The following is a 57232-nucleotide window of genomic DNA, read 5'->3' as shown; positions in this document are numbered from 1 at the left end:
ACACCCCTCTCTTCACGCGCCATGGCGCACGCCCCGTCCGTCACGCATACTTCGGCCATCCGACGACGGCCCCCACTCGCGACGGAAGGACCTGAACTACCTTGACGCACATACGTGTTCAGCTCGGCGCCCTCGGCCTGGCCCTGCTGACCGGCCTCGTGGCCCCGCCCGCTTTCGCGGCGGAGGACCCCGCCGCCGCGCCCACCGTGGAGGAACGGCGACTCGACAAGGCGGCACCCCAGGAGATCCTGGCCCGCTCCGGATTCGCCACGGTGACACCGGAGTTCGTACGGGCACTGGGCAAGGCCCGTTCGTACGCGCAGGCCGAGCGTGTGGTCGAACGGCAGGGCGCGCGGCTGTGGCAGCGGGCGGTGGACCGCGCGCAGGGCCGGGGCCCGGCGGGCGGCGACCTGAGCCGGGACGACGACCGCCCGCTGTACTGGGCTCGGCTCGGCATGACCCGTGAAGTACGCCAGTGGGAGCCGCAGTTCGGCCTCACCGAGGCCCAACGGACCCGCCTTCTCACCTCGCTTGAGCGCACCTCCCGCGGGCAGGACACCATCCGCTACCCGCACAGCAAGGGCATCAAGCGAATCCTGGTGACCGGCTTCGACCCGTTCACGCTGGACCGGGACATCCGGATCTCCAACCCGTCCGGAGCCACGGCCCTCGCACTCGACGGCACGGTGATCGAGACGTCGGACGGCCCGGCCCGCGTCGAGACCGCCGTCTTCCCGGTCCGCTGGCAGGACTTCGCCGACGGCACGGTGGAGCGGACCCTGCGCCCGCACCTGCCCCGCGTCGACCTGTTCACGACGGTCAGCCAGGGCCGGGTGGGCCGGTTCGACGTCGAGCGCACCAACGGGGCCTGGCGGGGCGGCTTCGGGGACAACGAGAACCTCTCCCGCACCGAGACGATCCCGGTCACGGATCCGGCCTCGCAGCCGCAGTGGACGTCAACGACCTTGCCGTACAAGGACATCGTGGCCGCAAGCACGGGCCGGTTCCCCGTGTACGACAACACGTCGGTGACCGAGATCCCGGCGGGCGGCACCACTCCCGTCGTACGCCCCGAAGGGCCGACCGCCGGCTCGACGGCCCGCGCGGGCGGCGGCGGCGACTACCTCTCCAACGAGATCGCGTACCGTGCGACGCTCCTTCGGGACCGGCTGGGCCTCACCGACTCGCTCCCCGGCGGTCATGTCCACACGCCGGTCCTGCAGTTCGGGACGGGCAACACGGATCCGGCGAGCGGGACGGTCACCGACCCGCAGTTCATCCAGAACCGGCTGGACATCATCGCCCAGGTCCGATCGATCCTGAAGGTGGCGGCGGACGTCACCGACTGACGCGCCCGGCCTGCTCACCCTCTCCCTCGTCCTCTTCGTCGCGGGTCTCCTCGCCCATCAGATCGCGGGCCATCAAGGTGGCGCCCGCGACCGCGCCGGGCATCAGGAAGACGGCGACGAAGGGGACGAGGAAGGCGAGGCCCAGCGGGGTGCCGAAGCCCCAGATCAGCCTCTTGCGGGAGCGGAGCATGGTGAGGCGGTCGCGGAGTACGACGCCGCGGCGTTGCAGGGCGACCGCCGTCAGTTCCTCGGTGAGGAAGAAGCCGGTGACGAAGAACCCGATCACCGGGACGACGGTCTGTCCGACGAACGGGACGAATCCGAGCGCGAAGAGCAGTACGCCCCAGACCAGGGCCCTGGCCACGACCCGGAGGCTGTCCCGCGCCGAGATCAGGAGCTCGCGCCACAGGGGCAGGCCCGACTCGGGTGCCGTGCCGTCCGGGGAGACGTCCCGGTCCACCTTCTCCGAGAGGTTCTCGTAGAAGGGCTGGCCGAGGAGGAGGGTCACGGCGGTGAACGTGATCACGGAGAGGAGGAGGGCGAGGGCGAAGAGGACGGCCGTCAGGAATCCGCGGAAGAGGCCGAGCCAGGGGCTCGACCAGTCGTCGGCGAACGGGGTGGCCCAGGCGGTGAAGTCCGTGCCCCACAGGGCGAGGGCGGTCAGGGCGGCTGCGTACAGCACGAGGGTGATGAGGCCCGGGATCAGTCCGAAGCCGAACTGCTTTCCGTGGCGGGTCACCCACCGCTGCCCCCGCACCAAGTAGCCGAACCCCACGCCAAGATCATGCATACCTGCACCCTACCGGGGGCTCCGCCAACGGCTTGTGGGCGGCTGCAGGCCCACGGCGGCTGGTTGCGCAGTTCCCCGCGCCCCTGAAAAACACCGGTTGCCGCCGAGGCCGCTTCACCACGTGCCGACCGTCGTGGCCCGTGTGCGCGGTTCCTCGCGCCCCTGAAAACACCAGTTGCCGCCGAGGCCGGATCACCACGTGCCGACCGTCGTGGCTCGTGTGCGCGGTTCCTCGCGCCCCTGAAAACACCGGTTGCCGCCGAGGCATGTTCCCCACGTGCCGGCCGCCCTGGTTGCCCGCCCCGTTCCCCGCGCCCCCAAGGGGGCACGGCCCGAGGGGACGTGGCGGGATGTGTGTCCGCAGCTTACGAAGACACCAGTGGTCGGCCACCGGGCGACAACCGCGCCTTACGTCACCGGCTGCGGACACACATCCCGACACGGCCCCGCACCCAGGAGACAAGCCGCAACCCCCCCACCCACCCAGGGGCGCGGGGAACTGCGCAATCTTTAAAAGTCGCAGGGAACTGCGCAACCAGCCCCCAACCCCCCACGCCTCACGCCCCCGGACGACATCACACAGGATGGACCGCCACCACAACCCCCCGCTCCGCCGCAGGCGACACCGCCGCGGAAACCCGTACCGCACCCGCCCGAGCCACCTTCCCCACCCGCGACGCGGACACCAGCAGCAACGGCTGCAGCCGTTCGAGGCCGGACACCACGAACTCCTCCCCGGCGATCAGCAGGGGACGGCCCGCCTTCAGACCAGCAGCCGCCGCCTCCGTGAGGTCCGCCAGCGGCGGCAGAGCCACCCGCACGACCCCCGCCCCCGCAGCCGCGGCCCGCTCGGCCAGCGCCACCTGCAACGGCACGAGCGGAGCCAGCGCCGCGGTCAACGCGTCGGCGATCCGCCGCAGTTCGGGAGAGGAGTCCCGCAACACGTCCGCCGCGGCCCGGATCAACGGCGCGAGCGCGAGCAGCACACCCGCCACCACCCCCGCCGTCGCGGGCAGCAACGGCGACGACGCGTCCACCAGTTCGCCCAGCGCCTCCGCCGCCTCCTCGACCGCGGGCTCCACCGCGTCGAGGACGGGTAGCAGACTGTCCCCGAGCGCCGTGAGCAGCGCCTGCGCGGGCTCGCTGACCGGATGAACGGCGAGCGGCGCCCCACTCGTCCCCAGCCGCGTCAACGTGTCCACGATCCGGTAGAAGGCCTCCTGCGCCTCGGGCGACGCACTGGCCTCGGCCAGCTCGGCAGTCGTCTGCCGCAGCACCCGCAGCACCTCCGCCCCCGAACCGTCTCTCGGATCAAAGGTGTTGATCGCGATACGCGTGATGTTCCCCGCCGTGTCGAGCAGTTGGCCGGTGATGTCGGTCGTGTTGCGCGCGATACGTGCCACGTCATCCCTGCTGGGGAGCGACGGAATCGTTGCCATGGACTCTCCTCGCCTCACCCACAGCATGCCCGCTCCACCAACACTCGGACCCGGCATCAGCGGGAACCCGCGGCAACCCGTGGCCCCGGTGACGCCAACGCCCTCTTGTTGCCCGTGAGTCGAACAGGTAGACCTCCGCGTACCGATGTCAGGCATGTCCACAGCAACTCCAGCGGAGGTACGCGTGCGTCGACCGAGACCCGCCCTGATCGCCACGGCCACCGCCACCGCGGCGGCCGCGCTCCTGCTCACCCCGAACGGCGCAGTCGCCGACCCCACGCCCCGGCCCGCATCCCAGCCCGCACCCCCGGTCCGCGAGGGCTCAGGCTTCTCGGGTCCCTCCGACCGGGCCGCCGCCAAAGCCCCGGAGAGCACGACAGACCGCGCCCTCACAGCCCCGGTCACCGAGCTCACCGACGGCACCGGAACCGCCGGAGGCACCCGCGGCTACCCCCGCGAGCAGGTGCTCACCCCGGACCCGGAGAACCCGGCCGACAAGTCCATCAGGCTCGGCCTCACCCCGTACCACGCCATCGCCCCGAAGCTGAACGCGCTCCAGCGGCTCGGCGACCGGGTGAGCGTGGAGGTGGCGGGGCGCTCGGCCGGCGGCCACCGTCTCTACCTGGTCACCGTCACCGCGCCGGAGTCCACGCGCCAGGCCCGCGCCCAGGAACGTATGCGCGAACTGATCGAGAACGCGCCCTCGGCCGCCGCCAAGGACCCGTCGGTCAAACGTACGTACAAGACGCCCGTCTTCTTCAACAACAACATCCACGGCAACGAGTGGGAGGGCACGGACGCGGCCCTCAAGCTGATCGAGAAGCTCGCCACGGCCCAGGACGGGACCACCACCGATCTCCTCGCCCGCAACCGCGTGTACTTCAACATCACCGCGAACCCGGACGGCCGTATCGCCGGCACCCGTGCCAACGCCAACGGCTTCGACCTGAACCGTGACTTCGTGACCGCCTCGCAGCCCGAGGTCCGCGCGATGCGCCGGATCGCGATCGACAAGCAGCCGGCCGTGATGGTCGACCTGCACGGGTACGTCAACGGCACGCTCATCGAGCCCACCACTCCCCCGCACGGCGAGAACTACGAGTACGACCTCTTCCTGAAGAACACCTACGCCAACGCCCTGGGCATGGAGGCCGCCGTCAACGGCCTCGGCTACACGCCCGCCAAGGACGGTGTGGAGCCCGCCCAGATCCCGTTCCGGGACCAGGAGGAGGGCTGGGACGACTGGCCGCCGATCTTCACCCCGCAGTACATGCCGTTCCACGGCACGGTCGCGGCGCACACGGTCGAGTTCCCGATGGCGGTGAACAACGACGAGTACGACGACCTCCCCGTCACCGAGCTGCGCCGCCGCTCGGCGGTCAACGTGGCCATCGCGGGCGCGGCGATGAGCGCGAGTCTCAACTACGCCCAGGCCAACCGCACTTCACTCATCGCCGACCAGATCGAGGTCTTCCGGCGGAGTGTCACGGGCGCCGCACAGGTGCCGGTCTCGCCGGAGACCGTGCCGGGCGTGCCGGGCATCGGCCCGGAGGACGTCTACACGACGGACTTCCCGCGCGCGTACGTGATCCCGGCAGGCGCGAAGGCACAGCGCTCGGCCACCGCCGCGGCCCGGCTCGTCGACCACCTGCTCGCCAACGACGTCCAGGTCAGGCGTGCGACCAAGGACTTCAGGCTCGGCGGGAAGACGTACGCGAAGGGGTCGTACGTCGTCGATCTGCGCCAGCCCAAGCGCGGTATGGCCAATGTGATGCTGGCGGACGGACGGGACATCAGCGACAAGGTGTCCGTGATGTACGACATCTCGGGCTGGAGTCTCGGCCGGCTGTGGGGCGCGACCGTCGACACCGTACGGACGTCGAAGCTCTCCGTGCCGGACCGCGTCGTCCACGAGGCCGCGAACGTCGGTTACGTGGCGCCTCGCGGAACGCTCCGGCTGCGGCTCGACGACGCCCGTGAGATTGCGGCCCTCAACTCCCTTCTCGCGGACGGGGTTCCGGTACGCCGGGCGGCCGACGGCAGTGCGATCGTGCCCGCCTCGGCCCGTGCGAAGGCGGTCGCCCTGGCGAAGAAGTACGACGTGGCCTTCGACGCGACGAAGGCGACCGGCACCGCCCCGCTGCACCGCGTTCGGGTCGCCGCGGCCGTCACGCCGGGCGAGCTGTTCGCGCTGCGCGAGATGAACTTCGACGTGACGCCCGTCTCGACGGCGATCCTCAACGCGGGCTTCGACTGGTCGAAGGCGGACGTGCTGTTCGCCTCCGCCGGTCTGAACCACGCGGGCCTCAACACGGCCGCACGCGCCGCCCTGGACGCCTTCCTGGACCGCGAGGGCCTCGTCGGCCGCGGAGCCACCGGAGCGGCCCTCAACGCCGCCGCCGGGCTGCTCACGGTGAAGCCCGTCGAGGGCAACGGTGACGCCAACGGCGTTGTGCACGTGGTCAATTCGGCCGGCGGAGTGACCTCCGGTGCCCCGGACCACAGCTTCGTCTACGCGCCGCTGTGGTTCACGGACCTCGGTCCCGGGGTCCGCGTGGAGCAGTCGTACGCGGCCGGGAACCCGCTCGTGTCCGGGCACTGGCGTGCCCTGGAGGACGGCAGCGGCGGTCCGGCGCAGGCCGCGGGCCGGGCCTCGGTGGTCAGCGGTCCGCATGCCGTCCTGTTCGGTACGGAGCCGCTGTTCCGTGATCATCCGAAGGGGCAGTTCCCACAGGTCGCGCGTGCTTTGCTGACAGTGTCCTGAGGAACGTTTCCAGGGAACCGTGACACGAGGAGAGTACGGATGACACAGGAGATCCACGGCACCGTCGCCGAAGGCTTCGAGGCGGTGCGCGAGGAGTTCGCGTCCGTCGTCGCCGCCGAACGCCCGGACTACGCGGGCCAGTTGAGCGCGTACGTGCGGGGGCGGCGGGTCGTCGATCTCTGGACCGGCGCGGAGACGGACGGCGACACGCTGTTCGGTGTCTTCTCGTCCACGAAGGGGGCGGCGCATCTGGTGGTCGCCCTGCTCGTGCAGGACGGCACGCTGGAGCTCGACCGGGAAGTGGCCCACTACTGGCCGGAGTTCGCCGCCGAGGGCAAGGGCGCGGTGACCCTGCGGGAGCTGCTCGCGCACCGGGCGGGCGTGGTCGGGGCGGACGCGGGCTTCACAGCCGAGGAGATGGCCGACGACCGCGTGATCGCCGAACGCCTCGCCACCCAGCGGCCGTTCTGGCGGCCGGGCTCGGCGTTCGGCTATCACGCGCTGGTGATCGGCGCGCTCACGGGCGAGGTCGTACGGCGTGCGACGGGCCGTACGCTCCAGGAGCTGTACGAGGAGCGGATCCGGGCGCCGTACGGGCTCGGGTTCTATCTGGGGCTGCCCGAGTCGGAGGAGCCCCGGTACCTCTCGGTCCTGCCGATGGCGCCCACCCCGCCGGAGCAGGCGCTGCTGGACGCCACGCCCAGCGGACCGCACACCTTGTCGTCCATCGCGTTCAACGAGCACGTGCCGGGGGCCGCGCCGCTGGTGGACTTCCCCAACTCCCGTACCGTGCGCGCCCTGGGCTCGGCCTCGGCGGGCGGGGTCGCCTCCGCGCGGGGGCTAGCCGGGATGTACGCGGCGGCGATCAGTCAGGTCGACGGCCGGGGGCCGCTGCTGAAGCCGGACGCGGTCGCGGAGGTCGGGCAGATCCACTCGGTCGGCTACGACCTGATCGCCCGCGCCCACAAGTCGTACGGACTCGGGTTCCAGGCCACGGCTGACATGTGGCATCCGTTTTTGGGGGCCGGGGCGTTCGGGCACAGTGGGGCGGGGGGATCGCAGGGGTTCGCCGATCCGCGGAGTGGGCTGGCGTATGGGTATACGCGGCGGCGTTGTGCGTTTCCCGGTGGGGCCGCGCCGGAGAATCAGCGGTTGGTTCGGGTGGTTCATGAGGGGGCGCTTTCTTGAGCGCCCCCTCATGAACCGGGGGTTGTGTTGAGGGTGCGGGGTGGTGGGGGCTGGTTGCGCAGTTCCCCGCGCCCCCAAAAAGCACCGGTGCCCAGGTCCGTTTGTCGGGTAACCGTTGGTCTCGGTTGCTCGCGCAGTTCCCCGCGCCCCTGAAAGCACCGGTGGCCAGGTCCGTTCGTCGCGTGAGCGTCAGTTGACGAAATACCGGTCGGTCAGGTCAGGGTGACTGTGATGTTGCCGGTGGTGGCCTTTGAGTAGGGGCATACCTGGTGGGCCTTTTCCAGGAGGGCCCGGGCCGTGGTGGGGTCTGTGTTCGGGATCTCGGCGGAGATCTCGACCATGAGGCCGAAGCCGTCGGCGTTCTTGCCGATGCCGACCTTCGCGGTGACGGTCGAGCCGGAGATGTCGGCCTTCTCCTGGCGGGCGACGACGCCGAGGGCGCCCTGGAAGCAGGCGCTGTACCCGGCGGCGAAGAGCTGCTCCGGATTGGTGCCGGTGCCGCTGCCGCCCATTTCCTTGGGCGGATTGACGACGACGTCGATCCTGCCGTCATCGGTCGCGACGCGGCCGTCGCGACCGTTCTCGGCGGTGGCGACGGCGGTGTAGAGGACGTCGGTCTGCTGGATGGACATGCGGTGGCTTCCTCCTTGGTCCGCCACGACTCGCGCCCACGATTCGCGACAGTTTCGGAAAGAAGTTACCGCATCTCGGAAGTCCAGCAGAAGCCCGCTGCCACTGTCACCGCCGTCGGCCTCGGAGCCACAGTCGACTTCGGAGCCGGAGCAGGAGTCGACTTCGGAGCCACAGTCGGCTTCGGAGCAGGAGTCGGCTTCAGAGCTTGACGATCATCTTTCCCGTGTTCTCGCCGCGCAGGACGCCGAGGAAGGCCTCCAGGTTGTTCTCGATGCCCTCGACGACCGTCTCGCGGTACTTGAGCTCGCCGGAGGCGACCCAGGGGCCGACCTCCTGGACGAACTGCGGCTGCAGGTCGTAGTGGTCGCCGACGAGGAGGCCCTCGATACGGCCGCGGGTCGCGATGAGACGGGCGAGGTTCTTCGGGCCCGGGGCGGGCTCCGTGTTGTTGTAGACGGAGATCATCCCGCAGATCGCGATACGGCCGTGGAGGTTGAGGGAGCCGATCGCGGCCTCCAGGTGGTCGCCGCCGACGTTGTCGAAGTAGACGTCGATGCCGTCGGGGGCGGCCTCCCTCAGCTGCTCGCTCACGGAGCCGTTCTTGTAGTTGAAGGCGGCGTCGAAGCCGTACTCCTCCACCAGGAGCTTGACCTTCTCGTCGGAGCCGGCGGAGCCGATGACGCGCGAGGCGCCCTTGAGCTTGGCGATCTGGCCGACCTGGCTGCCCACGGCTCCCGCCGCGCCGGACACGAAGACGGTGTCGCCCTCCTTGAAGGAGGCGGTGCGCAGCAGGCCCGCGTACGCGGTGAGGCCGGTCATACCGAGGACGCCGAGGTACGTGCTCAGGGGCGCGGCCTCGGGGTCGACCTTGACGGCGCTCTTGGCGTCGAACGTGGCGTGGTCGCGCCAGCCGAAGAAGTGCAGGACGCGGTCGCCGACCGCGATGCCCTCGGCGTTCGACGCGATGACCTCGCCGACGGCGCCGCCCTGCATGACCTTGCCGAGCTCGAAGGGGGCGGTGTACGACTTCGCGGCGCTCATGCGGCCGCGCATGTACGGGTCCACGGACAGGTACTCGTTGCGCACCAGGATCTGGCCCGGGCCGGGCTGCTTCACCTCGGTCTCGACCAGGGCGAAGTCCTCGGGCTTCGGCCAGCCGACAGGGCGGCTGACGAGGTGCCATTCGCGGCTGGTGGCGGGGAGCTGAGGGGTGTCGGTCATGGGGGGCGCCTTTCCGTGGGGTCAGCGGCTCTGACGTCGCAAATACTTCAGTACCTGAAACAATGATGCGCCTGAATATTTCATGATGTCAAGTAACGGGGGTAGCCTGGAGACATGTCCACGCAGAAGACTCCCCGGATCGACCCTCTGACACTCGAGGTCGTCGACCTGATCGGCACGGTGGTGGCGCGTTACCACGAGGAGTACGAGGAGGCGGCGGCGGAGCATGCGCTCACCGGGGCGCAGGCCCGGCTGCTGAGTCTGCTCTCGCTGGAGCCGTTGCCCATGCGGCGGCTGGCCCAGAAGCTGAAGTGCGAACCGTCCAATGTGACCGGGATCGTGGATCGGCTGGAGGTGCGGGGGCTGGTCGAGCGGCGGCCCGATCCGGCGGACCGGCGGGTGAAGCTGGCCGCGGTGACGGAGGAGGGGCGCGGTGTCGCGCGGAGTCTGCGCGACTCCTTGCGGTTCGCGCGCGAGCCGCTTGCGGGGCTCTCGCGGGAGGAGCGGGTGTCTTTGCGGGGGTTGCTTCTGCGGATGCTCGACGGCTCCGCCGGGGTGGGGGGATCGGGCGGTTCGTAGGCCGCAGGCCGGTGGGGGTGTTCGCGCAGTTCCCCGCGCCCCTGAAAGACCGGTGCCAGGGCCGTTCGTCACGTGAACGTCAGCCTTGGTTGCCCGCGCCGTTCCCCGCGCCCCTAAAAGCGCCGGCGCCCAGCCCGCTCGTCACGTGAACGTCGGCCTCGGTTGCCCGCGCCGTTCCCCGCGCCCCTGAAAGGCCGGTGCCAGGGCCGTACGTCGCGTGAACGTCAGCCTTGGTTGCCGCGCCCCTGAAGGGGCGCCTCAGGTCGGGCCGCGGCCTTTGGGGGCGCGGGGAACTGCGCGAGCACCCCCCGCCGGCCCGCACCCGGCGAAACAACCTCGGGCCCCGCCTTCAGGGAGCCGTCGGCTACGAGCACCACCACAGGAAGCGTGTGCACGTTTCTGTGGGGGTGGGGTCCGGGGTCGGGTCCTTCGTCGTGGGGGCCGGGTCCGGGGTGCCGGGGTCCGCGGGGGTGGTGTCGCCCGGGGTGGTCTGGGCCGGGGCGGATGTCGAGGAGCCGGGGTCGGTCGAGCGGGACGGGGTCGACGATTCCTTCTCCTCGTCCTCGTCCTTGCCCTTGTCCTTTTTGGACTTCTTCGACTCCGAGGCCGAAGGGGAGGCCGACGCGTCCGGGGACTCCGCACCCGCCCCGCCGGAGGAACCGGCCTCGTCGTCGGACAGGGCCGAGCCGTCCGCGGAGGCCGAGGAACCGGACGACGCCCCGTCCGCCGCTGCCGCCTTCGGCTCGGAGGAGGGGGCCTCTATACCCAGCTCGGCCAGACTGAGCCCGCCCGCCGCGAGCAACAGCCCCGCCCCCACGAGCAGCACCCGCTTGCGCCGCCGCCGGTGCAGCGCGGCACGCCGGTCGCGCCGGCCAGCCCGGACCCCGCGGCCGCCCCGGCGCCGGGACCTGCGTCCACCACCCGTCGGCTCGTCGCCCTCGGGGTCGTCGTCGAGTTCGTCGACGGCGTCCTCGCGGTCCTCCAGGGAAGCCGCGTACTCCCGGCACGCTTCGGCCGATGTACCGCACCCCGGGCAAGCGAGGGCGCCATTGAGGTGCCTTTGGCACGGGTGGCAGTAGTCCATGACGCCGGAAGACTAAACTCCGCGCAGGTCACGTTCACAGTCACAGCTGTGAAAGTTCTGTGCTGAACTGCCCGTTCCGGTTGGGCGAGTTGAGGACAGGCCGGACCATTCGCCGCCTTCCAGTGCCATCGCGTCGAAACCGTTGTGTGTTCGACCCATTGACACTGCCGCCGCCGAATCCTTACTGTCTGGCCAGCATTTCGAACGTGTGACGAAATTTCGAACAGAGCCGTAGAGCCACAAGGGGCAATTTCCGTGCGCATCACCGGAATCAGCACACACGTGGTCGGGACGCCGTGGCGCAACCTGACCTATGTCCAGGTGCACACCGACGAGGGCATCACCGGAGTCGGTGAGACCCGCATGCTGGGGCACACCGACGCGCTGCTCGGCTATCTGCGGGAGGCGGAGGCCAACCACATTCTCGGTTCCGACCCCTTCGCTGTCGAGGACCTCGTGCGTCGCATGAAGTACGGCGACTACGGGCGGGCCGGAGAGATCGTGATGTCCGGCATCGCCGTGATCGAGATGGCGTGCTGGGACATCAAGGGCAAGGCCCTGGGCGTACCGGTGTGGCAGCTGCTGGGCGGCAAGGTCACCGACCGGGTGAAGGCGTACGCGAACGGCTGGTACACCACGGAGCGCACTCCGGAGGCGTACCACAAGGCCGCCCAGGAGGTCGTCGCGCGCGGGTACAAGGCGCTGAAGATCGACCCCTTCGGGACGGGTCACTTCGAGCTCGACCACGAGCAGTCGCTGTACGCGGTCTCGCTGATCGAGGCGGTCCGGGACGCGATCGGCCCCGAGGCCGAGCTGATGCTGGAGATGCACGGCCGCTTCTCGCCGGCCACCGCGATCCGCCTCGCGCGCGAGCTCGCGCCCTTCAAGCCCGCCTGGCTGGAGGAGCCGGTCCCGCCGGAGAACCTCAAGGCGCTGGAGAAGGTGGCGGCGAAGGTCGACATCCCGGTCGCGACCGGTGAGCGCATCCACGACCGCATCGAGTTCCGCGAGCTCTTCGAGAGCCAGGCCGTGGACATCATCCAGCCGGATGTCGGCCACATCGGCGGCATCTGGGAGACCCGGAAGCTGGCGGCGACCGCCGAGGCCCACTACGTACTCGTGGCGCCGCACAACGTGGGCGGCCCGGTCCTCACCGCCGCCTCGCTCCAGGTCGGCTTCACCTCCCCGAACTTCAAGATCCTGGAACACTTCAACGACTTCGCGGACGCGGAGATCAAGAAGGTCGTGAAGGGTGCCCCGCAGGTCGTCGACGGCTACTTCGAGCTGTCGCACGAGCCGGGTCTCGGCGTCGAGCTGGACACGGACGCGGCGGCCGAGTTCCCGCAGCAGCAGGCCCGCTTCGACCTGTGGGCGGACGGCTGGGAGCAGCGCAAGCCGAAGGGCGGTGGCAAGTGACGACGCCCGGCACCGGGGGGGACCAAGGGCCGCGGACGGCCGAGCGGACCCGCCGAGGCCCAGGGGAGTACCGCGCGCCCGGGCGAGCGCACGGCTGTGCCCTGTGCGGCTCCACCGCGGCGGCGCCAACGGCGGGGGACATCCGCTCACGGCTTCACCGTCACGTTTCTCGCGGAGCGCTCAGGCACCGTCGCAACGCGCCGCTGTGGTCGAGCGCCACCGCGGCTGATCGAAGGGATGCCGGCCGGCCCTTCGAAGCCCCGGCACGCGGCGCCGCCGTGGACGCGACCCGCCTCACCGCCACGGAGCAGTCATGAACGCCCCCGCGCAGGCCGTTGTGATCGAGGGCCCCGGCGAGCACCGGCTGGCCGCCCACGAGCCCGTGGCGCCCGCCGCCGGAGAGGCGCTCGTACGGGTTCACGCGAGCGGCATCTGCGGCAGCGACCGTGAGGTGTACCAGGGCAACCGGCCCGAGGGGTATGTCCGATATCCGCTGACGCCGGGGCACGAGTGGTCCGGCACGGTCGAGGCGGTCGGTCCCGGGGTCCCGGAGGGCCTGGTGGGCCGCAAGGTGGTCGGTGAGGGCTTCCGCAACTGCCAGGTCTGCGACCGCTGCCACGAGGGCGAGACAACGTTGTGCACGGCGGGCTACGAGGAGACGGGCTTCACCCAGCCCGGCGCCATGGCCACCACGCTCACGCTGCCCGCCCGGCTGCTGCACGTCCTGCCGGAGGACGCCGATCTGACGGCGGCGGCGCTGCTTGAGCCCGCGGCCTGCATCGCGGCGGCCGCGCTCAAGGCGAACGCGCGGCCCGGCGAGCGGGTGGCCGTCGTCGGCACCGGAACCCTCGGCATGTTCGCCGTGCAGTTCCTGAAGGCGGGTTCGCCCTCGGAGCTGCTCGTGGTGGGCACCCGCCCGGACCGCGAGGAGCTCTCGAAGACGTTCGGCGCGACCGAATTCCGTACCAGGGACCAGGAGTTGCCCGACGACTTCGACGTGGTGATCGAGACCGCCGGGTCGGCGTCCGCCGCGACCACCGCCGCCTCCCTGCTCCGGCGCGGCGGACGTCTCGTCCTCACCGGTATCCCGGCTCCGGGTGCCGAGGGCCTTGACCCCACCGATCTCGTCGTACGGCAGCTGGAGGTGCACACCGTGTTCGGGGCGCCGCCGGAGGCCTGGGCGCACACGGTGCGGGTCTTCGGTGCCGGTCTCCTCGATCCCCTTCCGCTGGTCACGCACGAGCTGCCGTTGGACGAGTTCGCTCACGCCATCGAGCTGGTGGGATCCGGCGACCCGAAGGTCGGCAAGGTGCTGCTGCGGCCCTAGGGCCCGCGGTACCGGCCGCCCCCCGATCCGTACGCCGGTACGGAGACCTGACGCTCCGTACCGGCGTACATCCACCGCCACGAACCACGTCCGGCACATCGAACACACATCCCACCAAAGCCAGCTCCAGCTAAGGACAGCTCGTGACCGACGCTTCTCCCAAGGCGGCCCGTCGACCCGGTGAGCAGGCGCTCGCCGCGCTCGGCCTGGGCGCGCCCGCCCTCTCCCCCGCCGACGCCTCACCGCACGCCTTCCCGGAGGGCGGCCGATGGCGCACCGAGATCCCCTCGTGCGAGGGGCCGGAGGCGCTCGCCGTGGTCCTCAAGGAGTCCTCGCGGCTCGATGTGCCGATCCACCGGATCAGCCAGGGCAGCGGCATCTGGATGCTGACCGACGCCGAGATCACCGAGATGGTCGAGGCCACCGAAGAGCGCGACATCGAGCTCTGCCTCTTCACGGGCCCGCGCGGCACGTGGGACATCGGCGGCTCGACCCGGACCGACTCGCGGGGCGGCGGGCTGCGCGCCCGTGGTCACGATGCGGTCGCAGGTTGTCTCGAAGACGCCATCCGTGCAACGGAGTTGGGCGTAAAGTGCCTCCTCGTGGCTGACGAAGGCGTGCTCTGGACCCTGCACCGGGCCCGGGTCGCCGGGATCATCCCGGCGGACACGACGCTGAAGGTCTCGGCGCTGATAGGCCCGGTCAACCCGGCCGCGTACGCCGTGTACGAGCAACTGGGCGGGGACTCCATCAACGTGCCGAGCGATCTCACGCTCGACCACCTGACGGAGATCCGCCGGGTCAGTGCAGCCCCCATGGACATGTACATCGAGGCCCCCGACGATCTCGGCGGGTACGTGCGCATGTACGAGGTCGCCGAGCTGATCCGCCGCGGCGCCCCGCTGTACCTGAAGTTCGGCCTGTCCAAGGCTCCCGGGATCTACCCGTACGGGCACCACATGCGGGACGTGACGCTGTCCACGGCCCGGGAAAGAGTGCGGCGCGGCCGGCTCGCCCTGGACCTGCTCGCGCGGCACGGGGCGGACGGCGACATGGCGCCGCTCGGCTCCCGGCTTCCGGGCGCACTCCAACGGTTCGACATTCCCTCATAACGTTCCGAACACACCCCCTTCACAAAAGACGACGCGGCCGAACACAATCCCACACACCTCCTCTCGGTCGAACCTCGCTCCACCTGCTCGCAGCTCCAGACCGAGCCCCGTCAGAACATCAAGGAAGATGATCATGCGCAATCGCAAAGCAGCGCTTTCCGCCATAGCCGCGGCCGCCTCCCTGGCCCTCACCCTCTCCGCCTGCGGGCAGGACAGCGACGGCGGCAGTGAGGACACGAAGGGAGACGCCAAGGGCTCCACCGTCGGCATCGCGATGCCGACGAAGTCCTCCGAGCGGTGGATCGCCGACGGCGCCAACGTGGAGAAGAACCTCAAGGCGGCCGGCTACAAGACCAAGCTGGCCTACGGCGAGGACGACCCGGACACCCAGGTCTCGCAGATCGAGAACATGATCACGCAGGGCGTCTCCGCCCTGATCATCGCGGCGATCGACAACAAGTCGCTGGACAACGTTCTCCAGCAGGCCAAGGACGCCGACATCCCGGTCATCTCCTACGACCGCCTGATCCTCAACTCGCCGAACGTCGACTACTACGCGTCGTTCGACAACGAGAAGGTCGGCGAGCTGCAGGGCACCCAGATCGTCGAGAAGCTCGGTCTGAAGGACGGCTCGAAGAAGGGCCCGTTCAACGTCGAGCTCTTCGCGGGTTCGAACGACGACAACAACACCCAGTACTTCTTCAACGGCGCGATGAAGGTCCTGCAGCCCTACATCGACAAGAAGCAGCTGGTGGTCAAGTCGGGCCAGACGAAGCTGACCCAGGTCACCACGCTGCGCTGGGACGGTGGCACCGCCCAGAAGCGCATGGAGGAGCTCCTGACCGCGGCCTACCGGAAGGGCAAGGTCGACGCGGTGCTCTCGCCGTACGACGGCATCTCCATCGGCATCCTGTCGGCGCTGAAGTCGGACGACTACGGCAAGAGCAAGCCGATGCCGGTCGTCACCGGACAGGACGCCGAGGTCGCCTCGCTGAAGTCGATCAAGGCGGGCGAGCAGACGGCGACCGTCTTCAAGGACACCCGTGAGCTCGCGAAGGTCGCCGCGAACATGGTCGACTCGGTGCTCAACGACAAGAAGCCCGAGATCAACGACACCAAGTCGTACGACAACGGCTCGAAGGTCGTGCCCGCGTACCTGCTGACCCCGGTGAGCGTCGACAAGACCAACTACCAGAAGGTCGTCATCGACTCCGGTTACGTCAAGGCCGACGCGGTCAACTAACCGCCACCCCCTAGGGATTGGAAGGCACGACCATGGCGGGACCCGTCCTGGAAATGCGCTCGATCGTCAAGACCTTTCCCGGCGTCAAGGCGCTGTCGGACGTCTCCCTGAGCGTCCGGCCGGGCGAGGTCCACGCCATCTGCGGTGAGAACGGCGCCGGAAAGTCGACCCTCATGAAGGTCCTCTCCGGCGTCCATCCGCACGGAACCTACGACGGGGACATCCTCTTCGAGGGCGAGTCCTGCCAGTTCAAGGACATCCGGGCGAGCGAGCAGCACGGCATTGTGATCATCCACCAGGAGCTCGCGCTGGTGCCGTACCTCTCCATCGCGGAGAACATCTTCCTCGGCAACGAGCACGCCACGCGCGGCTTCATCAGCTGGAGCGAGACGCTCAAGCACGCGACCGAACTGCTTCGGCGGGTCGGGTTGAGCGATCACCCGGAGACCCGGGTCGCCGACATCGGCGTGGGCAAGCAGCAGCTCGTCGAGATCGCGAAGGCGCTGTCGAAGAAGGTGAAGCTGCTGATCCTCGACGAGCCGACCGCGGCTCTGAACGACGAGGACAGCGGCAAACTGCTGGACCTCATCCGGGGTCTGAAGGACCAGGGCATCACCTCGATCATCATCTCGCACAAGCTCAACGAGATCGAGGCGGTCGCCGACTCGGTGACGATCCTGCGCGACGGGCGGTCCATCGAGACCCTCGACGTGAAGGCCGCGGAGACCACCGAGGACCGGATCATCAACGGCATGGTCGGGCGCGACCTCGACCACCGCTTCCCGGAGCGCACCCCGCACGACACGGAGGTGGGCGCGGCTCCGGCCCTGGAGATCCGCAACTGGACCGTCCACCACCCGATCGACCAGCAGCGCAAGGTCGTCGACGACGTGTCGATCCAGGTGCGCCGCGGGGAGATCGTCGGCATCGCCGGGCTCATGGGCGCCGGACGCACCGAGCTCGCGATGAGTGTGTTCGGGCGCACCTACGGCCGGTACGCAAGCGGCACCGTCCTCAAGGACGGCACGGAGATCCGTACGAAGACCGTGCCCGAGGCGGTCAAGCACGGCATCGCGTACGTGACGGAGGACCGCAAGCACTACGGCCTCAACCTCATCGACACGATCAACCGCAACATCTCCCTCAGTGCCCTGGGGAAGGTCGCCAAGCGCGGAGTCGTGGACGAGCACGAGGAGCGGCAGGTCGCCGAGCGCTTCCGCAAGTCGATGAACATCAAGGCGCCGACGGTCTTCGAACCGGTGGGCAAGCTGTCGGGCGGCAACCAGCAGAAGGTCGTCCTCAGCAAGTGGATCTTCGCGGGTCCTGACGTGCTGATCCTGGACGAGCCGACCCGCGGGATCGACGTGGGCGCCAAGTTCGAGATCTACACGGTCATCGACAAACTGGCCGCCGAGGGCAAGGCGGTCGTCTTCATCTCCTCCGAGCTGCCGGAACTGCTCGGAATGTGCGACCGCATCTACACGATGGCCGCCGGACGGCTGACCGGTGAGGTCCCGCGGGCCGAGGCCACGCAGGAAGTGCTGATGCGCCAGATGACGAAGGACAAGAGGTAAGACCGATGAGCACGAACGTGACCGCCAAGTCCCCCGCGCCGGCGCCCGCCGGCAAGGGCGGCTCGACCGGGGGCGACGGCCTGCTGCAGCTGATGATCGACGGTATGCGCCGCAACATGCGGCAGTACGGCATGCTGATCGCTCTCGGTCTGATCGTGGTGCTGTTCGCGGTGTGGACGGATGGCGACCTGCTGCTGCCGCGCAACGTCTCCAACCTGGTGCTGCAGAACAGCTACATCCTGATCCTCGCCATCGGCATGATGCTCGTCATCATCGCGGGCCACATCGACCTGTCGGTCGGCTCGCTCACCGCCTTCGTGGGCGCGGTGGCGGCCGTACTGATGGTCAACCACGACATCCCCTGGCCGTTGGCCGTGGTGCTGTGCCTGCTCCTGGGCGCCGCCGCGGGGGCCGTGCAGGGCTTTTTCATCGCCTATCTCGGCATACCCTCGTTCATCGTCACCCTCGCGGGCATGCTGCTCTTCCGCGGTCTGACCGAGATCTTCCTGGAGGGCCAGACCATCGGCCCGTTCCCCAAGGGTCTGCAGGACGTCTCCAACGGCTTCCTTCCCGAGGTCGGCCCGGACACGAACTACCACAACCTCACGCTGCTGCTCGGCTTCGCCGTGATCGCGTTCGTGGTGCTGCAGGAGGTCCGCGACCGCAGGCGGCAGCAGGAGTTCGCCCTTGAGGTGCCGCCCACCAAGCTCTTCCTGCTGAAGATCGTGGCGCTGGTCGCGGCCGTGCTCACGGTGACGATGATGCTCGCCAGCTACAAGGGCGCCCCGGTGGTGCTGCTCATCCTCGGCGTCCTCGTCGTGGGCTTCGGCTACGTGATGCGCAACGCCGTCATCGGCCGCCACGTGTACGCCATCGGCGGCAACCTGCCCGCGGCGAAGCTGTCCGGTGTGCGGGACAAGAAGGTCACGTTCCTGGTCTTCCTCAACATGGGCATGCTGGCGGCGCTGGCCGGTCTGGTCTTCGCGGCCCGCTTCAACGCGGCCTCGCCCAAGGCCGGTGTGAACTTCGAACTGGAGGCGATCGCCGCGTCGTTCATCGGCGGCGCGTCGATGAGCGGCGGCGTGGGCACGGTCCTCGGCGCGATCATCGGTGGTGTCGTCCTCGGTGTCCTGAACAACGGCATGAACCTCGTCGGCGTCGGCAGCGACTGGCAGCAGGTCATCAAGGGCCTGGTGCTCCTCGCGGCGGTCGGCTTCGACGTGTGGAACAAGCGCAAGGTCGGTTCGTAACCTTGCCGGTGGGGCCCCGCGGGCGCATGCCCGCGGGGCCCCATTTCTCTGTGTACGGCTTCTTTACGTACCGCGGCAACAGCCAAGCTCCAAAAGACAGTTGGAAGACAGGACGACCGTGAAGGAACTTTTCGGAACGCTCGCCGACGGCACGAAGGTCCACCGCTGGTCGCTGGAGAACGGCGGCACCCGGCTGAAGGTCCTCTCGTACGGCGGAGTCGTCCAGTCCCTGGAACTCCCGGACCGCGGCGGCCGGTACGCGAACGTGTCGCTCGGTTTCGGGACGATCGAGGAGTACGAGGCGTCCAGCCCGTACTTCGGCGCCGTCATCGGCCGGTACGGCAACCGCATCGCCGGCGGCAGGTTCACCCTGGACGGCGAGGAGCACCGACTCCCCGTCAACGACGGCGGGAACAACCTGCACGGCGGGCCCGACGGCTTCGACAAACACGTGTGGGCCGTGGAGGAGTTTGCCTCCGGCTCCGACGTGGGCCTGGTCCTGCGCCGCACCAGCCCCGACGGCGAGATGGGCTACCCCGGCACACTCACGACGAAGGTCACGTACACGCTCACCGGGAACGGCGACTGGCGCATCGACTACGAGGCCACCACCGACCGGGCCACGGTCGTCAACCTCACCAACCACGTGTACTGGAACCTCGCGGGCGAGGGCGCCGGCCAGGTCCACGACCACGAGCTGACGGTCGCCGCGTCCCGCTTCACACCGGTCGACGCGCGTCTCGTCCCCACCGGCGAGCTCGCCGAGGTCACGGGCACCGCCTTCGACTTCCGTACGCCGAAGACGGTCGGCGAGGATCTCGGCCGGAACGACCCACAACTCCTGCACACCAGGGGCTTCGACCACAACCTGGTCCTCGACAAGGGGCTCACGGAACGGCCCGAGCACTTCGCGACCCTCCGCGAACCGGTCTCCGGCCGCACCCTGAGGATCGCCACGACCGAGCCCGGTGTGCAGTTCTACTCGGGCAACTTCCTGGACGGCGACCTGGTGGGCCCCGGCGGCCACGCATACGGTCCTGGCAGCGCGCTGTGCCTGGAGACCCAGCACTTCCCGGACTCGCCGAACCGCCCGGAGTTCCCGTCGACCGTGCTCAGGCCCGGCGAGACGTACCGCTCGACGACCGTCCACTCGTTCAACTCGTGACCGACCTTCACAGGTGGTTCACAACTTCCACATCAATTCACAGTCGTTGAACAGAGACACACAGCGGCCCGTACTAAGGGGCGGCCCGGGTATCCCCGCTCGGGCCGCCCCTCAAGGACGGAGGGTCCATGGCCGACAATGTCACCTCGCTGTTCCGCACCGGCGCGCACAGCCCCTCGATGGCCGCGCTGGCACGCGAGAGCGGGGAGGCGGGTCCGGTGGACTTCTGCATCCCGTGCAATCCGTACTTTCCCTCGCCCCGGATGATGGACGAGCTGACCAACCGGCTGCGCGACATCATCACGTACTACCCGAGCAGCGCGGACACCATCACCGCCGAGTTGTGCAACCTGCTGCAACTTCCCCCGCAGTGCGTGGCAATGGGCAACGGGTCCACAGAACTGATCACCTGGATCGACCACTTGCTGGTCCGGGAGTCGCTCGCCATCCCCGTCCCCACCTTCGGCCGCTGGACCGACCAGCCGCTGGAGACCGGCAAGCGCGTCGACATGTTCCCGCTCCAGGAGAGCAACGGCTTCGCGCTCGACCCGGCGCAGTACATCCAGTTCATCCGCTCCAGGGGCACCCGCGCGGCCGTCATCTGCAACCCGAACAACCCCGACGGCGGCTTCGTGCCCAAGCAGACGATCCTGGCGTTCTGCGACGCGCTCGCCGACCTCGACCTGATCGTCATCGACGAGTCGTTCCTGGAGTTCGCCGACGCGGAGAACGAGCCGAGCATCGTCGAGGAGGCGGTGATGCGCCCCAACGTCATCGTGCTGCGCAGCCTCGGCAAGAACTTCGGTCTGCACGGTGTGCGGTTCGGCTACATGGTGGCCAACCCGGGCCTGGCGGGCCGCATCCGCTCGATGCTGCCGAAGTGGAACCTGAACGCCTTCGCGGAGACCGTGGTCTTCATGCTCAAGGACTACGGGGCCGAGTACGTGGAGAGCCTGCACATGGTGCGCCGGGACCGGCTCGACATGGCGCGCCAGCTCTCCACGCTGCCCGGCCTCACGGTCTACCCCTCGCAGGGCAACTTCCTCTTCGTGCGCCTCCCCGTGGGCGCCGAGGGCACCGTGGTCCGGGACCGCCTGCTCACCGAGCACCGGATCCTGGTCCGCGAGTGCGGCAACAAGATCGGCTCGTCCAGTCGCTTCCTGCGGCTCGTGGTGCGCCCCCAGGAGGACGTACGTCGCCTGGTGTCCGGCCTGGAGTCGGTGCTCTACGGGACCAGGAGGGGAGCCGCCGTGCCCGAGCTGGGCACAGGGACCAGCTACAGCTCGGGTACGGCGGCGGTGGACCGGCTCGTCAGTTCGACGAGCGGGCAGGGCTATCCGGGGATCGCCGCGGCCGCCAACGGGATGGCCGGGCAGCCCCAGCCGCTCACGGCCGCCGCGAACGGAATGGTCGGACAGCCCCAGCCGCTCACGGCCGCCGCGAACGGAATGGTCGGACAGCCCCAGCCGCTGACCGCCGCGGCCAACGGAATGAACGCAATGATGGGCCAGCCGCAGCAGTTCACCGCGGCGGCGAACGGGATACCCGGGCAGCCGCAGCCGCTCACGGCCGCCCAGACCCGCGGCACGACGGGCATGCCGGGAGGGCTGACCGCCGTGACCGCACAGGGTCAGCCGCAGGGGTTCCCGCAACCGCAGCCCCAGGCCATGCCGCAGCCGGTGCCCCAGCCCGTGCCGCAGCAGGCCACCGGCTGGCCGAACACGCCGCCGAACGGCGCCGGCTGGCCGGCCGCCGCTGTCGACCGGGTCGGCTGACCACCGGACCGGTTGCCCGAGGGCCCCGCATCCCGCAACGGGGCCCTCGCCGGCCGGGAGGTCCAGGACCCTCCCGGCCCCGGCACAGGGGGCAGCGGGCCCGCGCTCGGAGGGGAGACGCGGGCCCGCACCTCTTTGCCCGCACCTTTCAGGGGCGCGGGGAACTGCGCAATCTTTTGGCTTTTCGGGGCGCGGGCAACTGCGCAACCTTTCGGCTTCTAGGGGCGCGGGGAACGGCGCAGTCTTTTGGCTTCTAGGGGCGCGGGGAACTGCGCGATCAGCCCCCGCCGGCCGGCAAGGTCAATAGGCCACAGGCCACCCGCTGCCCCAGTTCAGCAGGTTGATCCCGAGCTTGGGCGTGCCGTTGTCCTGGCCGTCGTAGTAGTGGTAGACGATCAGGTCCCCGTCCGAGTCCGCCAGGATCGACTGGCCGCCGGGTCCGATGTACCGCCCGTGCGACTCCAGCACGGGCGTCCCCCCGTTGTTCGTCATCGCGACGCCGCTCTTGTCGTAGTAGGGCCCGGTCACACTGGTGGCCCGGCCCACCTTGACCTTGTACGTGGAGCCGGTGCCGGCGCAGCAGGTGTCATACGAGGCGAACAGGTAGTAGTAGCCGCCCCGTTTGACGATCGACGGCGCCTCGACGGCCTTTGTGCCGGTCGGACGGGAGGCGATCGAGTAGCGCGTGGTGTTCGACGAGAGCTGCTTGCCGGTCGACGGGTTGAGCTGGATCATCTTGAGCCCGGTCCACCAACTGCCGAAGGAGAGCCACCACTTGCCGTCGTCGTCCACGAAGAGGTTCGGGTCGATGGCGTTGTAGTCGCTGGAGGTGGTGGAGGTGTAGACGGTCCCCTGGTCGCTCCACGAGCCAGGCAGTCCGGTCGGCGAAGTGGCGAGCCCGATGGCCGACTTGTTCGAGCCGAAGGTCGAAACCGCGTAGTACATCAGGTACTTGCCGCCGCGGTACGAGATGTCGGGCGCCCACGCCTCGGTGGCGTACGACGACCACCAGCCCGGCTTGGTGCCGAAGGCGTCCCCGCCCGCGCTGAAGGCGATCCGGTTGGCCGAGGTCTTGTGGGCGAGGCCGCCGCCGGTGGCGTACAGCAGGTACTGGCCCGACGAGGTGCGGATCATCGTCGGGTCGTGGACGACGGTCGAGCCGGTGACGGTGCCCGGGTTCGGGTACGCGGACGCGGTGCCCGGGACGAGGGCGAGCAGGACCGCCGCGGGGACGGCGAGCAGGGTTGTTCTACGGGTCCTGCGGCGGCCGGTGTTGTGGGGGATGCGGCTCACGAGGGGGTCCTCCTGCACGTGGGGAGGGGCAGGGTTCGTTCGAGTACTCGAACGACGGTCATCACTTCGAACGGGAAAATAGAATCGAACAACTTGCGCGTCAACGGTTCGCGCAGCACCTCGGGCCACGGGAAGCGTCGAAAATGTTTCGACGTCCCAGCTGTCTCACAAGCGACTTGACGCCTCGTCACTTTGCCGAACGCACAGCACCCCGACAGATTCCGTTTCTAAGGTGCCATGCTCATGACAGACACATCGATCCGACGTCGAACCGTACTCATCGCCGGTGGCGCCACCGCGGCCACGCTGACCGTGGGAGCCACGGCCCCCGAGGCCCCCTCGGCCGCCGGCCCGGCCTCCGCGGTCCCCGTGGCCGCCGCGGCCGTCTGCACCCTCACCAAGGAGATGACCGAAGGCCCCTACTACCTCGACGGACAGCTCGTCCGCGCCGATGTCAGCGAGGACAAGACCGGAGTCCCGCTGAAACTCACGCTCACCGTCGTCGACGACGACACGTGCGCCCCGCTCGGCAACGCGCTCGTGGAGATCTGGCACTGCGACGCGCTCGGCGAGTACTCCGGTTTCGTCGGGGGCAACGGGCACGACGAGCCGGACAACGGGACGTTCCTGCGGGGCGGGGTGCTGACCGGCTCCGACGGGGTCGCCCGGATCACCAGCGTCTATCCCGGCTGGTACCGGGGGCGGTGCATCCACATCCACGTGAAGGTGCACACCGACGTCACGCTGACCTCCGACGGCTCCTTCGAGGGCGGTCAGGAACTGCACACCGGGCAACTGTTCTTCGACGAGGCGGTCACCGAGGACGTGGCGGAGGTGCCCGCGTACGCGGCCAACACCGTGCCCCGGACGACCCTCGCGCAGGATTCCATCTACGACGAGGGAGGCGCCGCCTCGGGCCTGCTGACCCTCACCGCGCTGGGCAGTTCGGCGACGTCCGGCTACGCGGGCACGTTGACGCTGGGCGTCGAGACCGGCTGAGTGTCGGGAGTCGGTCGGCTGCGGGCCGGTGGGAGCCGATCGCGCAGTTCCCCGCGCCCCTTTGGGGCGCGCGGAGCTGCTCCCTTCAGCGCGCGGGCCTCGGGGCGCGCGAAGCGGCGCCCTCCAGGGGCGCGGGGAACTGCGCGGCCCGCCCCCACCGGCCCGCAGCTACCACGCCGCCCCACCCGAGGTGACCCGGTCCGCCGAGCGCCGCGTGGCGGGCCGGCTGCGCGAGACGATGCTCATGCCGCGGGCGTCCACGACACGCATCTGGAGCGAGCCGCATCCGCAGCGGGTCCACACGGTCTGGCCGGCCGCGGTGCCGTGCCGGGACACCACCTGGAAGGGCTCGGCACGGTCGGGCCAGCCGCAGTACGGGCACGCGTCGCGGACGGGCCGGTCGTGGGTGTGGGCTGTGCTGGTCATCTGTCTGCAACTCCTTGTGCGGGGGTGGTCGGGTGGACCGTCGCGACACCTCCAGCGTGTATCGGAAGCTTCGTGTACGTCCAGGTTGACTTTCTGGACCTCACCTTGAAGCGTGGGCTTCATGATTGATCTGCGTCGGCTACACGTACTGCGGGCCGTCGAGCACTACGGCACGGTGACCGCCGCCGCCCGTGCCCTGCACCTCACGACGTCCGCCGCCTCGCAACAGGTCCGCCAGCTCGCGCGTGAGCTGGGCGTCGACCTGCTGGAGCCCCAGGGACGCGGCGTACGGCTCACTCAGGCCGCGCGGAGTCTGATCACACACGCCGACGCGATCCAGGCCCGCTGGGACCGGGCCGAACTGGATCTGCGGGCCGACCACGGCGACCACGGCGATCCGGCCGGGCTGCTACGGGTGAGCGGCTTCCCGATGGCGATCTCGGTGCTGCTCGCCCCGATGGCGGCCCGGCTGCGGGAGCGCCACCCCCGGCTCTCCGTACGGATACAGGAGGCGGAGGTCCCGTCGAGCTTCGACCTGCTCTTCGAGGGCGAGACCGATCTCGCGGTCGTCGAGGCGACCCCGCGCAACCCGCCGCTCGGTGACGCCCGCTTCGACCAGCAGCCGCTTCTGGACGACCCGTTCGACCTGGTCGTGCCCGACCGTCACCGGCTCGCGGGGCTGCGCCGGGTCGACCTCGCGGAGGCGGCGCGCGAGGACTGGATCGCGCCGGTCCAGGACAGCCCCTGCCGGGTGCACGTGCTCTCGGCGTGCGGTGCGGCCGGCTTCACCCCCGACGTCGTCCACCACGCGCTGGACTGGAACGTGATGGCCCACCTCGTCGCCCACGGTCTGGGGATCGCCCTCATCCCCCGGCTCGCCCATCTGACCCCGCAGCTGCCCATCACCCGCGTCCGGTGCACCGGCGACCCGCACCGCAAACTCCTCACCTGCACCCGCGCCGGCGGCCACGAGCGTCCGGCCGTCGCGGCCGCACTGGGCGAACTGCGGTCCCTCGCGCCGACGGCGGTGGCCTGACGGGGGCGGGCAGACAGGAACAGCCTTTATGGTTCCGAATTGGAGGTTCGTCGCGGTGGCGGGAAGGTGAGTCGGGCTGTGGAGGCGCTGGGGCAGGCGGAGAGTCTCGACGAGCTGCTGCGGCTCGTACGGCGGCACGGGAGCCCCGACGAAGTGCTGAGGTGGCTCGGCCGGCGGATCGGGGCGGACGTCGCGTGGATCGGACGCCAGGGCGCGGTCGAGGCGGCGACGGCCGGATTCCCCCGGCAGCTCGCCGACGAACTGCGTGACCAGGTGGCACGCCTGACCCACGGACGGCTGGCCGCGGCCACCACACAGGCCGGCGAGCTGGAGGTGCACCTGGAGGCCTTCGGCGCGCGCGAGCCGCGTCCGGTGCTGGTGACGGCCAGCGCCTCGCCACTGCCCCGGGAGGCCGTGCTGCTGGCGTCGCAGGCCGGTGGCCTCGTCGAACTGCTGGGACGGGCGTCGGAGGGCGACGCCGGCTCACGCGGGTACGAGGCGAAGGCGGCGCAGCTGCGGTTCGCGGTCCTGACCGCCCTGCTGGCCGGGGACGTCACCCTGGCGCGGCGGATGACCACGGGTGACGTACCACCGCTGCTGAACGCGGAGCGCGTACGGGTCCATCTCCTGCACTGTCCGCCCGCCGACCGTGACCGGCTGGCCAGGACCTATCTGGACTCGTCGGGCTACCACGGCCCGGGTCTGATGGTGAACTGCCCGGTGTTCAAGGAGCAGTTGATCTGTCCCGTCGCCGAGGACCCGGAACTCGGCGGCCGTTTCCAGCAGGGCGAGATGCTGCGCCGGCTGGTCAGGGAGAACCCCGGGTACGCGCTGGGCGTCAGCAGGCCCCATCCGCTGGCCGCCACGGGCGAGGCGTACGGCGAGGCCGTGCACGCCCTCGCCGTCGCCCGCAACTCCCCCGACCGGCTGGCCGCGTACCGGGGACGGCCCTCGCTGGTGCACGTACTGCCCCGCCGGGCGGCCCTCGCCTGGGCGCGCGCCTATCTGGAGCCGCTGCACGACGCCCCCAAGCCCACCGTGGACGTCGTCCGCCTGGCCGTGACGTTCACCCGGTCCGGCGTGGCCCGTCTGCTGCACCTCAGCCGCACCACCGTCACGGCCCACTGCCGCCGGGCGGAGGAGGCCCTGGGCATCGACCTGGGCGAGGTACGCACCCGTGCCACGCTCGATCTGGCCCTGTCCCTCAGCCCGCTCCAGCCCGATCCCACCGACGCCGTCCAGCCGGTCGCGCCACCGCTCGGCGAACTCCTGCGCACCGCTCCCGCCACCGCGTGGGCGGAACCCTTCCTCCGCCCCCTCCACGACGCCCGGCACCGCGATCTGTACCGCACCGTGGAGGCCTGGATCGACGCCAACACGGACGCCCAGCGGACGGCCGCGCGGGTGGGTCTGAGCCGCAACACGGTCCGCGCCCATCTGCGCGCCGCCGAGCGCCTCCTCAACCGCGACCTGCTGACCACCGGTTCGGGCATCCACGACCTCGTGCACGCCCTGCGCGTCACGACTGCGCACCGTGCACACCCCACGGACGAATCTGGCCACCGTGCACGGTGGTCCCCGAAGCACGCCGCCTCCTAACGTGCTCACCGGAGGGGCAGTCGGCACCGACGCCCCACCCATCCGGTGCAGCGGCGAATGGTCCACGGGGGAGACCATTCGCCGCGCGCCTACACGGCAACGGCCCGCCGCTGTCCCGCATCCCGCTCCAACGCCTGTTCCCTCCGATGCGCCCGGACCGAGTACGTCACCGCCGAGACCCACAACGCATAGACCAGGACATAGACAACCCAACTGACCGCACCGGACGCCGCAACCCAGTCGCTCCTCAGCAACGTACGCACATTGGTGACGACGATGACGCCACCCACCGCGGACCCCAACACCCGCGGCGGCAGCAACCGCACCAGCCACGCCGCCACCGGCGCCGCGACCATCCCGCCGAGCAGGAAGGCGGCGACCCACCCCCAGTTCAGCCCCTGGGAGCCGAGCGAGAAGAGAAAACCGAGACTCGCGGCCACGGCGACAAGGAACTCGCTCGTGTCGATGGACCCGATCACCTTGCGCGGCTCCATCCGGCCGCCGGCCAGCAACGCCGGCGTACCGACCGGCCCCCAGCCGCCTCCGCCGGTCGCGTCCAAGAACCCGGCGACCAGGCCGAGCGGCGACAGGAACCGTTTGCGCAGCGGCTTGCCGAGGTTGCCCTTGGGCAGGCCGCGGAACGTGAACCGGGACAGCACGTACAGCCCGAGCCCCAGCAGGATCAGCGACATCACCGGCTCGGCGGTCCCGGTGGACAGCCCGGACAGCACGGTCGCACCGAGGAAGGCCCCGACCGCCCCGGGGACACCGATCTTCGCGACGACCTTCCAGTCCACGTTCCCGAACCGCCAGTGGGAGGCGCCGGACATCAGCGTCGTACCGATCTCGGCGAGGTGGACGGTGGCCGAGGCGGCGGCCGGGTTGGTGCCCATGGAGAGCAGCAGGGTGGTCGAGGTCACGCCGTAGGCCATGCCGAGGCTGCCGTCCACCAGCTGGGCACCGAGGCCCGCCAGGGCGAGCAGTACCAGCGTGCGCATCGTGTCCGTCCCGTCTTCTCGCGTTGTCCCCCCGAAAGGTGGAAGGGAACGCACGGGACGGTAGGTGCCGAAACTGAGGATTGCCTGAGCGGGAGATGAGCACACCGCACAGACACCGTCACAGGCCCCACATACGGGTGCCCCGGCCGGAGGGGACCGGGGCACCACAAAACCGTCGGACGAGCGGCTGTCGACGAGCGGCCGTCGGGCGGACGGCCGTCAGGCGGGCCGGCCCTCAGGCCAGCCGGATCACGTTCCAGGACAGCGGCTCCAGGACGGCACCCAGGGTGCTGTCCCGGAGCGTGGTCCCCTGCACGACCCGCGGAGCGACCCGGTCCGGCTCGGTGAGCGTGTTGCGGGCGTCCGGGTCGGCGTCCGCGAGCACGCTGTGCTCGACGACGGAGGTCAACTCCAGCCCGTTGAGGGTGACTTCGAGCGGCAGCGCCTCCGTCCGGCTGCGGTTGACCGCGAAGACGGTGACCGAGCCGTCCTCCGCGCGCACGGCGGTGGCGTGCAGCAGGTCGGCCTCCCCGTACTTCTTCGTCTCGTACGTGGGCGAGTCGACCCGTACGTCGAGGACCTGCCCGCGCCCGTGCCGCGAGGCCTGCGCGAACGGGAAGAACGTCGTCTGCCGCCAGGCCGGACCGCCCGGCTCGGTCATGATCGGCGCGATGACGTTGACGAGCTGGGCGAGGCAGGCGACGGTCACCCGGTCGGCGTGCCGCAGCAGCGCGACGAGGAGCGAGCCGAAGACGACCGCGTCCATGACGCTGTAGTTGTCCTCCAGCAGGCGGGGGGCCTCCGCCCAGTCCCGCTCGGCGGAGTTCTCGATCGCGTGCCACTCCGAGACGTACCAGACGTTCCATTCGTCGAAGGAGAGGTTGATCTTCTTCTTCGACTTGAGCTTCGCACCGATGTGGTCGCAGGTGGCGACGACGTTCTCGATGAACGACTCCATGTCCACGGCGGAGGCCAGGAAGGAGTCGACGTCGCCGTCCTGGGGCTCGTAGTAGGCGTGCAGGGAGACGTGGTCGACGAGGTCGTACGTCTCCGTCAGGACCGTCGCCTCCCACTCGGCGAAGGTCGGCATGGACTGGCTGGAGGAGCCGCAGGCGACCAGTTCGACGGAGGGGTCGATCTGCCGCATGGCGCGGGCGGTCTCGGCGGCGACCCGTCCGTACTCCTCGGCCGTCTTGTGGCCGGTCTGCCAGGGGCCGTCCATCTCGTTCCCGAGGCACCACATCCTGATGCCGAACGGGTCCTTGTCGCCGTGGGCGATCCGCTGCTCGGACAGGGCGGTGCCGGCCGGGTGGTTGGCGTACTCCTGGAGCTCCAGGGCCTCCGCAACGCCCCTGGTCCCGAGGTTGACCGCCATCATCGGCTCGGCCTGCGGGCCGATCTTCTTCAGGAAGCCGATGTACTCGGAGAGCCCGAAGCGGTTGGACTCCGTCGACCGCCAGGCGAGGTCGAGCCGGCGGGGGCGTTCCTCGGCCGGACCGACCGAGTCCTCCCACTTGTAGCCGGAGACGAAGTTGCCGCCGGGGTAGCGGACGGCGGTGACGCCGAGTTCGCGGACGAGCTCCAGCACGTCCGTCCGCAGGCCCGCCTCGTCGGCCGCGGGGTGGCCCGGCTCGAAGATGCCGGTGTAGACGCAGCGGCCGAGGTGTTCCACGAACGAGCCGAAGAGACGGGGGTTGACTTCGCCGATGGTGAAGGCGGGGTCGAGGGTGAAGCGGGCCTTGTCCTCCATGGGTTCCTTGTTCGCCTTTCGGGGTGGGGGCTTGTGGTTCGTCGGCGGGTGCGGGTTCGTTGTGGCGTGTCGCGCTCACGCGGCGGAGCCGCATATCGACCCCGCCTCGCGCCCCTGAATGACTGCGGTTACTGGCCTGCGAGGCCCGTGTGGGCCACGCCCGCCACTATCTGGCGCTGGAAGAAGACGAAGACGACGATCAGGGGCAGGCCCGCCATCAGGCCGCCGGCCATGAGCTGGGCCCACTGGATGCCGTAGGAGTTCATGACGGTCGCGATGCCGTTCGGCATGGTCATCAGGTCGGGGTTGTTGGTCACCATGTACGGCCACAGGAAGTTGTTCCAGGACGCGATGAAGGTGAAGATGCCGACCGCGGCCAGGGAGGGGCGGGAGAGCGGGAGCACGATGGTGAAGAAGACCCGCCAGCGGCCCGCGCCGTCGATGAAGGCGGCCTCCTCCAGTTCGCGCGGGATGCCCTGGAAGAACTTGTAGAGGATGTAGACCATCGCGGCGGGCGCGCACTGCGGCAGGATCATGCCCCAGTAGGTGTCGACCATCCCCATCTGCTGGACCGTGGTGAACAACGGCACGCCGAGGACGGCGGGCGAGACCATCAGGCCGGTCATGACCAGGCCCAGCAGAGCGTTCTTGCCGCGGAACTCCGTGCGCGCGAAGCCGTATCCGGCGAGTGCGCTGACGCTCAGCACCACGGCCGTCACGCACACCGAGACCACCACCGAGTTCACGAACCAGTTGGTGATGTTGCCGGTCTCGAAGATCGCCGACCAAGCCTGGGTCGTCCACACCTTCGGCAGCCAGTGCGTCGGCACCTCGACGGCCTCGGTCTCGGACTTCAGGGAGGTGAACAGGGCCCAGACCAGCGGCGCGAGGAACACCGCGGAGACGGCGGTGGCGAGGAGGGTGAGCACGATCTGGCTGGGCGTCCAGGGCCGCCTGCGGGCCCTGGTGCGTATCCGTGCCCCGTCGCCTGTCCGTGCCCCGCTGCCTTTCCGTGCCCCGCTGCCTTTCCGTGCCTCGGCGCGTATCTGTGCGGCGGTGCTCATCGGCCGCCCTCCTCACGGTTGCGCAGCAGCCACATCCGCGCGAGGGCGACGGCCGCGATGATCACGAAGAAGATGATGGAGATCGCCGAGGCGTAGCCGACGCGGTAGCTGGTGAAGCCCTCTTCGAGGGTGTACTGCACGAAGGTGCGGGTGGAGCCCTCCGGTCCTGGCAGGAAGTCCATCATCACCACGGCCTGGTCGAAGACCTGGAGCGAGGCGAGGATCTGCAGGGCGATGACGAGTCCTGTGATGTTCCGCAGCAGCGGCAGAGTGATGTGGACCATGCGGTGCCAGGCGTTGGCGCCGTCCAGCCTGGCGGCCTCGTAGAGGTGGGCGGGGATGCCCTGGAGGGCGGCGAGATAGAGCAGGAAGCTGAAGCCGACCGTCCACCACAGGGTGCAGACGACGACGGCGAGCATGGCGTACGACTTGTCGGTCAGCCATGCCGTCTCGATGCCGAAGACATGGTTGATCATTCCGGTGCCGGGGTTGAACAGCCACTGCCACAGGTTGGCGGCGACGGTGGACGGCAGCAGGAACGGGGCGAAGAAGCACAGCCGCCACAGCCATGTGCCGCGTTCGATGTGGTGGGCGAGCATCGCGAGGAGGAAGGCCAGGACCGTGATGCAGGGCACGACCAGGAGCGTGAAGTACGCGCTGTGGCCGAGCGATTCCCACACCAGCGGGTCGGCCAGGGCCTCGCGGTAGTTGTCGAGGCCGATGAAGCTCGTGGCGTCGCCGGAGATGTTGGCGTCCGTGAAGCTGAGGTAGAGGCCGCGCAGCAGCGGCCAGATCACGAACAGCGCGAACAGCACGAGGAACGGGGCGACGAACCAGGCGCCGTGCTGGAACCCCTGCCTGCGGCGGACGGTGGCGCCTGCCGCGGCGGTCCTCGCGTGCGTGGGAGCGATGACGGTCTGTGCGCCGGCCGTCGTCATGCGGCAGCACCTCCCTGCGCGGCGGTCCGGCCGTCCATGGGGTTCTTCATGGCGAGCAGTTCGGTGAGCGTGCTCCTCATCCGGCGGGCGGCGGCGTCCGGCCTGGCGGAGCCCATCGTCGAGGAGACGACGACCGGGCCGACGCGCTGGGCCAGGATGCCGGTGGACCCGGCGAACCACACCTTCGGCTCGGTGGCCTGGTGGTCCATCGCCGAGACGTACTCGCTCTGCGGGTTCAGCTTCTTGTAGGCGTCCGTGGACAGGGTGGGCGTGTAGGCGGGGATGTGGCCGCCGCCCGCCCACTGCTGGGCGTGCCTGACGATGTACGCGGCGAGTCGGTGCGCGGCCTCGTTGGCGGCTCCGCCGCGGTCGGACTGGTGCGGCAGCACGAAGGCGTGCGACTCGGCGTGGGTGGCCCGCCTGCCGAAGACCGGCGGCAGCGGGGTCGCTCCGTAGTCGAGCTTCGCGCTGTCGAAGACCGGCACCGACCAGTTGCCCTCCCAGACGAAGGGGCCGCCGTTGACGAACTGTTCGGCGCCCGCACCGCCCGCGAAGCCCGGGTCGACGTACCCGTCGGTGATGTGCCGGCGCAGGAACTCCAGTACCTGGGTGGCCTTGTCGGTGTCGAAGGTGACCTCGGTGTCGGAGTCGTCGAACCAGGTGCCGCCGAGCTGGGTGTAGAAGGCGACGAAGAACCACCACTGGAAGTTCTGGTCGGCGGACCACATCCCGATGGTCTGCAGGCCCTTCTCGGTGGCCTGCTTGGCCTCCTTGAGCACGTCGAACCACTCGTCGACGGAGGTGACCGGCACGATCTTGCCGTCGTCGCCGAGCAGGCCCGCCTTCTTCAGCACGTCCTTGCGGTAGAAGCAGAGCTGTACGTGGATGTCGAGCGGAAGGGCGTACAGCGTGCCGTCGATGACGGCCCGCTTCCACAGCTCGGGATTGAAGTCGGCTTCCCGCACGCCGTACTTGGCGAGCAGGCCGGTGTCCCAGGGGTCCAGGAGCCGGCCCGGCGAGAAGCCGGTGACCCGGCCCAGGTGCATGACGCCGAGGTCGGGTGCGCGGTTGCCCGCCGCCGCCATGGCCAGCTTGGTGTAGAAGGGGCTGCCCCACTGGAGGGTGGAGTCCTTCACGTCGATGCCGGGGTTCGCCGCGCGGAAGGCGTCCAGCATCGCGATCATGTTGTACCCGTCGCCGCCGCTGAAGAGGTTCCAGTAGCGGACGCGGGTGTCCGCACCGGAGGCGAGCGCGTCCGCTCCGGTGCCGAGTGCTGCGAATCCGAGGCTGCCCGCGACCGTCAGCCCGCTCAGTCCCGCCAGGATCTGCCTGCGATTCAGGCCAGGTCGTCCCATACCTTGCCTAACTGTTCGAAATTTCGATGAATGCTCGTAACTTCGAACGGGACCGTAGATAGGAAGCGCTTACTAGTCAATGGTTTGCACAAAAACAGCTGCCCCCGTCCGGCGATCGGACGGGGGCTTCGGGTGCTTTCCCAGGTGCTTCCCAGGTGCTTTCCCGGTGCTCTACGGGACGTCGGCCGCGCGGTCAGCCGGCGAACGGAGGCTGGGGCAGGCCCTTGCCCGCGCCGGGGACGACGAGCACCGAGCCGGCGAGCGGATGCGGCGCCTCCAGACCCGTACGGGCCGTCGTGATGTAGAGATCGGTCAGGTCGGCGCCGCCGAACGCGCAGGCCGTGGGGCGCGTTACGGGCAGCTCCACCACCCGGTCCAGCTTGCCGTCCGGGGTGTAGCGGCGGACCGCGCCGCCGTCCCACAGGGCAACCCAGACACAGCCGTCGGCGTCGACGGTGAGTCCGTCGGGGAAGCCGTCGCCCTCCCCGATGACCGCCAACTCGCGCCTGCCGGTGGCCCGTTGGCCGTCGAAGTCGAAGACGTCGATCCGGCGGGTCGGCGAGTCGATGTAGTACATGAGGCGGCCGTCGGGACTCCAGCCCGTGCCGTTGCTCACCGCCACATCGTCGAGGACCGTCTCGACCGTGCCGTCGGGGGCGATACGGGAAAGGGTGCCGCCGCCCGGCGCCTCGTCGTAGCGCATGGTGCCCGCCCACAGGGCACCGTCCGGCGCGACCGCCGCGTCGTTGGCGCGGCGGCCGGGGACGACCTCCCGGTGCAGCCACCGAAAGCTGTCCGAGCCGTCCGAGCCGCCAGAGCCGTCCAAGGCGCCCGAGGCGCCCGAGGCGCCCGAGGCGCCCGAGGCGCCGGAAGACTCTCCGGCAGGGCCGTAAAGGCCCACGCCGTCGCGGAGGTTGACGATCAGGCCGCCGCCCGCGCGCGGCTTCGCGGCGCCCACGTGCTGTTCGGTCGCCATGACCGTGCGGCGGCCGGAGACCGGGTCGTACGTGTGGACCCGGGAGCCGAGGATGTCGATCCAGATCAGCCGCTGAGCATCGGCGTCCCAGGTGGGGCCTTCGCCGAGGGCCGCCTCCGCCCGGACGGCGACCTCGTACGCGTACGTCATCCCACGCTCCGGTGTCCGAGCCGCTCCGACAGCTCGGCGGCGCCCTTCGCGGCGAGCTGCTCCAGTTCGGCGCGGCGCTCGTCGCTCCAGCGGATCATCGGTACGGAGATGGAGAGCGCGGCCACGACCTGGCCCGTGCGGTCGCGCACCGGCGCGGCGACACAGCTGACGTCGGGGTTCGACTCGCGGCTCTCCACCGCGATGCCGCGGGCGCGGATCTCGGTGAGGGCCTCGCGCAGGGCGGCCGGCTCGGTGATGCTGTTCGGCGTCATCCGGACCAGGTCGGCGTCGTCGGGGATCCGCGAGGTCAGCTCGGGCTCGGAGAGCGAGGCGAGCAGCATCTTGCCCACGGAGGTGCAGTGGGCGGGCAGCCGGCGGCCCGCGGCGGACACCATGCGCACGGCGTGCGTGGAGTCGACCTTGGCGATATAGATGACGTCCGTGCCCTCCAGGATCGCCACGTGCACCGTCTCGTCGCAGGTCTCCGCGACGGACCGGGCGACCTGCTGACCCTCGGCGGCGAGGTCGAGCTGCTCGGAATAGCGGCTGCCGAGCTGGTACGGGCGCACCCCGAGCCGGTAACGTCCCGGCTGACCCGGTACGGGCGTGATGTACGAACGGGCGGCAAGTGTCGTCACCAGCTCGTGCACGGTGGTGCGCGGCAACTGGAGCTTGCGCACGATGTCGGGAGCGGAGAGCGTGCCGTCTCCGTCGAGAAATAGCTCCAGTATGTCGAGAGCCCTGGTTACGGCAGGTACGAGGCGTCCCACTACTGGCCCCCTCCCTTGTGTTCGAAATTTCAACAGACGATCGGCATAGCGAACACAGGCTACTCATACCGATTACGGCCGGGCAATGGCCTTGCGACAACGGGTGGGCGAGCGGTTACGGGTGGGTGGGCGGTCGCGGAGAGGCTGGGCGGTCGCGGAGAGGCTGGGCGGTCGCAGAGAGGCTGAGCGGTCGCGGGCGGGCGGAGTGGTCCCGGATGAGGTGGACGGTCACCGGCGGGTTGTGCGGTCACCGGATGACATGCAGTAAACGGGTGGGTGGGTGGGAAAGGAATCGGTCAGCGCCGGGTGCGGGGATCACCCAGTTCCCCCCGGAGCCGCTGAGCCCGAAGCACCAGTTCCAGCTCGAAGCGACGGTCGGGGTCGTCGACCTCGTCCCCCCACAGCTCCCGAATCTGCCGAAGGCGATACCGCACGGTCTGCGGATGGACCCCGAGGCGCGCGGCCACCTCGGGAGCCCCGCCCCGCGTCTCCAGCCACGCCAGCAGGGTCTCCGCGAGCCGCCGCCCGTGCGTGGGCCCGCAGTGGGCGAGCGGCTCCAGACACCGCAGCGCCAGGTCGTCGATCAGTTCCTCGGGCTGCAGCAGGACCAGCGCCTCCGTGTGCTCGGTGCAGTACAGCACCTCGCCCGGCGGCAACAGCCCGCGCTCCATGAGCCGTACCGCCGCCTCGGCCCAGCGCAGCGACTTCGCCGCGTCGGCCAGCGGGACGGGCGGGCCGATCGCGCCGGCCCACCCCGTGAGCGCCCGGTGCAGCAGTTCGGGGCGCCCGGCGGCGTCCGGCTCGGGCACGACCATCCGGGGCTGCTCGTACTCCATGTCGAGGAGCACGCCCTGTCCGACGGCGGGCGCGACGGCCTCGCGGGCGGGCCGCAGCAGTACGCCCACCGCGACCTTGTCCGGCAGCGGCCAGCCGATCCGGGCGGCCCGCTCCGAGAGCGCCTCGGCGGGATCGCCCCGGTGGTGCTCGGCGAGCAGCAGTTCCATCAACCGCCGTTGCAGACGCAGGCGTTCCCCGGCCTGCCGGGCGGCGGCCTCGGCGTATCCGCGTACGGACTGGTCGACCAGCCCGTCCAGATACTCGTAACCGGCGTCGACCAGCTCGTACATCGCGGGCGGCGGGATCTCCACGCGCGTGCCGATCTCGGCGAAACGGCGCCAGGCGAGGCGCACGCCGAGCCGGTAGATCGCCTGGAGCGAGTCGAGGCTGCGGCCGTGCAGTCCCTCGCCGCGGCCGAACTCCTGGAAGACCTCGGGGTGGACGCGCGGGCGGCCCTCGGCGGTCTCCAGGTGCTGGACGAACACCTCGATGGCCCGCCGGATCCCGACCAGCGCCATCGGCTCGCCGGAGTCGTCGAGCACGACGGGCAGATGGGGATACTCGTGACGTATTTCCTGGAGGATCTCCTCGGCGAGTACGGGCGCCTCGGCCATGGCGAGCGCCGCGAACTGGCGCACCTGGAGGCGCGGCACGTCGTGCCAGGCGGAGCGCACGGTGACGGGTGCCCGGCGTAGGGCCATGGTCAGCGCTCCTGGCCGGCCGTCTCATAGGTGATGAGCGGCGTGTTCGGCTGGTCGGGGGTCGCATCGAGCAGGGCGACGATACCGAGGGCGGCGCCCACGGCTAGTGCGGCGGCGGCCGCCACGGTCAGCAGGGCGGCGAGCAGTCTGGGCATCGCGGGTCAGCCTCTCTGTCGGAGGTCCACCCACCCCGGTACACCCGCGATTACGGCTCGCGGGCCCCAGCCCTGTTCACCGGTCCCGTCCGGCGAGCCCCCAGTCTCGACAACGCATTGACACTTCGTCAAGGGTGCGCCTACGGTTCCCGCCCCATACCGCACGTGCACCCTCCCCAAGCGTGCCGGCACAGCCCGTGCCGTGTCACCACGAGCCCCCTGGAGTGCCCGGATGCGCCGTACTGCCTCACCCTTTTCACTGGTCGTCCTGGGTCTGGGCGTGTTCCTGCTCGTCCTGGCCCCCCTGCTCGCCTGGTACGTCGAGCCACGTGCTCAACGCACGCCCGTGGACATCGACTCGAAGACCGTCTTCACCGGTACGGGCAGCTATTTCGACACGGACGAGATCGAGACCGTCCGCGACAAGAAGATCACCATCACCCGCCAGGTCCGCGGCGATGTCGCCGACAGCGAGAAGAGCGGCCGGGCCGTCTGGGACGTGTCCACCTCCGTGGACACCGACAAGTCGCTGCCCGCCGCCGACCCCCACGACTCGCTGCAGTGGACCATGGAGCGCTGGGTCACCGACCGCAGGACGAACAAGCCGGTCCACTGCTGCGACGAGGAGCCGTACTACGAGGGCGAGGCGTATCTGAAGTTCCCCTTCGACGTGCAGAAACGCTCCTACATCTGGTGGGACAGCACGCTCGGCTCGACCGTCACGCTGGCGTACAAGGGCACCAAGAAGATCCAGGGGTACGAGGGCCTCCGCTTCACCGGAACCGTGCCCGCCACCAAGACCGGAACCCGGCTCGTACCAGGCACGATCGTGGGCGAGAAGGACGGCGGCCAGGTGCTCGCCGAGGAGTGGTACGCCAACCACGGCATCGAGCTCGTGGCCGACCAGCGCACGGGCCGGATCATCTACGCGGCGATCGGCCCCCGCAAGACGCTCCGGGCCCCCGGCGGTGAGAAGGACGCCGTCGTGCTGCTCGACAGCGAGCGGATCGCCTTCACCACCGAGACCCAGAAGGAACAGGTCGATCTCGCCGACACGGACAGCGGAATGCTGCGCATGGTGGGGCAGACGTTGCCGGTCGGGACGGGTGTGGTGGGCTTCCTGCTCGCACTTGTGGGGGTCGTTTTGGTGGTACGCGGGCGTCCGCATCCCGAAACGTCCGAGAGCTCCCAGCAGCCGCTCACAATGTGATGAGACGTCAGCTGGATAAAGCCCCGAAATTGTCACTTCGGTGAGTAGCCGCGACGAACCAGCGGGCGAAAACTGTCCACCCCACCCGAACACAGCCCGACCACATCCCCATCACAGCCGGCCCTCATCACCCACACCGATCAGCCCCACAGGTTCCGTCCCACCGATCCGTACGGATTCGATCCGCGGGAGATTCAGGACTCCCGCACAGGACCACATCGAAGCCGTGGGGATCGGCTCCACCGGAACGGGGAACTCGCGGCACATCCCGCGCCGCGAGGACCGACAGAACCGCACCACCCCCCACCCCGACCGCGACCCATCCGCACCGCGCGACCTGACCGACCCGCACCGCGGCACGACCGATCGCACCGCCGCGAGACCCCACCGATCCGCACCGGGAGACCGTCACCGCCATCGCACCGAGCCCCACCTCACCCCCCACCCCACCCTCACGCTGGTTCCGCACCCCGAGACGAGTTGGAGCACCCATGCCCCAGCACGTGCCTTCGTCGTTGCGCGCCGCCTTCCCCCGCTCCGCGCAGCGACCCCCGGCGCTCCCCCCACAGCCGCGCCGAATCGTTTTCCTCGCCCGTCGTGACTTCGGCAACGAAGCCGCGGGCGGCTCCGAACTCCTCGTCGACAGACTCGCCGAGGGCCTGACCCACCTCGGCCATCAGGTCACCCTGCTGTGCGGCGGCCCCGCTGCCTACCGCGACTACCGTGTCGTGTCGGCGGGCGGCGACCTCGGCCACTATCTGCGCGCCAGATCGGCGTTCCAGCGCCAGATCGGCGACTGCGACCTGCTCGTCGAGGTCTGCAACGGCATGCCGTACCTGGCCCCGCTGTGGCACCGCGGGCCGACCCTCTGCCTGGTCAACCACGTGCACACCGACCTGTGGCGGATGCGTTTCAACGGGCCGCTGGCGCCCGCCGCCCGGCTCGGACGAAGACTCGAACACTGGGCACTCGCCGGCGCACAGCGCCACAACCTGCTGGTCGCCGTCTCCCCGTCGACGGCACACGCGCTGCGCGCGATCGGGGTCGAGCGCGAACGCATCCGGGTCGTCCACAACGGTGTCGAGGAGCCCGGCCCGCCGGCCGATCGCTCCCCTGAACCGCTGTTCCTCGCGATGGGACGGCTCGTCGAGTACAAGCGGATCGATCTGCTGCTGCGGCTGTGGGAGCGGGTCCGCCCGGTCACCGGCGGTCGGCTGGTCATCGTCGGCGACGGACCCGAACGGGAGCGGCTCGAACAACTCGCGGGCCCCGGCGTCGAGTTCAGGGGTCATGTCTCAGAGGCCGAGAAGCACCGGCTGCTCTGCGCCGCCTGGCTGCTGCTGCATCCCTCGGCGGTCGAGGGGTGGGGCCTGGTGGTGACGGAGGCGGCGGCCCGCGAGACCCCGGCCATCGCCTTCGACGTACCCGGTCTGCGCGACTCGATCGTGGACGGCGAGACGGGCCTGCTGGCCCGCGGCGAGTCCTCGTTCGCGGCGGCCTGGTGCACCCTCGCCCTGTCCACCCACCGGCGGACGCTCATGGGCAAGGCGGCGGGCGACCGCGCCACCCAGTTCCGTTGGCACCGCACGGTCCGCCAGTTCAGAGCGGTGGCGACGGAGGCGGTGAGGAGCTGGACGCCATGACGCCCGCTCGGGGGAATCGGCCGGAACACCGGGGCACGGGCCCAGGCACGGGCCCCGGTACAGGTACGGGACCGGGTACGGATACCGGCCCGGGCACAGGAACGAGACCGGGTACAGATACCGGCCCGGGCACAGGAACGGGTTTCAAGGACCCCTCCTTCCGCCGTTCCCTCGCCCTCTTCCGCGCCTTCCGCCATGAACAGGACGACCCGGAGGGCTGCTACTCGCTGCTCGCGCGCGACGCGGCCGACCAGGTGGAGGCGTACGACGGTCCGGTGAAGGGCCGGACCGTCGTGGACATCGGCGGCGGGGGCGGCTACTTCACGGCCGAGTTCCGGCGGCGCGGCGCGCACGGCTATCTCTTCGAGCCGGACATGCGGGAGCTCGGGCCGAAGCCGCCGGAGGGCGCGGTCGTCGCCGACGGCTATCTGCTGCCGCTCGCGGACGGGGTCGCCGACGTCTGCTTCTCCTCCAACGTCCTTGAGCACGTGGCCGATCCGCAGACCTTCCTCAGCGAGATGGTGCGGGTCACCGGGCCCGGCGGGCTGATCTACGTGTCGTTCACCAACTGGCTGTCCCCGTGGGGCGGTCACGAGTGGGCGCCCTGGCACTACCTGGGCGCCGAGCGGGCTCGCGCCCGCTACAGCCGTCGTACCGGCAGGCCCGCCAAGCACACCCTCGGCGAGAACCTCTTCGCCGTACACATCGGACCCACCCTGCGGCAGGTGCGTGCCCGGGACGACGTCACGGTCGTCTCGGCGCGTTCCCGCTACTGGCCGTTCCTCGCCCAGGCCGTCGCGAAGGCGCCCGGGCTGCGCGAGTTCGCCACCTGGAACCTCCTCCTCATTCTCCGGCGGTGTCCATGACCAGCACGGTCCAGGCCCCTCCCCCGGCGCGCACCCGCCCGCTCGCCCCCGACCCCGGTCCTCCGCAGGGACCGAGGTCGAGGCGGTGGCTGCTGGGGTTCTGGGCCGTGGTGTTCGTGCTGTTCCTCGCCGTGGACCCGGGCCGGCAGACCTTCGACACGAAGCTCGGCGTCGCGCTCGACCCCTGGCAGTTCCTGTCCGACCTGGGTCAGTTGTGGCACGACCGGGGTGGTTTCGGCGGCATAGCGGACCAGTACGTCGGCTACGCCTTCCCGATGCTGCCGTACTACGGCCTGTGCGAGCTGATCAACCTCCCGGTGTGGCTGGCCGAGCGGCTGTGGATGTCGCTCATCGTCGCGGTCGCCTTCTGGGGCGCGCTGCGGCTGGCCGAGCGGCTGGACATCGGCAGTCACGCGTCCCGGCTGCTCGGCGCGGTCGCGTACGCGCTGTGGCCGGTGTTCACGATCGTCGTCGGCTCGACCTCGGCGGCCGCGCTGCCGGGCGCCTTCCTTCCGTGGGTGCTGCTGCCGCTGACGAACGAGCGCCACAGCGCCCGGGTCGCCGCCCTGCGCTCGGCGCTGGTCATCCCCTTCATGGGCGGCGTCAACGCGGCCTCGACTCTGGCTTCCCTGCTGCCAGTCGGTCTCTATCTCCTCTCCCGCCCGCGCGGCCCCCGGCAGCGCAAGCTCATCGCCTGGTGGATCCCCGGCGTGCTCCTGGCGACCGCCTGGTGGGTGGTCCCGCTGCTGATGCTGGGCTTCTACGGCGAGAACTTCCTTCCGTACGTGGAGAGTTCGCAGACCACGACGGACACCATGGCGGCCACGGAGGCCCTGCGCGGGGCCGGGAACTGGGTCGCGTATCTGCACTTCGGCGAGGCCTGGCTGCCGGCCGGCTGGACGGTCGCGGCCTCGGTGGTCGTGATCGTCTCGTCGGCGCTCGCGGCCGGGCTCGGTCTCGCCGGACTGGCCCGCCGTGACCTGCCCGAACGGCGCTGGCTCGTGCTGACCGTGCTGTCGGTCGTGCTCATCACCCTTGCCGGGTACGGCGGTTCCTTCGGCGCGCCCTTCCACGGGGTCGTCCAGGACTGGCTGGACGGCGGGCTCGTGCCCTTCCGGAACATCTACAAGTTCCAGACGGGGCTGGCCCTCGCGCTGGTCTTCGGGCTGATGCACCTGGTCGGCGTCGCCTCGCAGTCGCGCGGCGCCCGTCCCGTGCGCGGCCGCCGGTACGTGGCCCTGGTCGCCGTGGTCCTCGTACTCCCCGGTCTCGCCTGGCCCTACCTCAACGGGTCGATCCTGCAGCCCGGTTCGTTCCAGCAGCTTCCCAAGTACTGGCAGTCCACGGCCGACTGGCTGGAGAAGTACTCACCGGACTCCCGCGCCCTCGTCGTGCCCGCCACCGCGCACGGCATCTACACCTGGGGCTCGCCCATCGACCAGCCCCTCGACGTGCTCGCCGACTCCCGCTGGGCCCAGCGGGACTACGTGCCGTTCGGCACCGCGGGCAACCGGCGCGCGATGGACGCGGTCGAGCAGTCCCTGCTGACGGGCGGCGAAGTCCCGGGCCTGGCCGACTACTTGAGCCGGGCCGGCCTCTACTACGTCGTCGTACGCAACGATCTCGACCCCGACCAGCTCGGCTACGTACCGACCACGACCGTCAAGCGCACCCTGGAGGAGTCGGGCTACCGGCGGGTGACCGGCCTCGGTCCGGTGATGACGGGCGGGCGCATCGCGGAGAACACCCCCGTACAGATAGAGGGGTTGTACCCGCGGCAACGGGCCGTCGAGATCTACGAGCCGGCGAGCGCGGACGTGCCGCGGCCCGGGCAGGCCGGTCTGAAGGCGGTCGCCGACACGGCGGTCGTGTCCGGCGGGCCCGAGGCGCTGCTGCCGCTGTCCGCCGACCCGACCATGCGGGACCGGGCCGCCGTGCTGACCGGCGACAACCATCCCGGGCTCGGCGCCCCCGAGGTGCAGGTGGTGGGCGACGGACTGCGGCGCGCCGACACACGGTTCGGCCTGGTCAACGCCAACACCTCGTACACGTACACCCGCAACGAACGCAATCACTCCGGCAGCTTCCAGGACGCCGGGGAGAAACCGCACCAGATCCTGCCGACCGAGGGCATCGGGCACCAGACGGTGGCCGAACTGCGCGGCGCGCGCTCGGTGTCCGCGTCGTCGAGCGGGAACTGGATGTTCTATCTGCCGCAGTACGACCCGGTGAACGCCTTCGACGGCAACCCGAACACCGCGTGGGCCGAGGGCGCCGCGGGTTCGGCGGACGGGCAGTGGCTGCGGATCGGCTTCACGGACGAGACGGAGATCCCCGACTCGATCCGGGTCACCCCGCTGCCGCAGGACAGTGTGCGGTCGGCGCCGACCCGGGTGCGCGTGGAGACGGAGCGCGGCTCCGAAACGAGCACCCTCCAGGCCAACGGCATGCGGCAGCGCATCAAGGCCCCTGAGGGGGCGACGAGTTGGCTCAAGGTCACCATCGTCGACTCGGCCGCCCGGCACTCCGACCTGTCCGGCGCGGGCTTCTCCGAGATCACCATCCCCGATGTCCAGGTGACCCGCATGCTGCGGCTCCCGACGGACGCCGAGCGCACCGACGCGGCCGCCGAGGTCGTCTCGCTGCACCGCGCCACCGACCCGGGCGGCTTCTCCCCGACGGGCACGGAGGCGGGGCTGCACCGCCGCTGGACCTCCGAGTCGGCGGGCACGTACGAGGTGAAGGCCAGCGCGATCCCCGTGCCGAGCGACGAGCTGGACGCGCTGCTCTACAAGGTCGCGCCCGAGCAGCGGAACCGGATCACGGCGACCGCCGACTCGACGGCCCTGCTCGGCACCGGGCTCTCGCCGCGCAACCTCACCGACGGGAGCCTGACCACCGCGTGGATCGCCGGGGACAACCCGACCATCCATCTGAGCTGGCCGGACAAGCAGGCCGTGGGCGAGATCGTGCTGGCCCCGGCGGGCGGTCTCTCCACCCGGCCGACCGAGGTCAACATCAGCTCGCCGGACGGCTCGACGATCGCGGGCGTCGACGAGAACGGCGTCGTCCGCTTCGATCCGATCACCACGGACCGGCTCGACATCACCATCACCGAGACGGCCCCGATGACCGTCCACAACCCGCTCGCCGACGAGGACCTGCAACTGCCGGTCGGCCTCACCGAGGCGTACATCCCGGCCCTGGACCAGTACCGCACCCCGCAGCCCCGGTCCAACCGCACCTTCGACGTCCCCTGTGGACAGGGCCCGACGCTCGCCATCGACGACGAGCTGTACGAGACCAGCGCGAAGGGCACGGTTCAGGACCTCGTCGAGCGGCGGCCCATCGAGCTGACGCTCTGCCAGGAGGGGCGCGCCGACGCCGAGTTGTCCCTCGGCTCGGGCTCGCACCGGGTCGAGGCCGGGGACGCGGGACCGCTCGCCGTCACCGACGTCACGCTGACCCGCGGGACACTCACCACACCCACCGCGCTCAACCGTGAACTCGGCATACGGGACTGGCTCGGCGACCGCCGCGAGGTGAGCGTCGGCTCGGGCGCGGCCTCGTACCTGACGACGTACGAGAACTTCAACGACGGCTGGAAGGCCACGCTGAACGGCAAGAAGCTCGACCCGGTACGGCTCGACGGCTGGCAGCAGGGCTGGCGGGTCCCGGCGGGCGCGGGCGGCACGGTCAAGCTCTCGTACGAGCCGTCCACGCTGTACGAGGCCGGGCTGATCGGCGGCGGTGTCGCGGTGCTCCTGCTCGCGGGGCTCGTGCTCTACCGGCGGAACTCGCCCAACACGGACGAGCCCTCGCCGGTGCCGCCGCCGCCCGGTCTGATCCTGGGCACGGTCGCGCTCACCCTGGTCGGGATCGTGATCGCCGGGTTCTTCGCGCTGCTGGTGCCGGTGCTGGCGCTGCTCGCCTGGCGGCGGCACGCCCTGCTCGTACCCATCGCGTTCCTCGCGCTCGCCGGGGCCGGGATCGCCGCCGCGACCGGGGCCGGGGAGCCGGTCTCCGAGGGCGCGGGGGCCTTCGGTCCCACGGCCCAACTGCTGGCGCTGATCGGGCTGTTCGCCGGGTTGGTGTCGGTCGGGGAGGCCTCGTACGGGGCTCGGGGGCCCGGCGGGGGCCAGGGTCTCGGCGGCGGAGGGCAGGGCTTCGGGGCTTCCGGCGCTCACGGGTATCCCGCTACTCCCGGCGCTCCCGCTGCTTCCGGCGCTCCCGCTGCTTCCGGGTATTCCGGCACTCCCGCCGCTCCGGGGTATCCAGGTGCTCCCAGTGCGAGCGCGCTGCCACCGCCGGCGCCGGGGACCGAGGCGCCGACCGAGCCGCTGCCGCAGAGGCGGCGGGGGGAGAGTGCTGGGCCGGGCGCGTCCGAATCGTCCCGGGCGCCCGAGGCACAGCACGGGATGTCCGGGGTGTCCGGGACGCCCGGAGCCGCCGGATCGCCCGGAGCCGCCGGAACGCCCGGAGCCGCCGGAACGCCCGGAGCCGCCGGAACGCCCGGAGCCGCCGGATCGCCCGGAGCCGCCGGATCGCCCGGAGCGCCGACGGTCCCAGGAGTGTCGCCTACCCCCGGCGCGGCTCCGGAGCAAGAAGCCGGCCCCGCCTCCGGAGAGGCCGGGACCCCGCCCGCACCCAGGGTGGCGTCCGGTCCGACGGTCTCCGCCCGTGGGCCGGGGTCCGCGCAACCGGATCCCGACCCGCCCACCACCCGGTTCGGCTTCCGGAAGCCGAGGTTCAAGGCGACACCGCCCCAGGAGTCGAGGCCGGAACGGCCCGAAGCGGCGAGGCCCGCCGACCCCGAGGACGCCAGGCCCGCCCGCCCCGAGGACCCGCGGCCGGCCCGACCCGAGGAGACGGGGGAAGGCGAACACACATGACCACGCTGGACCACCCGGCACGCGACGGCACGGACGGCCCCGTACGGCCGCCCGCCCGCATCCCGTTCCCCGTCGTGGACGAGGTCGCCCGGCACTGCCTCCAGGAGGAGGAGCCGGAGACCGTCCACATCGAGGTGCATCTGCCGGGCCGTCTCGACCCGGACCGGCTGCGCAGAGCGTTCACCGGGGCCCTGCACCGCCATCCCCGCATCCTGATGCGCGAGGCGCGGCGCCCCTGGTACGGGCGGCGGTACGAGTGGGAGATCACCCCGGACGCGGACGTGGAGGTCGTCCTGTTCCCGCCGCCGGACCGGGACGCCCTGAAGCACGCCCGCGACCGTGCGCTCCAGGACGCCCCGCCGCTGTCGGCCTCGCCGCCGATCCGCCTCGAAGTCGTCCTCGATCCGGAGGCCGACGACACGGTCCTCTTCGTCACCATCAACCACACCGCCCTCGACGGCCCGGCCTGTCTGCGGGTCCTCGCCACCGCCGCCGAGCTGTACGGCGGCCGGGACAACTCCCCCGCGGCGCCCCCGACCCGTACGACGGCCGAGGCGCCGAGCCCGATCGACGCGCCCTCGACCTGGGCGCCGCCCGCGCGGGTGGCGCACGGGGCGCCCGAGCCTTCGCCCGGCAACGGCATGCTCGTCGCCGAGTTCGGCGTCCCGCGTCGGCCCAAGGGTTCCCCGTACACCGTGAACGACCAGCTCATGGTGGCCACGGCGCTGATGATCACCCACTGGAACCGGGAACACGGCGCCCGGCCGCGCCCGTTGCGCATCACGATGCCGGTGGACGACCGCACCCGTGACACCGACATGCCGATCGGCAACGGCACGCGCCTCGTCGAAGTCCCCTTCGCGCCCGCGGAGTTGGACGCCTCCGACATGGCGGGCCTGCTGCGCCGCACGGCGGATCGCACCCGTGCCCTCAAGGCGCTGCCGCGGCCCCAACTCGGCCACGGGGCTGCCCTGTTGACGGCGCCGGTGGTGCCGGTGGCGTGGCGGGCCGCGTTCACCCGGGGGCTGCGGAGGGCCGCCGGACCCTGGACGTCGACCACGCTGCTGAGCAACATCGGCCGCATTCCGTACGCCCTCGACTTCGGCGAGGGGGCGGGGCGGGCGCACGCGGTGTGGTTCTCGGCGCCGGCCCGGATGCCGCGCGGTCTCACGGTCACCACGGCGTCCACGGCGGGCCGACTGCACGTGGCGTTCCGCTGGTCCCGCACACTCCTCAGTCACGGCGACGGCTCCCATCTCCGCGACCTCTTCGAGCACTACCTGCACGCCACGGAACACGCCACGGAGAGTGCCCCATGACCACGGCTCCGCCCCGCAGCCCGTCCGGCGGCCAACCTCCGCACGGGCTGCGGGACTTCTACGAGGACCCGGCCGTGCCGGTCGCCTCCGGCGCGCCCCGCAGTCTGCGCCAGGCCCGGATGCTGGCCGCCGCGCTCGGCCCGGCCACGTCCGGTGCGCGGACGGTCCTCGACATCGGCTGCGGCGACGGCTCCGCCGCCGCGACGGCGGCGCCGCTCCTGGCCGGCCATCGCATCGTCGGCGTCGACTGGTCCCAGGACGCCCTCAGACGCGCCCACGCACACCTGCCGTACGCGGTACGCGGCGAACTCACCGACGGCGGGCTGCCGTTCAGGTCCGCCTCCGCCGACGCCGTCCTGTTCAGCGAGGTCGTCGAACACCTCGTGGACCCGGACGCGGCGCTCGACGAGATCCACCGGATCCTCCGCCCGGGAGGTCATCTCATGCTGTCCACACCCAACCTGGCCGCCTGGTACAACCGCGCACTGCTGCTCGCCGGTGTCCAGCCCGTCTTCTCCGAGGTGAGTCTGCGCGCCATCCACGGCCGCCCCGGCAAGGAGGTCGTGGGCCATCTGCGGCTCTACACGGCCCGCGCGCTGCGGGAGTTCGTGACCGCCTCGGGCTTCGAGGTCGTACGGCTGAAGGGCGCGCCCTTCCACGGCGTGCCGCGGCCGCTGCGCCCGCTGGACCGGCTGGCGTGTGCCGTGCCGTCGATGTCCTCGATCCTGCTCCTGCACGCGCGAAGGACGTAGACCATGTGGTGGGGGGTGGCCGCGGCCCTGCTGGCGAACGTGCTGTACAGCACCGGATTCGTGCTGGAGAAGCGGGCGTTGGCGGCGATGCCCCAGGTGACCGTCCGGCAGCCGGCCCGTCTGCTGCGGCTGGTCCTCGGCAGTCCGCTGTGGATCGGCGGCTCCCTCGCCCTGGCGTCCGGCTTCGGCGCGCAGCTCGTCGTCTACCGCACGCTGCCGATCGCCGCCGCGCAGGGCATCTTCGTCTCCGGCCTGGTGATCCTCGTCCTGCTCTCCTCGGTGCTGCTCGGCGAGGAGACCTCGGGCCGCGAGCGGTACGCGATCGGCGCGATCCTGATCGCGCTGCTCATGGTCGTCCTGTCCCTCAAGGAGGGCTCGGACACGGTCAGCCGCAGCGCCCCCGCGCCACTCATCCTGCTCGTCTGCGTACCGTCGCTCGCGATGGGCGTCTGGCTGTACGCGTCCGCCGAGCGCCGCGCCCGCCACCGGCACCGCATGCCGACCACGGGCGTCGAATACGGCGTGGCGGTGGGCCTGTTGTACGGGGTCAGCTCGCTGGCCATCAAGGGGGTGTCGAGCTACCTCACCTCAAGTGGCCTCGGCGGTGCGGTGGTCGATCTGCTGCGCTCCCCGTACCCCTATCTCCTGCTGTTCACCGGCGTGTTCGGCCTGGTGATGTCGCAGGCGGCGCTGCAGCGCTGCCGGGCCTCGCTGATCGTGCCGGTCTGTACGACGGTGACCTGTCTGTTCACCGCGGTGCTCGGCACGCTCGCGTTCGGCGAGGCGCTGCCCGAGGATCCGCTGCGGCTGGCGCTGCGCATCGGCGGTACGGCGCTGGCGGTCTCCGTACTCCTGGCGATGCCCAAGCACGACCCGCCGGCGCAGCCCGGTCCACCATCACAGCACGATCCACCGGAAGAGCCCCAACCCCCGCCCCCCACAAGGGAGTTGACCACTGATGAACCCCGACGACCCACTGCTGAAGATACTGGCGTGCCCGCTGGACAAGGGGCCGCTGCATCTCCTCGAAAGGGAGACGGAGGGTCCGGAGAGTACTGAGGACGCTCTCTACAACCCCCGTCTGCGCCGCCGCTATCCGATCGTGGACGGCATCCCGCAGCTCCTTCCGTCCTCCGGCGAGCAGGTGACGGACAACGAACACGAGGACCTGCTGCTGCGTATGACCGGGGGCAGCGACGTCGGCGGCTCCCGCAGCGGGCCCCAGACCCCCGGAGACGTGACCCCATGACCCTGGCAGCCCGTCTGGCCCCCTTCGTGCCGGTGCGGCTGGTCGCCGCCGCCGCCCGGTTCGTCTATCCGCGCTTCGAGCCCGAACTGGCCCGGCTCGGCGATCTCTGCCCGCCCGGCTGCGGCACGGCGGTGGACGTCGGCGGCTGGTACGGCCCCTGGACGCGCCGTCTGTCGCAGCGGGCGCACCGGGTGGTGACGGTCGAGCCCGTCCCGCATCTGGCCCGGCTGCTGACCGCCGCGACACCGGGGAACGTCCGGGTGGTCCGGGCCGCCGCGAGCGACCGCCGGGGCACGGCCCGCCTGTGGCTGCCGTCCGGCGACCAGGGCGACCGGGGTGTCTCGTCACTCGTCCGCCGGGACATCCACGCCCGCGCCCTGGACGTCCCCTGTCTCACCCTCGACAGCCTGAACCTCCACGACGTCGGCTTCGTCAAGATCGACGTGGACGGCAACGAGCTGGCGGTGCTGCGTGGGGCGACGACCCTCCTCACCCGTGACCGCCCGGCCCTGTTCATCGAACTGGAGGCCCGCATCCAGCCGATCAGGCCTGTCGTGTCGTTCCTCACCGAGCGCGGATACAAGGGCTGGGTCCTGCCCGACGACACCTGGCTCCCCCTGTCCTCCTTCGACCTGGAGTCCCACCAGGCCCACGCCTCGCACGTGGTCTCCCAGGGCCTGCTGCGGCGGGTACTGACCGTGCGGAGCCCGGGGTACGTCCGGTACGTGAACTCGGTGCTCTTCCTCCCGACGGGCCGCACCCCGGGCGACGCGCACCGCGCCGGGCACGTACGCCACGATGGGACGCATGCCTCCCGCCAAGCGACCCGATAGGCCCGCCGGCCCGTTCACCCCGCTCGACTTCCAGCTGGTCCTGCTGCGCCGCATGGCCGACCACAATCCGGACCTCGTGGAGGACGCCCGCCACGCGCTGGGCGCCTCGATCGCGGACATGCGCGAGGCCAACCGCCGTTGGCAGGCGATGCGGCATGTGCCGCGGGGCCGGGGAGCGGTCGCCCGCTACCGCTCGATCCTCGGTGAACCGGAGTCGGTGACGCCCCGGCAGATCGGCGACCTGTCCTGCGAGGCGCTCCTGTGGCCGGTCCCCCTCTGGGCCGACCTCCGCTTCGAGGTGCTGGTGGCCCCGAACGGCGCGGCCTGGAACGAGTGGCTGGTCCGCGCGCCGGGCGCCCCCTCCCCCGAACTGCGCACTCTGGAGGACCTGACCCCGTGGTCCTGCGCGGTCGACGAGGCGGCCCGCGCCTTCGCGCCCGCCCGGCCGCTGGAGGGGTCGGCGCCGACGCGGTGGGGGCTGGCGTTCACGGCGCCGGACGCGTCGGGCGTACCGCACGACTGCGTGGCGGAGTTCACGTACGGGCTGCTTCAGCGGATGGCGGTCACCGGGCCGCGTGCTTGATGATCGCCTCGGCGACGACCGGCACCGAGGCATCGTGCAGGAAGAGGAAGAGATTGGGCTCGACGAGTTCCAGCTCCATGACGCGGGGTGCCCCGTCGTCGCCGTCCACCAGGTCCACGCGGGCGTAGAGCAGTTCGGGTGCGTCCGGCACTGCGGCCAACGCCCGTTCGGCTACGGCGAGTTCGGCGGGGGTCGGCTCCCACGGCCGCAGGTTCGGGTGCGGGACCTTGTCCGCGTCGTAGGCGGTGCCGGGTTCCAGGACGGCGCCCTTGCGGATGGCGTGCAGGAAGCGCCCGCCGTAGAACAGCAGGGCCCGTTCGCCCGCCGTGTCGATGCTCGCCATGTACGGCTGCACCATCGCGGTCAGCCCTTCCGCGTGCATCCACTCCAGATGCCGTACGGCCGTCTCGTGGTCCTCGGGCGTGTAGCGGGCGGCGTTGCGGGCGCCCGCCCCCGAGGTGGGCTTGACGACGTACTCGCGGTCGGCGGGCAGGTCGGCCGGGTCGCCGGGGGCGAGGTAGCGGGTGTCGACGACGGGCACCCCGGCGGCTGCGAGGTCGCCGAGATACCGCTTGTCGGTGTTCCAGCGGACGACGGCCGCGGGGTTCGCCAGTGCCGTCAGCGCCCCGCACCGCTCGGCCCACGCCACGAACTCGGCGGCCCGCCAGCTGTAGTCCCAGGTGGAGCGGATGACGGCGAGGTCGAAGCCGTCCCACCCGACGTCGGGGTCGTCCCAGCACACGACGGCGGCGTCCGCCCCGGCCCGCTCCACCGCGTCCGCGAGAACGGACAGATCACGGTCGTACCCCGACTCCTCGACCTCCCGGCAGGTGACGAGTGCGATGCGGGCGGCGGTGCGTGCCACGGCGGGCTCCTCATGGGTACGTCGGCTCCGGTGATCCCGCTCGCAGACTAACAACCGGCCCGGGAACCGGATCGGGCCGCTTGACCTTCACCTTTGGGGAGGCCACAGCATCGGTGGCGAGACGAGGAACGGCCGACAGACCGACCGGCCTGCTGGCTGACTGGCTGACTGGCTGACTGCTCATGGGGGTGCGCGCATGGAGATGCTGACGATCGGGGCGTTCGCGAAGGCGTCCCGGCTGTCGCCGAAGGCACTTCGGCTGTACGACGAGCTGGAGCTGCTGCGTCCCGCGCGGGTGGACCCGGAGACGGGATACCGCTACTACGCGCCCGAGCAGTTGGAGCAGGCACGCCTGGTGGCCTGGCTGCGGCGGCTGGGCATGCCGCTGGCCGGTATCCGCGAGGTCTGTGCGCTGGAACCGGCGGCAGCGGCACGGGAGATCCGCGCCTTCTGGGCGCGGATCGAGTCGGAGACGGCGACCCGCCGTGACCTGGCCGCCTTCCTCGTCGACCACCTGTCACGAACCGTCCCGGGAAAGCCAGGCATGCCAGGCAACCCGGGCAATCCGAGTAAGGACACCGCCATGCTGGAACTCCGCTACTCCGCCCTGTCCGACACCGGCCTCGTACGCCCCGCCAACCAGGACACCGCGTACGCGGGCGCCCGCGTCCTGGCCGTCGCCGACGGCTTCGGGTCCGGGGGCGCGCCCGCGAGCAGCGCGGCCGTCGAGGCCCTGAAGTTCCTCGACCGCGAACCGCTCCCCGCCGGGAGCGTCCTCAACCTCCTGGAGGACGCGGTCCAGGGCGCCACCCAGGCCGTCCAGGAGGTGGCGGGCCCGACGGCCGAGATCGGCACCACCCTCACCGCGATGGTGTGGACGGGCTCCCAACTGGCCCTGGTCCACATCGGCGACTCCCGCGCCTATCTCCTCCGCGACGGCGGCCTGTTCCGGATCACGCACGACCACACGATGGTCCAGTCGATGCTCGACGAGGGCCGTCTGACCCCGGAGGAGGCCACCGCCCATCCGCAGCGCGCTCTGCTCCTGAAGGCACTGACGGGCAGCGGGCCCGCCCCGGCCCTCGACGTACGGCTGCACGACGCCCTCGCCGGCGACCGCTATCTCCTGTGCTCGGACGGGCTGTCGGCCGTCGTGTCCGAGGACACCATCAGGGACACGCTCGCGGCGGCCTCCACACCGACCGAGGCCGCCCAGGCCCTCGTCAGGGCGGCGAACGACTCCGGCGGCCCGGACAACGTGAGTTGTGTGGTGGCGGACCTGGTGAACACCGAACCTCAGTAGGTTCCTCCGGCGATCACTGGTCGGCGATGTCGAGGGTGACCTTCGACAGTGGACAGCCCACGCAGGTCAGTACGTAGCCGTCGGCCTGCTGCGCCGGCGTAAGGCAGTTCGGCTCGTTCTGTGCGACCTCTCCGCCGCGGAGCCGCACCATGCAGTCACCGCAGTTCCCGACCGTGCAGGAGTACGGCATCGGCAGCCCCGCGGCCAGTCCCGCGTCGAGCAGTGTCTGGCCGGGCTCGACCACCACCGTGCCGACGGGGCGTCCGTCCTCCTCGACGGTCATCTCCTGCGGCACCGACGTCGCCACGGCCCGGGTGTCCGCCCCGCTGGTGTAGTGCTCCTGGTGCACCAGTTCGTCCGGAACCCCGAGCCCGGCCAGCACGCCCCGGACGGCATCCATCAGCGGCCCGGGACCGCAGGTGTAGTAGTGGGCGCCCGGGGCCGGGGAGAGGCCGGTGACCCAACGGCGTACGCCGTCCGCGTCGAGCCGGCCGTCCCGGCGGGTCAGGACGTGGGTGACCGACAGCCGGTCGGGATTGTCCTTCGCCAGCCGGGTCAGCTCGTCGGCGAAGATGATCTCGTCCGCGCTGCGGCTGCTGTAGAGCAGCGCGATCCGGTCGCGGCCCGGCCGGACGGCGAGCCGGGTGCGGATCATGCTCATCATCGGCGTCACACCGCTGCCCGCCGCGACGAGCACGAGCTCGTCGGGGGCGCCGGGGGTGTCCATGGCGTCCGTGGCGTCCGGGGGCCGCGGCTCGGCGTGGAAGGACCCCGACGGGCCGCGCACCGCGAGGCGGTCCCCGGCACGCAGACTCCGGTGCGCATGGGTGGAGAACCGGCCGCCCTCGACATGCTTGACGGTGACCTCCAGCCGGGCCGAACCGGGCGCCGACGAGGCCGAATAGGCGCGTCGCACCGGGCGGCCGTCGATGTCGGCGACGAGCGTGAAGTACTGGCCGGGCTTGAAGTCGAACGAGCCCGGGTTCGCGCCGGCGCCCTCCGGGACAAGGTCCTCCAGTACGAGGGTGACCGCGCTCGGTGTCTCTCTGCGCACCTCGGCGATGCGCACTTCCCGGAGCGGGTTCTCCGTCGCTCCGGAACCGGTTCCTCGGGCGCCGGTTCCTCGGGCCCCGGTTCCTCCGGCGCCGGTTCCTCCGTAGGCGCCAGGGCGTCGGCGCAGGAAGCCGCGGCGGCGCCCGCCCGCACCGGGCCGGACGTCCTCGTTGACCTCTTCCTTGACGTCCTCGTAGCCCTCCTTCCGCAGCCCGGAACGGTAGGCGCGGTTCATCACCAGCCGCAGCAGCCGGGGCATCCCCGGGATCGCCCCGACTGCCTTGAGCAGGAACGCGGGTGGCCCGCCCTCGGCGTCGGCGGAACCGGCGGCGAGGTGTTCTCCCGCCAGTGCCATCAGGTCCGGCACCGTGCCGCGGTCCACGTGCGCGCCGGGGGTCCACAGCCGTGAGCGCGCCACGGCGTCGTTGGCGGTCACCTCGGCGTGCTCGACGTCGATGAGCAGCGCCAGGTGCGGGGGCATCCCGCGCAGCGCCATCGTCTCCAGCAGCGCGGGATCGTCGGTGATCGCACCGCGGCCGCGGACATGCAGCACACCGGTGCGCCCCGGAACGAGCGCGGCGAACGAGAGCCGGTCGTCCCGCAGCAGGTTGTGGAGCGTGTCGGCGCGCTTGTTGCCCTTCCGGTCCGGGACGACGAGCGTGCGGCCGTCCAGGATCCGTGCCACCTCCTGCCGGTCCCCGCGCGGACTCGTGTCGCTCCCACCCGACGAGTCCCAGGTGGACAGCGCGAGGAAGGGCGCCGCGGCCAGGAACTCGGCGACGCCGGGCCGGTACAGGGGTCCGTCGCCCTCGAACTCGGCGACCGGCTCGGCCGGGGCGGGCGGTCCGGCCGGGGCGGGCGGTCCGGCCGGGGCGGGCGGTCCGGCCGGGGCGCGCGGCTGCCACAGGCGGGACCGGAGGACGGCCTGTGCGCAGTGCACGTACGCCTCCGCAATGTCGACGGTCGTCTCCGCGCCCTTCCGGGCGGCCACCGAACCGTTGACGCGCAGGATCTCCCCGACGCCCGGCAGGAGGAAGAAGAACGAGACCGGACCGTACGGGTCGCCGGGCTCGGGCAGGGAGAACGAGATCCGCGTGGGCGAGTGGACGCGTGCGAACCCCGGGGTGCCGCCGACGAAGGTCGTCCTGCGGGTGCCGTCGGCGTCCCGGTAGCCGAAGGCCGCGATCGGGCACCGGGCGAGGACGGTCCGGCAGCCCTCGTCGAGGGCACTGATCTGTTTGAGCATGACCGCCGACATCGGGCGGCCGACGATCGTCTCGACCTCGTCCACCGTCGTCAGTCGGCGCAGGGCACTCAGCCGGTTCTCCCGCGCATCGGACGTGGCCTTGTTTTCGCAGGTCATGGCACTATTGTGAGCAATGGCTCAGCTCTTTGGCTACTCGCTTTTCGCGCTCTGAGGAGGCCTCCCGATGCCGTCTGCCGACCGCCGTCTTCAGCCACGTCGCAGGCCCCGCCAGGTGCGCGCGGAGCTCACCCGCGACCGCATCCTCACCGCCGCTGCTCACGTTTTCGCCGAGCACGGCTACGCCGCCGGCACCACGAACCGCATCGCCGAACGCGCTCGTGTCTCCATCGGCTCGCTGTACCAGTACTTCCCGAACAAGGACGCCATCCTCGCCGAGCTGGTGGTGCGGCACATCGACCGCGGCACATGGACACAGGCCGACGAGCTCGATCTGTCCCCCGGGAGCCTGGAGGCGACGGTGCGGGCGCTGGTCCGCGACGCGATCGACAACCACCGCGACGATCCGCAGCTGCTGCGGATCATGATCGAGGAGGCGTCGTTCTCGCAGGAAGTGATCGACACGATCGACCGGCACGGAAGGAAGCGCGTCGGTCAGGTGCGCGATCTCCTCGCCCGGCACCCGGATGTCCGCGTGCGGGACCTCGACACCGCGGCCGAACTGATCGTGACCACGGTCGAGATGAACACCCACATGCTCATGGCCGGCCCGCGGACCATCCCGGTCGAGACGTTCGGGAACGAACTGGTGGCCATGGTCACCCGCTATCTGCGCGGCGATCAGTAGGCGGCGATCAGTAGAGGGACAAGCATCGGGACAAGCAGCGGGTCCGGTAGCGGGTCCAGCAGCGATGGCGAGATCAGTGGCGATGCGGGCGCGCAACGCTAGGAGATGCCTGGCAGCCGGCGCGGCTCGACGCGTTCCTCGACGGCCGTGTCGCCGTCGCGGGTCACGATGTACGCGCCCTTGCCGGGGACTTCGGTGACCGCTTCGACCAGTTCGGTGCCGCGGTAGACCAGGCCCACTCCGTCGTCGGTGCAGTGGGTGGTGGGGAGGGTGCCGTCCGCGACGAGTTCGTGGACCAGGGGGCGGCGGCCGGCGTCGGTGTCGTAGTGGACGCCGTTGCCGTAGGGGAGGAGGCCCAACGCGTCGGTGACCGGGCGGAGTTCGGGGCCGAAGGAGTCCGTGGTGCCGCCCCGGAACCAGCAGATCGAGCCCGCGCTGACCCCGCTGAGGACGACGCCCGAGCGCCAGGCCTTGCGGAGGATGTCGTCGAGGCCGTGCACCCGCCAGACCGCGAGGAGGTTCGCCACCGAGCCGCCCATGACCCAGACGACGTCCTGGTCGAGGACGGTGCCCTCGATGTCGTCGAGGTTCGGCATCGGAAAGAGGTTGAGGGGCGTGAGGTCGAAGCCCGCCACGCGTGCGGCCTCGGTCATACGGGCCGTGAAGTGTTCCGCGTCGCCTATGGCCGTACCGACGTACAGGACGCGGGGGCGGCGGCCGTGGGCGCCCGAGAGTTCGACCGCGTGATGCACCAGGGCGTTGAACGCCACCATGGTCCGGCCGCCCCCGGCACGGTGGCCCCCCGAGGTGGCGAGGATCGTGGGCTCGCGTCCGTCCGCGGAAGTCGAGAGAGAGGAGGCAGACGCGCAAGGCGCGGGAGACGCGGGAGTGGAGGGAGCAGCGGGCGAGGAGAGCGAAGAGCGCGAAGAGGGGCCGGACGGAGGCGTGGTGGGCGCGGTCATGACGCCCGATCCTAACCAGGGCCGTCACAGGCCCACCCCGACCAGGACCGTCACAGGCCCACCCTGACCAGGACCGCCGGAGGCCCATCCCGACCAGGGAGGCCACAGGGCCGATCCTGGACCAGGGACGCCACAGGGCCCGATCCTGAACCACGGCCGTCAGGAGCCCTGTTCCTCGTTCTCCTCCGGGTCCCAGTCCAGCAGTCGTACCCTCGCCACCGTCTGCACGTGCCTACGCATCGCGGCGGCAGCCCGGCCCGGCTGCCGGGCGACGATCGCGTCGAAGATCGCGCGGTGCTGGGTGAGGGAACGGGTGGGGCGGCTCGGCTGGCGCAGCGACTCGTGGCGGCTCTCGGTGATCTGGTCGGCGATGGAGCGCATGAACTCGGCGAGGATGCCGCTGTGTGCGGCGGCCGTGACCGCCGCGTGGAAGAGGCGGTCGCCCTCGATTCCGTGTCCGCCCGCCTGGATCTCGTCCCGCATGTGGACGAGGGCGGAGTCCATGGCGGAGACGTCCTCGTCGGTGCGGCGTTCGGCGGCCAGTTCGGCGAGCTTGGTCTCCAGGGCCTCTCGGGCGTCGAGCACGTCGGGCAACCGGCGGCGCCGCTCGACGAGTTGCTCCACCGGTTCGGCGTCGAGGGTGTCGCGGACCAGGTAGGTCCCGCCGCCGTGGCGGACCTCGACGAGGCCCTGCA

Annotated in this window: 47 protein-coding genes (1 of these 47 only partly in view); 27 read left to right on the top strand and 20 right to left on the bottom strand. The window is 70.8% G+C overall.

The genetic code is table 11. From position 1 onward, the window contains the following. Nucleotides 1-101: 101 nt before the first annotated feature. A complete protein-coding gene (locus ACZ5VQ_RS16820) occupies nt 102-1349 on the top strand; it encodes a pyroglutamyl-peptidase I (RefSeq protein WP_469105516.1) in 1248 nt (415 codons plus the stop codon). Here ACZ5VQ_RS16820 and ACZ5VQ_RS16815 read toward each other — a convergent pair. Further along, nucleotides 1339-2139 carry an EI24 domain-containing protein gene (locus ACZ5VQ_RS16815; RefSeq protein ID WP_469105515.1) on the bottom strand — a complete coding sequence of 267 codons (801 nt, stop codon included), beginning with the start codon at nt 2137-2139 and terminating at the stop codon, nt 1339-1341. The two genes, ACZ5VQ_RS16820 and ACZ5VQ_RS16815, sit on opposite strands and share 11 nt — an antisense overlap. Before the next feature lie 575 nt (nt 2140-2714). After that, nucleotides 2715-3578: a hypothetical protein gene (locus tag ACZ5VQ_RS16810; RefSeq protein ID WP_469105514.1), complete on the bottom strand. Its 864-nt coding sequence runs from the start codon at nt 3576-3578 to the stop codon at nt 2715-2717. A 154-nt stretch (nt 3579-3732) separates the two neighbouring features. Here ACZ5VQ_RS16810 and ACZ5VQ_RS16805 point away from each other — a divergent pair, with 154 nt between their 5' ends. Next, on the top strand, nt 3733-6342 hold the full coding sequence (locus tag ACZ5VQ_RS16805) for a M14 family zinc carboxypeptidase (protein ID WP_469105513.1): 2610 nt from the start codon (nt 3733-3735) through the stop codon (nt 6340-6342). A 39-nt stretch (nt 6343-6381) separates the two neighbouring features. Beyond that, nucleotides 6382-7530: a serine hydrolase domain-containing protein gene (locus ACZ5VQ_RS16800; RefSeq protein ID WP_469105512.1), complete on the top strand. Its 1149-nt coding sequence runs from the start codon at nt 6382-6384 to the stop codon at nt 7528-7530. 212 nt (nt 7531-7742) lie between these two features. Here ACZ5VQ_RS16800 and ACZ5VQ_RS16795 read toward each other — a convergent pair whose 3' ends face one another. Then, complete coding sequence (locus ACZ5VQ_RS16795; RefSeq protein ID WP_469105511.1) at nt 7743-8162, bottom strand: organic hydroperoxide resistance protein; 420 nt, start codon at nt 8160-8162, stop codon at nt 7743-7745. Between the two features lie 199 nt (nt 8163-8361). Beyond that, a complete protein-coding gene (locus ACZ5VQ_RS16790) occupies nt 8362-9384 on the bottom strand; it encodes an NADP-dependent oxidoreductase (protein WP_469105510.1) in 1023 nt (340 codons plus the stop codon). Between the two features lie 114 nt (nt 9385-9498). On the opposite strand from ACZ5VQ_RS16790, the gene ACZ5VQ_RS16785 reads away from it, so the two are divergent. Then, the gene (locus tag ACZ5VQ_RS16785) at nt 9499-9963 is read left to right on the top strand and encodes a MarR family winged helix-turn-helix transcriptional regulator (RefSeq protein WP_469105509.1); all 465 of its coding nucleotides are present in this window, start codon (nt 9499-9501) and stop codon (nt 9961-9963) included. A 364-nt stretch (nt 9964-10327) separates the two neighbouring features. On the opposite strand, the gene ACZ5VQ_RS16780 is transcribed toward ACZ5VQ_RS16785, so the two are convergent. Further along, nucleotides 10328-11047: an SCO2400 family protein gene (locus ACZ5VQ_RS16780; RefSeq protein ID WP_469105508.1), complete on the bottom strand. Its 720-nt coding sequence runs from the start codon at nt 11045-11047 to the stop codon at nt 10328-10330. Between the two features lie 255 nt (nt 11048-11302). Between ACZ5VQ_RS16780 and ACZ5VQ_RS16775 the strand changes: the two genes are divergently transcribed. The 8 genes from ACZ5VQ_RS16775 (at nt 11303) to ACZ5VQ_RS16740 (ending at nt 21909) form a co-directional block, all read left to right on the top strand. Then, the gene (locus tag ACZ5VQ_RS16775) at nt 11303-12463 is read left to right on the top strand and encodes a mandelate racemase/muconate lactonizing enzyme family protein (RefSeq protein ID WP_143631699.1); all 1161 of its coding nucleotides are present in this window, start codon (nt 11303-11305) and stop codon (nt 12461-12463) included. Nucleotides 12464-12776: 313 nt separating this feature from the next. After that, entirely contained in the window at nt 12777-13790 is a 1014-nt protein-coding gene (locus tag ACZ5VQ_RS16770; protein WP_469105507.1) for a zinc-dependent alcohol dehydrogenase, read from the top strand. A 143-nt stretch (nt 13791-13933) separates the two neighbouring features. Further along, on the top strand, nt 13934-14902 hold the full coding sequence (locus ACZ5VQ_RS16765; RefSeq protein ID WP_469105506.1) for a hypothetical protein: 969 nt from the start codon (nt 13934-13936) through the stop codon (nt 14900-14902). A gap of 133 nt (nt 14903-15035) precedes the next feature. Further along, nucleotides 15036-16145: a multiple monosaccharide ABC transporter substrate-binding protein gene (chvE, locus tag ACZ5VQ_RS16760; RefSeq protein ID WP_469105505.1), complete on the top strand. Its 1110-nt coding sequence runs from the start codon at nt 15036-15038 to the stop codon at nt 16143-16145. 32 nt (nt 16146-16177) lie between these two features. Continuing rightward, nucleotides 16178-17719 (top strand): multiple monosaccharide ABC transporter ATP-binding protein, encoded by a 1542-nt coding sequence (gene mmsA / locus ACZ5VQ_RS16755; protein WP_359943641.1) that lies wholly within the window; start codon nt 16178-16180, stop codon nt 17717-17719. A 5-nt stretch (nt 17720-17724) separates the two neighbouring features. Then, nucleotides 17725-18969, top strand: coding sequence for a multiple monosaccharide ABC transporter permease (gene mmsB / locus ACZ5VQ_RS16750; RefSeq protein ID WP_469105504.1), 1245 nt, complete (start codon nt 17725-17727; stop codon nt 18967-18969). Between the two features lie 118 nt (nt 18970-19087). After that, nucleotides 19088-20134: an aldose epimerase family protein gene (locus ACZ5VQ_RS16745; protein ID WP_469105503.1), complete on the top strand. Its 1047-nt coding sequence runs from the start codon at nt 19088-19090 to the stop codon at nt 20132-20134. Between the two features lie 128 nt (nt 20135-20262). Further along, entirely contained in the window at nt 20263-21909 is a 1647-nt protein-coding gene (locus tag ACZ5VQ_RS16740) for a pyridoxal phosphate-dependent aminotransferase (protein ID WP_469105502.1), read from the top strand. Between the two features lie 300 nt (nt 21910-22209). On the opposite strand, the gene ACZ5VQ_RS16735 is transcribed toward ACZ5VQ_RS16740, so the two are convergent. Then, on the bottom strand, nt 22210-23202 hold the full coding sequence (locus ACZ5VQ_RS16735) for an arabinan endo-1,5-alpha-L-arabinosidase (protein ID WP_469105501.1): 993 nt from the start codon (nt 23200-23202) through the stop codon (nt 22210-22212). Between the two features lie 243 nt (nt 23203-23445). Here ACZ5VQ_RS16735 and ACZ5VQ_RS16730 point away from each other — a divergent pair, with 243 nt between their 5' ends. Continuing rightward, on the top strand, nt 23446-24201 hold the full coding sequence (locus ACZ5VQ_RS16730) for an intradiol ring-cleavage dioxygenase (protein WP_469105500.1): 756 nt from the start codon (nt 23446-23448) through the stop codon (nt 24199-24201). Nucleotides 24202-24369: 168 nt separating this feature from the next. On the opposite strand, the gene ACZ5VQ_RS16725 is transcribed toward ACZ5VQ_RS16730, so the two are convergent. Next, the gene (locus ACZ5VQ_RS16725) at nt 24370-24627 is read right to left on the bottom strand and encodes a hypothetical protein (RefSeq protein ID WP_469105499.1); all 258 of its coding nucleotides are present in this window, start codon (nt 24625-24627) and stop codon (nt 24370-24372) included. A gap of 121 nt (nt 24628-24748) precedes the next feature. Here ACZ5VQ_RS16725 and ACZ5VQ_RS16720 point away from each other — a divergent pair, with 121 nt between their 5' ends. Both ACZ5VQ_RS16720 and ACZ5VQ_RS16715 read left to right on the top strand, forming a co-directional pair. Next, nucleotides 24749-25663: a LysR family transcriptional regulator gene (locus ACZ5VQ_RS16720; RefSeq protein ID WP_469105498.1), complete on the top strand. Its 915-nt coding sequence runs from the start codon at nt 24749-24751 to the stop codon at nt 25661-25663. 66 nt (nt 25664-25729) lie between these two features. Beyond that, complete coding sequence (locus ACZ5VQ_RS16715; RefSeq protein ID WP_469105497.1) at nt 25730-27262, top strand: helix-turn-helix domain-containing protein; 1533 nt, start codon at nt 25730-25732, stop codon at nt 27260-27262. A gap of 89 nt (nt 27263-27351) precedes the next feature. Here the strand turns inward: ACZ5VQ_RS16715 and ACZ5VQ_RS16710 are convergent, their stop codons facing one another. From ACZ5VQ_RS16710 to ACZ5VQ_RS16670, 9 genes are all read right to left on the bottom strand, one after another. Beyond that, nucleotides 27352-28260, bottom strand: coding sequence for a sulfite exporter TauE/SafE family protein (locus ACZ5VQ_RS16710; protein ID WP_469105496.1), 909 nt, complete (start codon nt 28258-28260; stop codon nt 27352-27354). Between the two features lie 235 nt (nt 28261-28495). Further along, nucleotides 28496-30010, bottom strand: coding sequence for an arabinosylfuranosidase ArfA (gene arfA, locus ACZ5VQ_RS16705; RefSeq protein ID WP_469105495.1), 1515 nt, complete (start codon nt 30008-30010; stop codon nt 28496-28498). A 128-nt stretch (nt 30011-30138) separates the two neighbouring features. After that, nucleotides 30139-31074, bottom strand: a complete 936-nt coding sequence (locus ACZ5VQ_RS16700; RefSeq protein WP_469105494.1) for a carbohydrate ABC transporter permease — start codon at nt 31072-31074, stop codon at nt 30139-30141. Then, the gene (locus tag ACZ5VQ_RS16695) at nt 31071-32012 is read right to left on the bottom strand and encodes a carbohydrate ABC transporter permease (protein ID WP_469105493.1); all 942 of its coding nucleotides are present in this window, start codon (nt 32010-32012) and stop codon (nt 31071-31073) included. The genes ACZ5VQ_RS16700 and ACZ5VQ_RS16695 overlap by 4 nt, the downstream gene beginning before the upstream one ends. After that, nucleotides 32009-33367 (bottom strand): extracellular solute-binding protein, encoded by a 1359-nt coding sequence (locus ACZ5VQ_RS16690; RefSeq protein ID WP_469105492.1) that lies wholly within the window; start codon nt 33365-33367, stop codon nt 32009-32011. The genes ACZ5VQ_RS16695 and ACZ5VQ_RS16690 overlap by 4 nt, the downstream gene beginning before the upstream one ends. Nucleotides 33368-33560: 193 nt before the next feature. Next, nucleotides 33561-34493, bottom strand: coding sequence for an SMP-30/gluconolactonase/LRE family protein (locus tag ACZ5VQ_RS16685; protein ID WP_469105491.1), 933 nt, complete (start codon nt 34491-34493; stop codon nt 33561-33563). After that, nucleotides 34490-35263, bottom strand: coding sequence for an IclR family transcriptional regulator (locus ACZ5VQ_RS16680; protein WP_362074676.1), 774 nt, complete (start codon nt 35261-35263; stop codon nt 34490-34492). Before ACZ5VQ_RS16680 ends, ACZ5VQ_RS16685 begins: the two co-directional genes overlap by 4 nt. Before the next feature lie 296 nt (nt 35264-35559). Beyond that, on the bottom strand, nt 35560-36801 hold the full coding sequence (locus ACZ5VQ_RS16675) for a PucR family transcriptional regulator (RefSeq protein WP_469105490.1): 1242 nt from the start codon (nt 36799-36801) through the stop codon (nt 35560-35562). Between the two features lie 2 nt (nt 36802-36803). Beyond that, nucleotides 36804-36956: a hypothetical protein gene (locus tag ACZ5VQ_RS16670; RefSeq protein ID WP_186000974.1), complete on the bottom strand. Its 153-nt coding sequence runs from the start codon at nt 36954-36956 to the stop codon at nt 36804-36806. 232 nt (nt 36957-37188) lie between these two features. On the opposite strand from ACZ5VQ_RS16670, the gene pgfA reads away from it, so the two are divergent. From pgfA to ACZ5VQ_RS16620, 10 genes are all read left to right on the top strand, one after another. Beyond that, nucleotides 37189-38166 carry a cell envelope lipid trafficking protein PgfA gene (gene pgfA / locus ACZ5VQ_RS16665; RefSeq protein ID WP_469105489.1) on the top strand — a complete coding sequence of 326 codons (978 nt, stop codon included), beginning with the start codon at nt 37189-37191 and terminating at the stop codon, nt 38164-38166. A 491-nt stretch (nt 38167-38657) separates the two neighbouring features. After that, nucleotides 38658-39809 carry a glycosyltransferase family 4 protein gene (locus ACZ5VQ_RS16660; protein WP_362074667.1) on the top strand — a complete coding sequence of 384 codons (1152 nt, stop codon included), beginning with the start codon at nt 38658-38660 and terminating at the stop codon, nt 39807-39809. Beyond that, complete coding sequence (locus ACZ5VQ_RS16655) at nt 39806-40675, top strand: class I SAM-dependent methyltransferase (RefSeq protein ID WP_469105488.1); 870 nt, start codon at nt 39806-39808, stop codon at nt 40673-40675. Before ACZ5VQ_RS16660 ends, ACZ5VQ_RS16655 begins: the two co-directional genes overlap by 4 nt. Then, nucleotides 40672-45567, top strand: a complete 4896-nt coding sequence (locus tag ACZ5VQ_RS16650) for an alpha-(1->3)-arabinofuranosyltransferase (RefSeq protein ID WP_469105804.1) — start codon at nt 40672-40674, stop codon at nt 45565-45567. The genes ACZ5VQ_RS16655 and ACZ5VQ_RS16650 overlap by 4 nt, the downstream gene beginning before the upstream one ends. Further along, entirely contained in the window at nt 45564-46886 is a 1323-nt protein-coding gene (locus ACZ5VQ_RS16645; protein WP_469105487.1) for a condensation protein, read from the top strand. Before ACZ5VQ_RS16650 ends, ACZ5VQ_RS16645 begins: the two co-directional genes overlap by 4 nt. Further along, nucleotides 46883-47638: a class I SAM-dependent methyltransferase gene (locus ACZ5VQ_RS16640; RefSeq protein WP_469105486.1), complete on the top strand. Its 756-nt coding sequence runs from the start codon at nt 46883-46885 to the stop codon at nt 47636-47638. Before ACZ5VQ_RS16645 ends, ACZ5VQ_RS16640 begins: the two co-directional genes overlap by 4 nt. 15 nt (nt 47639-47653) lie before the next feature. Continuing rightward, nucleotides 47654-48697, top strand: a complete 1044-nt coding sequence (locus ACZ5VQ_RS16635; RefSeq protein ID WP_469105803.1) for a hypothetical protein — start codon at nt 47654-47656, stop codon at nt 48695-48697. After that, on the top strand, nt 48597-48887 hold the full coding sequence (locus ACZ5VQ_RS16630; protein WP_469105485.1) for a Trm112 family protein: 291 nt from the start codon (nt 48597-48599) through the stop codon (nt 48885-48887). The genes ACZ5VQ_RS16635 and ACZ5VQ_RS16630 overlap by 101 nt, the downstream gene beginning before the upstream one ends. Further along, nucleotides 48884-49720, top strand: a complete 837-nt coding sequence (locus ACZ5VQ_RS16625; RefSeq protein ID WP_362074649.1) for an FkbM family methyltransferase — start codon at nt 48884-48886, stop codon at nt 49718-49720. The genes ACZ5VQ_RS16630 and ACZ5VQ_RS16625 overlap by 4 nt, the downstream gene beginning before the upstream one ends. After that, nucleotides 49686-50303 carry a hypothetical protein gene (locus ACZ5VQ_RS16620; protein ID WP_469105484.1) on the top strand — a complete coding sequence of 206 codons (618 nt, stop codon included), beginning with the start codon at nt 49686-49688 and terminating at the stop codon, nt 50301-50303. Before ACZ5VQ_RS16625 ends, ACZ5VQ_RS16620 begins: the two co-directional genes overlap by 35 nt. On the opposite strand, the gene ACZ5VQ_RS16615 is transcribed toward ACZ5VQ_RS16620, so the two are convergent. Next, nucleotides 50284-51168 (bottom strand): ATP-grasp domain-containing protein, encoded by an 885-nt coding sequence (locus tag ACZ5VQ_RS16615; protein WP_469105483.1) that lies wholly within the window; start codon nt 51166-51168, stop codon nt 50284-50286. The two genes, ACZ5VQ_RS16620 and ACZ5VQ_RS16615, sit on opposite strands and share 20 nt — an antisense overlap. Nucleotides 51169-51364: 196 nt before the next feature. Between ACZ5VQ_RS16615 and ACZ5VQ_RS16610 the strand changes: the two genes are divergently transcribed. Then, nucleotides 51365-52471 (top strand): MerR family transcriptional regulator, encoded by a 1107-nt coding sequence (locus tag ACZ5VQ_RS16610; RefSeq protein WP_469105482.1) that lies wholly within the window; start codon nt 51365-51367, stop codon nt 52469-52471. A gap of 13 nt (nt 52472-52484) precedes the next feature. On the opposite strand, the gene ACZ5VQ_RS16605 is transcribed toward ACZ5VQ_RS16610, so the two are convergent. Continuing rightward, the gene (locus ACZ5VQ_RS16605) at nt 52485-54887 is read right to left on the bottom strand and encodes a 2Fe-2S iron-sulfur cluster-binding protein (protein WP_469105481.1); all 2403 of its coding nucleotides are present in this window, start codon (nt 54885-54887) and stop codon (nt 52485-52487) included. Between the two features lie 67 nt (nt 54888-54954). On the opposite strand from ACZ5VQ_RS16605, the gene ACZ5VQ_RS16600 reads away from it, so the two are divergent. Then, entirely contained in the window at nt 54955-55575 is a 621-nt protein-coding gene (locus tag ACZ5VQ_RS16600) for a TetR/AcrR family transcriptional regulator (RefSeq protein WP_469105480.1), read from the top strand. A 98-nt stretch (nt 55576-55673) separates the two neighbouring features. Here ACZ5VQ_RS16600 and ACZ5VQ_RS16595 read toward each other — a convergent pair whose 3' ends face one another. Together ACZ5VQ_RS16595 and ACZ5VQ_RS16590 are read right to left on the bottom strand one after the other, a co-directional pair. Then, entirely contained in the window at nt 55674-56348 is a 675-nt protein-coding gene (locus ACZ5VQ_RS16595) for a Type 1 glutamine amidotransferase-like domain-containing protein (protein ID WP_469105479.1), read from the bottom strand. A 348-nt stretch (nt 56349-56696) separates the two neighbouring features. Beyond that, on the bottom strand, nt 56697-57232 hold the 3' portion of the coding sequence (locus tag ACZ5VQ_RS16590; protein ID WP_362074634.1) for a FadR/GntR family transcriptional regulator. The gene runs 187 nt beyond the window's last position; 536 of the gene's 723 nt are visible here — the last part of the coding sequence; its start codon lies beyond the right edge, outside the window; it ends in the stop codon at nt 56697-56699.

It is taken from the genome of Streptomyces sp. NPDC033178 (assembly GCF_055577685.1).
This window is presented reverse-complemented; position numbering and strand designations above follow the sequence as displayed.

Excerpts from the sequence above, each read along its gene's own strand:
- ACZ5VQ_RS16815 (WP_469105515.1), bottom strand. The coding sequence starts at position 2,139 with ATGCATGATCTTGGCGTGGGGTTCGGCTACTTGGTGCGGGGGCAGCGG.
- ACZ5VQ_RS16810 (WP_469105514.1), bottom strand. The coding sequence starts at position 3,578 with ATGGCAACGATTCCGTCGCTCCCCAGCAGGGATGACGTGGCACGTATC.
- ACZ5VQ_RS16805 (WP_469105513.1), top strand. The coding sequence starts at position 3,733 with ATGTCCACAGCAACTCCAGCGGAGGTACGCGTGCGTCGACCGAGACCC.
- ACZ5VQ_RS16800 (WP_469105512.1), top strand. The coding sequence starts at position 6,382 with ATGACACAGGAGATCCACGGCACCGTCGCCGAAGGCTTCGAGGCGGTG.
- ACZ5VQ_RS16795 (WP_469105511.1), bottom strand. The coding sequence starts at position 8,162 with ATGTCCATCCAGCAGACCGACGTCCTCTACACCGCCGTCGCCACCGCC.
- ACZ5VQ_RS16790 (WP_469105510.1), bottom strand. The coding sequence starts at position 9,384 with ATGACCGACACCCCTCAGCTCCCCGCCACCAGCCGCGAATGGCACCTC.
- ACZ5VQ_RS16785 (WP_469105509.1), top strand. The coding sequence starts at position 9,499 with ATGTCCACGCAGAAGACTCCCCGGATCGACCCTCTGACACTCGAGGTC.
- ACZ5VQ_RS16780 (WP_469105508.1), bottom strand. The coding sequence starts at position 11,047 with ATGGACTACTGCCACCCGTGCCAAAGGCACCTCAATGGCGCCCTCGCT.
- ACZ5VQ_RS16770 (WP_469105507.1), top strand. The coding sequence starts at position 12,777 with ATGAACGCCCCCGCGCAGGCCGTTGTGATCGAGGGCCCCGGCGAGCAC.
- chvE (WP_469105505.1), top strand. The coding sequence starts at position 15,036 with ATGCGCAATCGCAAAGCAGCGCTTTCCGCCATAGCCGCGGCCGCCTCC.
- mmsA (WP_359943641.1), top strand. The coding sequence starts at position 16,178 with ATGGCGGGACCCGTCCTGGAAATGCGCTCGATCGTCAAGACCTTTCCC.
- mmsB (WP_469105504.1), top strand. The coding sequence starts at position 17,725 with ATGAGCACGAACGTGACCGCCAAGTCCCCCGCGCCGGCGCCCGCCGGC.
- ACZ5VQ_RS16740 (WP_469105502.1), top strand. The coding sequence starts at position 20,263 with ATGGCCGACAATGTCACCTCGCTGTTCCGCACCGGCGCGCACAGCCCC.
- ACZ5VQ_RS16730 (WP_469105500.1), top strand. The coding sequence starts at position 23,446 with ATGACAGACACATCGATCCGACGTCGAACCGTACTCATCGCCGGTGGC.
- ACZ5VQ_RS16725 (WP_469105499.1), bottom strand. The coding sequence starts at position 24,627 with ATGACCAGCACAGCCCACACCCACGACCGGCCCGTCCGCGACGCGTGC.
- ACZ5VQ_RS16720 (WP_469105498.1), top strand. The coding sequence starts at position 24,749 with ATGATTGATCTGCGTCGGCTACACGTACTGCGGGCCGTCGAGCACTAC.
- ACZ5VQ_RS16710 (WP_469105496.1), bottom strand. The coding sequence starts at position 28,260 with ATGCGCACGCTGGTACTGCTCGCCCTGGCGGGCCTCGGTGCCCAGCTG.
- arfA (WP_469105495.1), bottom strand. The coding sequence starts at position 30,010 with ATGGAGGACAAGGCCCGCTTCACCCTCGACCCCGCCTTCACCATCGGC.
- ACZ5VQ_RS16700 (WP_469105494.1), bottom strand. The coding sequence starts at position 31,074 with ATGAGCACCGCCGCACAGATACGCGCCGAGGCACGGAAAGGCAGCGGG.
- ACZ5VQ_RS16695 (WP_469105493.1), bottom strand. The coding sequence starts at position 32,012 with ATGACGACGGCCGGCGCACAGACCGTCATCGCTCCCACGCACGCGAGG.
- ACZ5VQ_RS16690 (WP_469105492.1), bottom strand. The coding sequence starts at position 33,367 with ATGGGACGACCTGGCCTGAATCGCAGGCAGATCCTGGCGGGACTGAGC.
- ACZ5VQ_RS16685 (WP_469105491.1), bottom strand. The coding sequence starts at position 34,493 with ATGACGTACGCGTACGAGGTCGCCGTCCGGGCGGAGGCGGCCCTCGGC.
- ACZ5VQ_RS16675 (WP_469105490.1), bottom strand. The coding sequence starts at position 36,801 with ATGGCCCTACGCCGGGCACCCGTCACCGTGCGCTCCGCCTGGCACGAC.
- ACZ5VQ_RS16670 (WP_186000974.1), bottom strand. The coding sequence starts at position 36,956 with ATGCCCAGACTGCTCGCCGCCCTGCTGACCGTGGCGGCCGCCGCCGCA.
- pgfA (WP_469105489.1), top strand. The coding sequence starts at position 37,189 with ATGCGCCGTACTGCCTCACCCTTTTCACTGGTCGTCCTGGGTCTGGGC.
- ACZ5VQ_RS16660 (WP_362074667.1), top strand. The coding sequence starts at position 38,658 with ATGCCCCAGCACGTGCCTTCGTCGTTGCGCGCCGCCTTCCCCCGCTCC.
- ACZ5VQ_RS16655 (WP_469105488.1), top strand. The coding sequence starts at position 39,806 with ATGACGCCCGCTCGGGGGAATCGGCCGGAACACCGGGGCACGGGCCCA.
- ACZ5VQ_RS16650 (WP_469105804.1), top strand. The coding sequence starts at position 40,672 with ATGACCAGCACGGTCCAGGCCCCTCCCCCGGCGCGCACCCGCCCGCTC.
- ACZ5VQ_RS16645 (WP_469105487.1), top strand. The coding sequence starts at position 45,564 with ATGACCACGCTGGACCACCCGGCACGCGACGGCACGGACGGCCCCGTA.
- ACZ5VQ_RS16640 (WP_469105486.1), top strand. The coding sequence starts at position 46,883 with ATGACCACGGCTCCGCCCCGCAGCCCGTCCGGCGGCCAACCTCCGCAC.
- ACZ5VQ_RS16630 (WP_469105485.1), top strand. The coding sequence starts at position 48,597 with ATGAACCCCGACGACCCACTGCTGAAGATACTGGCGTGCCCGCTGGAC.
- ACZ5VQ_RS16625 (WP_362074649.1), top strand. The coding sequence starts at position 48,884 with ATGACCCTGGCAGCCCGTCTGGCCCCCTTCGTGCCGGTGCGGCTGGTC.
- ACZ5VQ_RS16620 (WP_469105484.1), top strand. The coding sequence starts at position 49,686 with ATGGGACGCATGCCTCCCGCCAAGCGACCCGATAGGCCCGCCGGCCCG.
- ACZ5VQ_RS16610 (WP_469105482.1), top strand. The coding sequence starts at position 51,365 with ATGGAGATGCTGACGATCGGGGCGTTCGCGAAGGCGTCCCGGCTGTCG.
- ACZ5VQ_RS16605 (WP_469105481.1), bottom strand. The coding sequence starts at position 54,887 with ATGACCTGCGAAAACAAGGCCACGTCCGATGCGCGGGAGAACCGGCTG.
- ACZ5VQ_RS16600 (WP_469105480.1), top strand. The coding sequence starts at position 54,955 with ATGCCGTCTGCCGACCGCCGTCTTCAGCCACGTCGCAGGCCCCGCCAG.
- ACZ5VQ_RS16595 (WP_469105479.1), bottom strand. The coding sequence starts at position 56,348 with ATGGTGGCGTTCAACGCCCTGGTGCATCACGCGGTCGAACTCTCGGGC.